General features: G+C 52.1%; 56 protein-coding genes and 1 riboswitch (1 of these 57 running past the window's edge). Of the genes, 52 read left to right on the forward strand and 4 right to left on the reverse strand.

Going from position 1 to position 57,550, the window contains the following annotated elements; all coding sequences use genetic code 11:
- Positions 1-94: 94 nt before the first annotated feature.
- Both sdaAB and sdaAA read left to right on the forward strand, forming a co-directional pair.
- Complete coding sequence (sdaAB, locus tag ACFVSO_RS24040) at positions 95-847, forward strand: L-serine ammonia-lyase, iron-sulfur-dependent subunit beta (RefSeq protein WP_387478589.1); 753 nt, start codon at positions 95-97, stop codon at positions 845-847.
- The gene (gene sdaAA / locus ACFVSO_RS24045) at positions 825-1,718 is read left to right on the forward strand and encodes an L-serine ammonia-lyase, iron-sulfur-dependent, subunit alpha (protein ID WP_387478591.1); all 894 of its coding nucleotides are present in this window, start codon (positions 825-827) and stop codon (positions 1,716-1,718) included. Before sdaAB ends, sdaAA begins: the two co-directional genes overlap by 23 nt.
- Positions 1,719-1,849: 131 nt before the next feature.
- On the opposite strand, the gene ACFVSO_RS24050 is transcribed toward sdaAA, so the two are convergent.
- Positions 1,850-2,287: a carboxymuconolactone decarboxylase family protein gene (locus ACFVSO_RS24050; RefSeq protein WP_387478594.1), complete on the reverse strand. Its 438-nt coding sequence runs from the start codon at positions 2,285-2,287 to the stop codon at positions 1,850-1,852.
- A gap of 54 nt (positions 2,288-2,341) precedes the next feature.
- Positions 2,342-3,244 (reverse strand): RNA polymerase sigma-70 factor, encoded by a 903-nt coding sequence (locus tag ACFVSO_RS24055; protein ID WP_387478597.1) that lies wholly within the window; start codon positions 3,242-3,244, stop codon positions 2,342-2,344.
- Positions 3,245-3,390: 146 nt separating this feature from the next.
- Between ACFVSO_RS24055 and spoIIR the strand changes: the two genes are divergently transcribed.
- The 12 genes from spoIIR to ACFVSO_RS24115 all read left to right on the forward strand — a co-directional run bounded on the left by spoIIR (position 3,391) and on the right by ACFVSO_RS24115 (position 15,893).
- Positions 3,391-4,119: a stage II sporulation protein R gene (gene spoIIR, locus ACFVSO_RS24060; RefSeq protein ID WP_387478600.1), complete on the forward strand. Its 729-nt coding sequence runs from the start codon at positions 3,391-3,393 to the stop codon at positions 4,117-4,119.
- Between the two features lie 163 nt (positions 4,120-4,282).
- The gene (locus tag ACFVSO_RS24065) at positions 4,283-5,371 is read left to right on the forward strand and encodes an L-threonylcarbamoyladenylate synthase (protein ID WP_387478603.1); all 1,089 of its coding nucleotides are present in this window, start codon (positions 4,283-4,285) and stop codon (positions 5,369-5,371) included.
- A 66-nt stretch (positions 5,372-5,437) separates the two neighbouring features.
- Positions 5,438-5,995, forward strand: coding sequence for a manganese efflux pump MntP (locus ACFVSO_RS24070; protein WP_387478606.1), 558 nt, complete (start codon positions 5,438-5,440; stop codon positions 5,993-5,995).
- A 40-nt stretch (positions 5,996-6,035) separates the two neighbouring features.
- On the forward strand, positions 6,036-6,617 hold the full coding sequence (locus tag ACFVSO_RS24075; RefSeq protein WP_387478608.1) for a low molecular weight protein arginine phosphatase: 582 nt from the start codon (positions 6,036-6,038) through the stop codon (positions 6,615-6,617).
- 60 nt (positions 6,618-6,677) lie between these two features.
- Positions 6,678-6,759, forward strand: a riboswitch (ZMP/ZTP riboswitch).
- A 125-nt stretch (positions 6,760-6,884) separates the two neighbouring features.
- Complete coding sequence (rpiB, locus tag ACFVSO_RS24080) at positions 6,885-7,343, forward strand: ribose 5-phosphate isomerase B (protein ID WP_387478611.1); 459 nt, start codon at positions 6,885-6,887, stop codon at positions 7,341-7,343.
- 31 nt (positions 7,344-7,374) lie between these two features.
- Complete coding sequence (locus tag ACFVSO_RS24085) at positions 7,375-7,980, forward strand: TIGR01440 family protein (RefSeq protein ID WP_387478614.1); 606 nt, start codon at positions 7,375-7,377, stop codon at positions 7,978-7,980.
- Between the two features lie 86 nt (positions 7,981-8,066).
- The gene (locus ACFVSO_RS24090; RefSeq protein WP_387478618.1) at positions 8,067-9,314 is read left to right on the forward strand and encodes a serine hydroxymethyltransferase; all 1,248 of its coding nucleotides are present in this window, start codon (positions 8,067-8,069) and stop codon (positions 9,312-9,314) included.
- Between the two features lie 902 nt (positions 9,315-10,216).
- Entirely contained in the window at positions 10,217-11,893 is a 1,677-nt protein-coding gene (locus ACFVSO_RS24095) for a peptide ABC transporter substrate-binding protein (RefSeq protein ID WP_387478621.1), read from the forward strand.
- A 125-nt stretch (positions 11,894-12,018) separates the two neighbouring features.
- Positions 12,019-12,951, forward strand: a complete 933-nt coding sequence (locus ACFVSO_RS24100; protein ID WP_387478892.1) for an ABC transporter permease — start codon at positions 12,019-12,021, stop codon at positions 12,949-12,951.
- Positions 12,952-12,954: 3 nt separating this feature from the next.
- Complete coding sequence (locus ACFVSO_RS24105) at positions 12,955-13,905, forward strand: ABC transporter permease (protein WP_387478624.1); 951 nt, start codon at positions 12,955-12,957, stop codon at positions 13,903-13,905.
- Between the two features lie 33 nt (positions 13,906-13,938).
- Positions 13,939-14,940, forward strand: a complete 1,002-nt coding sequence (locus ACFVSO_RS24110) for an ABC transporter ATP-binding protein (protein WP_387478627.1) — start codon at positions 13,939-13,941, stop codon at positions 14,938-14,940.
- Positions 14,937-15,893 carry an ABC transporter ATP-binding protein gene (locus ACFVSO_RS24115; protein ID WP_387478630.1) on the forward strand — a complete coding sequence of 319 codons (957 nt, stop codon included), beginning with the start codon at positions 14,937-14,939 and terminating at the stop codon, positions 15,891-15,893. The genes ACFVSO_RS24110 and ACFVSO_RS24115 overlap by 4 nt, the downstream gene beginning before the upstream one ends.
- A gap of 95 nt (positions 15,894-15,988) precedes the next feature.
- Here ACFVSO_RS24115 and ACFVSO_RS24120 read toward each other — a convergent pair whose 3' ends face one another.
- On the reverse strand, positions 15,989-18,196 hold the full coding sequence (locus ACFVSO_RS24120) for an Ig-like domain-containing protein (RefSeq protein WP_387478633.1): 2,208 nt from the start codon (positions 18,194-18,196) through the stop codon (positions 15,989-15,991).
- A gap of 253 nt (positions 18,197-18,449) precedes the next feature.
- Between ACFVSO_RS24120 and ACFVSO_RS24125 the strand changes: the two genes are divergently transcribed.
- The 38 genes from ACFVSO_RS24125 (at position 18,450) to ACFVSO_RS24310 (ending at position 55,884) form a co-directional block, all read left to right on the forward strand.
- Positions 18,450-19,553 (forward strand): mechanosensitive ion channel family protein, encoded by a 1,104-nt coding sequence (locus ACFVSO_RS24125; RefSeq protein WP_387478635.1) that lies wholly within the window; start codon positions 18,450-18,452, stop codon positions 19,551-19,553.
- A gap of 159 nt (positions 19,554-19,712) precedes the next feature.
- Complete coding sequence (locus ACFVSO_RS24130; RefSeq protein WP_387478638.1) at positions 19,713-20,792, forward strand: D-alanine--D-alanine ligase family protein; 1,080 nt, start codon at positions 19,713-19,715, stop codon at positions 20,790-20,792.
- 4 nt (positions 20,793-20,796) lie between these two features.
- The gene (alr, locus tag ACFVSO_RS24135; protein WP_387478641.1) at positions 20,797-21,903 is read left to right on the forward strand and encodes an alanine racemase; all 1,107 of its coding nucleotides are present in this window, start codon (positions 20,797-20,799) and stop codon (positions 21,901-21,903) included.
- 9 nt (positions 21,904-21,912) lie between these two features.
- Entirely contained in the window at positions 21,913-22,767 is an 855-nt protein-coding gene (locus tag ACFVSO_RS24140) for a D-alanyl-D-alanine carboxypeptidase family protein (protein ID WP_387478644.1), read from the forward strand.
- Entirely contained in the window at positions 22,748-23,800 is a 1,053-nt protein-coding gene (locus ACFVSO_RS24145) for an acyltransferase (protein WP_387478647.1), read from the forward strand. Before ACFVSO_RS24140 ends, ACFVSO_RS24145 begins: the two co-directional genes overlap by 20 nt.
- A gap of 443 nt (positions 23,801-24,243) precedes the next feature.
- Positions 24,244-24,873 carry a uracil phosphoribosyltransferase gene (gene upp, locus ACFVSO_RS24150; protein WP_119802125.1) on the forward strand — a complete coding sequence of 210 codons (630 nt, stop codon included), beginning with the start codon at positions 24,244-24,246 and terminating at the stop codon, positions 24,871-24,873.
- A 37-nt stretch (positions 24,874-24,910) separates the two neighbouring features.
- Complete coding sequence (gene wecB, locus ACFVSO_RS24155) at positions 24,911-26,059, forward strand: non-hydrolyzing UDP-N-acetylglucosamine 2-epimerase (RefSeq protein ID WP_387478650.1); 1,149 nt, start codon at positions 24,911-24,913, stop codon at positions 26,057-26,059.
- A 191-nt stretch (positions 26,060-26,250) separates the two neighbouring features.
- Positions 26,251-26,484: an AtpZ/AtpI family protein gene (locus tag ACFVSO_RS24160; protein ID WP_119802127.1), complete on the forward strand. Its 234-nt coding sequence runs from the start codon at positions 26,251-26,253 to the stop codon at positions 26,482-26,484.
- Positions 26,477-26,857, forward strand: a complete 381-nt coding sequence (locus tag ACFVSO_RS24165; protein WP_387478653.1) for an ATP synthase subunit I — start codon at positions 26,477-26,479, stop codon at positions 26,855-26,857. The genes ACFVSO_RS24160 and ACFVSO_RS24165 overlap by 8 nt, the downstream gene beginning before the upstream one ends.
- Positions 26,858-26,866: 9 nt before the next feature.
- Entirely contained in the window at positions 26,867-27,637 is a 771-nt protein-coding gene (atpB, locus tag ACFVSO_RS24170; protein WP_387478656.1) for a F0F1 ATP synthase subunit A, read from the forward strand.
- A 109-nt stretch (positions 27,638-27,746) separates the two neighbouring features.
- The gene (gene atpE / locus ACFVSO_RS24175) at positions 27,747-27,965 is read left to right on the forward strand and encodes a F0F1 ATP synthase subunit C (protein ID WP_119802130.1); all 219 of its coding nucleotides are present in this window, start codon (positions 27,747-27,749) and stop codon (positions 27,963-27,965) included.
- Positions 27,966-28,051: 86 nt separating this feature from the next.
- The gene (gene atpF, locus ACFVSO_RS24180) at positions 28,052-28,537 is read left to right on the forward strand and encodes a F0F1 ATP synthase subunit B (RefSeq protein ID WP_387478659.1); all 486 of its coding nucleotides are present in this window, start codon (positions 28,052-28,054) and stop codon (positions 28,535-28,537) included.
- Positions 28,534-29,082 (forward strand): F0F1 ATP synthase subunit delta, encoded by a 549-nt coding sequence (locus tag ACFVSO_RS24185; protein ID WP_387478662.1) that lies wholly within the window; start codon positions 28,534-28,536, stop codon positions 29,080-29,082. The genes atpF and ACFVSO_RS24185 overlap by 4 nt, the downstream gene beginning before the upstream one ends.
- Before the next feature lie 15 nt (positions 29,083-29,097).
- Positions 29,098-30,603 carry a F0F1 ATP synthase subunit alpha gene (gene atpA / locus ACFVSO_RS24190; RefSeq protein ID WP_387478665.1) on the forward strand — a complete coding sequence of 502 codons (1,506 nt, stop codon included), beginning with the start codon at positions 29,098-29,100 and terminating at the stop codon, positions 30,601-30,603.
- A 94-nt stretch (positions 30,604-30,697) separates the two neighbouring features.
- On the forward strand, positions 30,698-31,558 hold the full coding sequence (atpG, locus tag ACFVSO_RS24195) for an ATP synthase F1 subunit gamma (RefSeq protein ID WP_387478668.1): 861 nt from the start codon (positions 30,698-30,700) through the stop codon (positions 31,556-31,558).
- A 32-nt stretch (positions 31,559-31,590) separates the two neighbouring features.
- Entirely contained in the window at positions 31,591-32,994 is a 1,404-nt protein-coding gene (atpD, locus tag ACFVSO_RS24200; RefSeq protein ID WP_387478671.1) for a F0F1 ATP synthase subunit beta, read from the forward strand.
- Positions 32,995-33,018: 24 nt separating this feature from the next.
- Complete coding sequence (locus tag ACFVSO_RS24205; RefSeq protein WP_387478674.1) at positions 33,019-33,420, forward strand: F0F1 ATP synthase subunit epsilon; 402 nt, start codon at positions 33,019-33,021, stop codon at positions 33,418-33,420.
- Between the two features lie 283 nt (positions 33,421-33,703).
- Positions 33,704-34,069: an NADH-quinone oxidoreductase subunit A gene (locus ACFVSO_RS24210; RefSeq protein WP_387478677.1), complete on the forward strand. Its 366-nt coding sequence runs from the start codon at positions 33,704-33,706 to the stop codon at positions 34,067-34,069.
- The gene (locus ACFVSO_RS24215; protein ID WP_120114298.1) at positions 34,060-34,578 is read left to right on the forward strand and encodes a NuoB/complex I 20 kDa subunit family protein; all 519 of its coding nucleotides are present in this window, start codon (positions 34,060-34,062) and stop codon (positions 34,576-34,578) included. Before ACFVSO_RS24210 ends, ACFVSO_RS24215 begins: the two co-directional genes overlap by 10 nt.
- Positions 34,575-35,324 (forward strand): NADH-quinone oxidoreductase subunit C, encoded by a 750-nt coding sequence (locus tag ACFVSO_RS24220; RefSeq protein WP_387478681.1) that lies wholly within the window; start codon positions 34,575-34,577, stop codon positions 35,322-35,324. The genes ACFVSO_RS24215 and ACFVSO_RS24220 overlap by 4 nt, the downstream gene beginning before the upstream one ends.
- 7 nt (positions 35,325-35,331) lie before the next feature.
- Positions 35,332-36,432 carry an NADH-quinone oxidoreductase subunit D gene (locus ACFVSO_RS24225; RefSeq protein ID WP_387478684.1) on the forward strand — a complete coding sequence of 367 codons (1,101 nt, stop codon included), beginning with the start codon at positions 35,332-35,334 and terminating at the stop codon, positions 36,430-36,432.
- A complete protein-coding gene (nuoH, locus tag ACFVSO_RS24230; protein WP_387478687.1) occupies positions 36,432-37,445 on the forward strand; it encodes an NADH-quinone oxidoreductase subunit NuoH in 1,014 nt (337 codons plus the stop codon). The genes ACFVSO_RS24225 and nuoH overlap by 1 nt, the downstream gene beginning before the upstream one ends.
- 22 nt (positions 37,446-37,467) lie before the next feature.
- A complete protein-coding gene (gene nuoI, locus ACFVSO_RS24235; protein WP_387478690.1) occupies positions 37,468-37,917 on the forward strand; it encodes an NADH-quinone oxidoreductase subunit NuoI in 450 nt (149 codons plus the stop codon).
- On the forward strand, positions 37,918-38,433 hold the full coding sequence (locus ACFVSO_RS24240) for an NADH-quinone oxidoreductase subunit J (protein WP_387478693.1): 516 nt from the start codon (positions 37,918-37,920) through the stop codon (positions 38,431-38,433). It begins immediately after the preceding gene.
- Entirely contained in the window at positions 38,434-38,736 is a 303-nt protein-coding gene (nuoK, locus tag ACFVSO_RS24245; RefSeq protein ID WP_119802143.1) for an NADH-quinone oxidoreductase subunit NuoK, read from the forward strand. It begins immediately after the preceding gene.
- 5 nt (positions 38,737-38,741) lie between these two features.
- On the forward strand, positions 38,742-40,613 hold the full coding sequence (gene nuoL, locus ACFVSO_RS24250; protein ID WP_387478695.1) for an NADH-quinone oxidoreductase subunit L: 1,872 nt from the start codon (positions 38,742-38,744) through the stop codon (positions 40,611-40,613).
- Positions 40,610-42,229: a complex I subunit 4 family protein gene (locus tag ACFVSO_RS24255; protein WP_387478697.1), complete on the forward strand. Its 1,620-nt coding sequence runs from the start codon at positions 40,610-40,612 to the stop codon at positions 42,227-42,229. The genes nuoL and ACFVSO_RS24255 overlap by 4 nt, the downstream gene beginning before the upstream one ends.
- A 3-nt stretch (positions 42,230-42,232) precedes the next feature.
- Positions 42,233-43,975, forward strand: coding sequence for an NADH-quinone oxidoreductase subunit N (locus tag ACFVSO_RS24260; protein WP_387478699.1), 1,743 nt, complete (start codon positions 42,233-42,235; stop codon positions 43,973-43,975).
- A 360-nt stretch (positions 43,976-44,335) separates the two neighbouring features.
- The gene (locus tag ACFVSO_RS24265) at positions 44,336-47,554 is read left to right on the forward strand and encodes a S8 family serine peptidase (protein ID WP_387478700.1); all 3,219 of its coding nucleotides are present in this window, start codon (positions 44,336-44,338) and stop codon (positions 47,552-47,554) included.
- Positions 47,555-47,586: 32 nt separating this feature from the next.
- Positions 47,587-47,850, forward strand: coding sequence for a DUF1146 domain-containing protein (locus ACFVSO_RS24270; RefSeq protein WP_387478702.1), 264 nt, complete (start codon positions 47,587-47,589; stop codon positions 47,848-47,850).
- Between the two features lie 273 nt (positions 47,851-48,123).
- Positions 48,124-49,488, forward strand: coding sequence for a UDP-N-acetylglucosamine 1-carboxyvinyltransferase (murA, locus tag ACFVSO_RS24275; RefSeq protein ID WP_387478704.1), 1,365 nt, complete (start codon positions 48,124-48,126; stop codon positions 49,486-49,488).
- Between the two features lie 300 nt (positions 49,489-49,788).
- Positions 49,789-51,015: a stage II sporulation protein D gene (gene spoIID, locus ACFVSO_RS24280; protein ID WP_387478707.1), complete on the forward strand. Its 1,227-nt coding sequence runs from the start codon at positions 49,789-49,791 to the stop codon at positions 51,013-51,015.
- Between the two features lie 64 nt (positions 51,016-51,079).
- Positions 51,080-51,823 (forward strand): peptidoglycan DD-metalloendopeptidase family protein, encoded by a 744-nt coding sequence (locus ACFVSO_RS24285; protein ID WP_387478710.1) that lies wholly within the window; start codon positions 51,080-51,082, stop codon positions 51,821-51,823.
- 177 nt (positions 51,824-52,000) lie between these two features.
- Entirely contained in the window at positions 52,001-52,288 is a 288-nt protein-coding gene (spoIIID, locus tag ACFVSO_RS24290) for a sporulation transcriptional regulator SpoIIID (RefSeq protein WP_387478713.1), read from the forward strand.
- Positions 52,289-52,438: 150 nt separating this feature from the next.
- On the forward strand, positions 52,439-53,428 hold the full coding sequence (gene mreB / locus ACFVSO_RS24295; RefSeq protein ID WP_387478716.1) for a rod shape-determining protein: 990 nt from the start codon (positions 52,439-52,441) through the stop codon (positions 53,426-53,428).
- 270 nt (positions 53,429-53,698) lie between these two features.
- A complete protein-coding gene (locus ACFVSO_RS24300; protein ID WP_387478719.1) occupies positions 53,699-54,565 on the forward strand; it encodes a flagellar hook-basal body protein in 867 nt (288 codons plus the stop codon).
- Positions 54,566-54,600: 35 nt separating this feature from the next.
- A complete protein-coding gene (locus ACFVSO_RS24305) occupies positions 54,601-55,440 on the forward strand; it encodes a flagellar hook-basal body protein (RefSeq protein WP_387478722.1) in 840 nt (279 codons plus the stop codon).
- A 21-nt stretch (positions 55,441-55,461) separates the two neighbouring features.
- The gene (locus tag ACFVSO_RS24310) at positions 55,462-55,884 is read left to right on the forward strand and encodes a DNA-directed RNA polymerase subunit beta (RefSeq protein ID WP_387478725.1); all 423 of its coding nucleotides are present in this window, start codon (positions 55,462-55,464) and stop codon (positions 55,882-55,884) included.
- Between the two features lie 262 nt (positions 55,885-56,146).
- Here the strand turns inward: ACFVSO_RS24310 and ACFVSO_RS24315 are convergent, their stop codons facing one another.
- Positions 56,147-57,550: the 3' portion of an MDR family MFS transporter gene (locus tag ACFVSO_RS24315; protein WP_387478728.1), read on the reverse strand. It continues 54 nt past the right edge of the window; only the last 1,404 of its 1,458 coding nucleotides appear in the window; its start codon lies off the right edge, out of view; the stop codon is at positions 56,147-56,149.

Here is a 57,550-nt window from a genome sequence, read left to right on the forward strand (position 1 = left end):
GATGGATTTCGTCCGGTTGGAGCGCTGCCGCTTAAGCATTGGATCACATGCGGTATCCCGTTAGTTGAACGACTGATACGAGAGCAGGTGTCCGATGAGATTCAAGGATGTATTCTCGATTATCGGTCCGGCTATGGTCGGACCGTCAAGCTCGCATACAGCTGGAGCCGTCCGAATCGGCCGTTCAGCCAGGCATCTGCTTGGCGCTGCGCCTGTGAAGGTGGGCGTCGCGTTCTATGGCTCCTTCGCCGCTACGTATGCCGGCCATGGTACGGATGTTGCCATTATCGGCGGCATTCTTGACTTCTCGACGGATGACGCCCGTATCCCGGATGCAATCTCTCTGGCGGAGGAGATGGGGATAGAGGTCAATTTTCGCGAAGGAAAGGGGTTGTATCCACATCCCAATACGGCTCGTATAAAGCTGACAAGCGCAGCGGGAGAGAGCATAGAGACCGTGGGTATTTCCATTGGCGGAGGTAATATTGAAATCGTAGAGATTAACGGCTTCCGGGTGAAAATGACTGCGATCTATCCAACACTGGCGCTCTTTCATGCGGATCTTCCAGGAGTGATTGCAGATATTACGGGTGAGCTGAAGGAGGAGCATTCCAATATCGGCTATATGTCCGTCGATCGGAAAAGCCGCAGCGGAGATGCGTTGACCGTCATTGAGCTGGACACGGACATTACAGAAGTTATGCTAAGCCAGTTGAGGCAAATCCATGCGATTCAGACGATCCGAGTGGTCGATATTACAGATAAATTTTCGGCGGCGAAGAAGCTGCAAAGTCCCGAGGAAGGGCCGAAAGGAGCGGAGGAGAATGAGGTTTCGCCATCTGAATGAGCTAGCCAAGCTATGCGCCGATGAAGACGCGAGCATCGGGGAAATGATGGTTGCGGAGCAGGCCGCTGAATCCGGGCAATCACCAGATGCCGAATTCGCGAAGATGGCCGATTATTATGCCGTGATGAAGGATGCGGTTCTACGGGGGCTGACGGAGGACACAACTTCCCGTAGCGGGCTAACGGGTCTCGATGCTCAGCGGGTCGCTGCCTACAATAAGCGATCTCCCTCCAATCTGGGCATCGCGGGAGATGCAATGGCCTATGCGCTGGCTGTATCAGAGGTGAATGCTTCCATGGGTCGCATCATTGCGACGCCGACGGCTGGCTCTTGTGGCATTATTCCCGGGGTGTTCGTCAGCTGCCAGGAGCGTTACGGCTGGTCGGACGAGCATATGACCTATGGCTTGTTCGCGGCGGGCGCGATTGGGTATGTCATTGCGAATAACTCCTTTGTATCCGGCGCGGAAGGCGGCTGTCAGGCGGAGGTTGGCTCCGCGATCGGAATGGCGGCAGGCGCGCTGACAGAGCTGCAGGGCGGCAATCCCGCTCAAGCGGTACATGCGGTAGGGCTGGCATTGAAAAACACACTCGGGCTCATCTGTGATCCGGTTGGCGGGCTGGTGGAGGTGCCTTGCATCGTGCGCAACGGCTTTGGTGCGGTGACCGCCCTGGCGGCGGCCGATATGGCACTTGCGGGCGTGCGCAGCGCTATTCCGTCGGATGAAGTCATTCAGGTGATGCTGGAGGTGGGCTCCGCCATGCCGGACAAGCATCGCGAGACCGCCGGCGGAGGGCTTGCCCAGACGCCGACCGGCAAAGCGATATTGCGCAATCTGAGTTCTCTGCGTACGAAGCCAAAGCAGTCATGACCTGGTTGATTCAATCGCAGCCAATAGTCAGTGTCTATCCGCATAACTGCACCAATCGAAGAACCGCCCCTTTCGCATCGCATGCGGAGAGGGCGGTTCTGTTCGAGTGATCTGAAAGGATGGGCGAAGGTCTACTCCGGCATCAAGCCGGTTGTAATGGCAATGCGGTTCCAGCCGTTAATGGTAACGATAGCCATGATGAGCTCGGATAATGATTTGTCATCGAAGTGCTTGGATGCTTCTTGGTATACCGCATCAGACACATGCTGGGTTGAGATCAGGGTAACCGCTTCTGTCAACGCCAGCGCAGCTTGCTCCTTCTCCGAAAAAAACGATGTATCTCTCCAAGCATTCAGCGCATAGATGCGCTGTTCAGTTTCTCCCTCGCTCCGTGCTTCCTTCGTATGCATATTGATACAGAACGCACAGCCGTTTATTTGTGACGCGCGAATTTTCACCAATTCAATGATCGGCTTCTCCAGGCTGGAGGCTCTTACGAATTTCTCCATGCCGCTCATCGCTGCATACGCCTCCGGATTCACTTGATGGATATTTATTCGGTTGCTCATTTCATCCACACTCCTTGTCTGATGTGGCCGATTCCATATGAAACGGCTATATATCTAAGACAAATTAGCATCCGTTTTTGTGACATGTGATAGCTTATCGGGATTCATAACGAGATAGATTCGAGTGATTTTCTCGCCGGAAGCGTCCCACTGGAAGGTGAGCACTCTGGCTGCATGCCCGTCTTGTATGAGCAGCAGACCGGATTGCCCGCTGACCATAGCGGGAATGTATGCCCCGCTGCTTGGCTGGTTTCCTTTGCGGGCGAGTCCCTCGTAGAACGCCACAATGCGGTCGCGGCCCAAAATAGGGAAGATTGCGGCGCGTACTTTGCCTCCGCCGTCTGAGACCATAATGGCGTCTTCCGACAGCATGCCAACTAACACAGCTGTGTCGCCGGTCTCCGCTGCCCGGATGAATGCGCCGGCTAGCTCCAGGGCTCGTTTGTTGTGAAAGGAGGGGGTATCGGGCAGAACGCCAAGCTTCTCCTTGGCTCTGCTCAGCAGCTTGCGGCAGTTGGCCTCGGACTTGCCAACAACCTCAGCAATGTCCGAGTAGTCGAAGGCGAATGTCTCTCTAAGCACAAATACGGCTCGTTCGATAGCGCTTAAATTCTCCATCATAACCAGCATGGCATAGGTAATGGTCTCTGTCTGCTCAAGCTTGTCAGCCGGATCGCCTTGCCCGTGATCGCTGTAGATCACGGCAGGTTCGGGCAGCCAGTTGCCGACATACGTCTCCCGTCTCTTGCGGGCGGATTGCTGCTCATTCAAGCAGCGATTGGTGACCATTTTCGCCAGATAGGCTTTTTCATGCTCGATACCCTTCCGGTCCAACTGATAATAATCCAGGAATACCTCCTGAACGATATCCTCGGCGTCGCTGAGGGAACCTAGCATTCGATAAGCCAGGCTAAGCAGCAAGGGACGGTAGGCTTTATAAGGCTGCGGTTCTTGCATAGGGCTATTCTCTCCTTCTCTTATTCCACTTGAATTTATAATAGCCTGATAGGTTTATAGATTTGCCTTCACGGGCATAATGACGGATAGAGACGTTCCGGAACGCAAGCAGACGCACCGGCGGGTGCGCGAGAGGAGCTTGTGTCATGTCCCGTACTTATTCCTATTCTTCCTATCGTTCGGTTTCCCCTTTTCGTTTTCCTTATCGCAAATCCTATGGCTTTATTATAATGATTTTGATGGTATTGATCATGAGCTGGGAATCGCAACAAATGGATGCTGCCTTGGCAAAGGGCGGAATTCCCGAAGAAGCGATCCGGCTTCGTATATTGGCTCATTCGGACAGTCCGTCCGATCAGCTTGTTAAGCGTGTTGTGCGTGATGAAGTTGTAAAAGCAATGAATAGCTGGGCGACTGGGCAGCAGACGATCGAAGAAGCCCGTGCGACTATTCAGTCCAAGCTGCCGGAGCTGCAGCAGCTCGTAGCGAGTGTGCTGCAGAACAGGGGCTTCGTCTATGATTCCAGTGCTGAGCTTGGTCTGGTTGAATTTCCGACCAAAATGTACGGCAACAAAGTTTATCCTGCAGGCCAATATGAAGCGCTGCTGATTACAATCGGGGAAGGACAAGGGCAAAACTGGTGGTGCGTGCTGTTTCCTCCACTATGCTTTGTTGACGCTGTGTCAGGTGAAGCTTCAGCGGCATCCGGTCCCGTGCAAGAAAGCGCTGCGGTGACAGTGTCAGCAGACTCGGATACAGCAGACAATGATGTCACAGCAGCGGCTGAGAATCATGGAACGGACGCGCCGAAAGCAAAGTTTTTTCTATGGGAGCTGCTGCAGTCGCTGATTGACTGGATTAAATCCTTGTTCTAAGATTCCCCATTGCGCGCCGTTATTCCTAGCTCAATAGGAATGATGGCGTTTTTCCTTTATTCGTACAGCGTGGTTCCTGATGAGAGGCGCTCTATTCCATTGGGATTATGCTATAATAGCGGTGATATGGACACTATAGGCAAAGTAAGAGGATTGAATAGATATGGCAATTAATACGAATGTTTGGATCGTTCAAGATAAAGAACAAACCGCCAGTTGTGACAATAAGGCAGGAGAAGCGCTGCGGGAGGCCGCTGACATCTTGAGACAGGGCGGACTTGTTGCCTTTCCTACGGAGACGGTATACGGGCTTGGAGCCAATGCGCTCAACACGGAAGCTGTGTCAGGCATCTTTCAGGCCAAGGGAAGGCCGTCGGACAACCCGCTTATCGTACACGTGGCTCGCGAGACGGACTTGGACGCGCTGGTCCTCCCTTATCCGCCGCTTGCGGGGCGTCTGATGAAGCGGTTCTGGCCGGGACCGCTTACGATCGTGCTGCCGGTTCGTCCGGATGTATTGTCACCCCTTGTGACAGCCAATCTTCGGACGGTTGGCATCCGCATGCCCGATCATCCTGTTGCACTGGAGCTGATCAAGCTGGCAGGATGCCCGGTAGCCGCACCGAGTGCGAATCGCTCCGGCAGGCCCAGCCCGACAGTTGCCGGGCATGTGATGGAGGATTTGTCTGGACGCATAGATGGCATCTTGGATGGCGGTGCTACTGGCGTCGGACTGGAATCGACAGTGGTCGAGCTGGAAGGAGAACGGGGCATTCGCGTATTAAGACCGGGCGGCGTGACGGAAGAAGCGCTTCGCCTTGCTTTCCCCGATGCGGAGATCATCAGCGAGCCTGAGTCAAGCGCAGAGCCAGAGAAACCGAGATCGCCTGGCATGAAGTATACGCATTATGCGCCGAAAGGCGAGCTTTCCATCATACAGGGTCAGCCCGAGGCTGTCATCTCGTATGTGAATGAACAGGCCAGACAGTCGAAGGCAGACGGTGTGGTTACCGGCGTGCTGTCCTTCAGTGAGCGGTCAAGCCGTTATGAGGCCGATCTTGTGCTGGATCTCGGCAGCGAGAGCAAGCTGGAGGAAGCAGCCCATCGCCTCTACGGAGCGCTTCGTCAATTCGATGAAGCTGGGATTGGCCGCATATGGTCCGAGGCTTGTCTCTCGGAAGGGATTGGCGGCGCACTTATGAACCGCCTGGTGAAGGCAGCCGGCGGTACGATCATTGCAATAGACAAGTAGTATGTTTGTCCCTATGTCCGCATATGTTGGTTAGTAAGTGCGGCCATACATAGGGGAGATGTGCGAATGGACGTTAGTGCGTATATGGGGCAGTTTTTGACGCTGCTCATTATTGCTGTGGCGCTTGGATTCGATGCGTTCTCGCTCGGTCTTGGCATTGGACTGAAGGGCATTCGACTGCTTGATATAGTAAAGCTTGGCGCAGTTATTGGACTTTTTCATATTCTAATGCCTATCGGAGGTTTGCTGACAGGCCAATTCGTGAGCGGGCTGCTGGGCAGTGTCGCCACGACCGCCGCCGGTATCTTGCTCCTCCTGCTTGGAGGTCATATGATCTACAGCTCGATCCGCGGGGAAGGCGTGCCGACCTTCAACCATCGTTCGTCGCTGGGGCTGCTTGTCCTGGCTCTAAGTGTTAGCGTTGATGCTTTTTCGGTAGGTGTAACGCTAGGGATGTTTTCCGCCGACTTATGGCTAACCATATTGTTATTCGGCTTTTTTGGCGGGATGATGTCCATGCTGGGCCTATTGCTAGGTCGCAAGGTAAGCAGCAAGCTGGGTGAATATGGGGAGGCTTGCGGCGGCGCCATATTGCTTGTGTTCGGCCTATTATTTATTGTCTAATGTAGTGTAAGGTAACCGTTCATACAAAGGAGCTGGCGCAATGAAACGTATTTTGTTCGTCTGTACAGGAAATACTTGCCGTTCGCCCATGGCGGAGGCTTTGCTTCGTCGCCATGCCGCAGTGCGGGGCATTACGTTAGCTGTCCGCTCAGCGGGCGTATCCACGATCGACGGCTTGCCGATCTCATCGAATACCTTATCCACGCTCAGGCTCAGGGACATTGAGCATGCAGGCTCCTCGCGTGCGATAACCGCTGAGGCTGTGGATTGGGCGGATTTGATTTTAACCATGACCTCCAGCCATAAGCGTTCTTTGCTTCATTATCATCCGGGTGCGGTCGACAAGACATATACGCTCAAAGAGTTCGCCTATCAGGATGACAGCGTGCTGCAGGATATATTGGAGCTGGAGGGTCTTTATACCGAAATGCAGATGAAAAGCGCGCTTGGCCAGCAGCTCAGCACATCCGAGAGACAGCGTCTGTTGGAGCTGGAGCAGCGTATTCCAAGCTTCGATATCGCCGATCCGTTCGGAGGGACGCAATCCGTCTATGACAGCTGCTCCCGCGAGATTGAAGCTTCCATTCAGAAGCTCCTCGACAAGCTGTCGAAACGTCCGTAATTAGACGTTCGAAACGATTGATTTCTGAACAGATATGAGCTATGATGATGGAGACAAAAGAGTTTCCGATGTAACTGGCGACGGAAGTGGGCTAACCACGGTGGAGCATCGGAATATACGGCCGGTCGCCTGGGCAAAGAGCAGCATGCTGAATAAGCATGTCTTGCTCTTTTTTTCGTCTTTTTGGCCGGAACAAGGTATACTATCACCATAGGTTATTTGCAGGAAGCAATGACTCTTACAACTTAAGGCAGGATGGTGTTCACATTGAAGATTGCGATTGGCGCCGATCACGGCGGTTACCGTTTGAAGGATGAGCTTGTTCCGATTATTGAAGCACTGGGTCATGAGATTGAGGATGTTGGCTGCGATTGCGAGCAGTCGGTCGACTACCCCGATTATGCGCTGCCGGTATGCGAGATGGTGGCTAGCGGCAAGGCGGATCGCGGCATATTGATTTGCGGTACAGGCATTGGCATGTCCATCGCTGCGAATAAGTATCCAGGCATTCGCTGTGCGTTGGTGCATGATATTTTCTCGGCCAAAGCGACTCGGGAGCATAATGATACGAATGTCTTAGCTATGGGCGAGCGCGTCATCGGACCTGGTGTAGCCGGAGAGATTGTGAAAGTGTGGCTGGAGACGCCATTCTCGAATGCGGGTCGCCATGCAGGCCGCATCGACAAAGTTATGCAACTGGAGAAGCGCTTCTCCATTCATCCCTAACAGCTGGTTTCAGGGAAGGAGGCGTGACTGAATGAGCAAGGAACCTAATGAGCAACAAGCGGCAATTGCCGGGCAAGTAGAGACCGTTGTCAGAGAGCTCGCGCTAGCCGGCAAGCTGGGAGCGGGTCATCTCCTGATTATTGGGGTAAGTACGAGTGAGGTGCTTGGTCATCGAATCGGTACATCGGGAGCCGTGGAGACGGCGGCGGCTGTCTATGCAGGCGTCGAAGCGGTCAGAAAGCAGATTCCGTTTGTTCCTGTGTACCAGTGCTGCGAGCATCTGAATCGGGCATTGGTTATCGAAGAAGATGAGGCCGTGCAGCGCGGACTTGACGTTGTCTATGCTGTACCTGTGCCGAAGGCGGGAGGCTCCATGGCGGCCTATGCATACGGCCAATTCGCCAAGCCTTGTCTGGTTGAGCAATTGACAGCACATGCGGGCATCGACATTGGCGATACTTTCATCGGTATGCATTTGAAGCGGGTTGCCGTTCCAGTGAGACCGTCCATTAAGACGATTGGCGAAGCTCACGTTACGATGGCGATCACGAGGCCAAAGCTAATCGGCGGAGCGAGAGCGGTCTACGACGAGAGCAGCAGCTTGAGAGCAGAACAAAAAGCCGGGCTATGCGAGTGAGTAAGGTGATTGCGCGAAGGACGCTTTGGCGATATGAAAGTGTGTTTTCGCTATTATACAAGCATTGATACAAGGAGGAACTAAAGGTGGAACAATTACGCAAGCAAGATCCAGAAGTATTGAAGGCGATGGGCCTTGAGCTTCAACGCCAACGCGACAACATTGAACTAATCGCATCGGAGAATATCGTAAGCGAAGCGGTACTGGAGGCTATGGGCTCTGTACTGACGAACAAATACGCGGAAGGCTATCCGGGCAAACGCTACTATGGCGGTTGCGAGCATGTCGATATCGTCGAAGATATCGCGCGCGATCGTGCGAAGGAACTGTTCGGCGCTGAGCATGTTAACGTACAGCCGCATTCCGGCGCACAAGCGAATATGGCGGTATACCTGGCTGCGCTGAAGCCTGGCGATACGGTGCTTGGTATGAACCTGGCTCATGGCGGCCACTTGACGCATGGCAGCCCTGTCAACGCTTCCGGCTTGCTGTACAACTTCGTGGCATACGGCGTTCAAGAAGATTCCTTCACCATTGATTATGAAGAAGTGCGCAAGCTTGCTTTCAAGCATCGCCCTCGCATGATCGTTGCAGGCGCTAGTGCTTACCCGCGCATTATCGATTTCGAAAAACTCGGCCAGATTGCCAACGAAGTAGGCGCTTTGTTCATGGTCGACATGGCGCATATCGCAGGTCTGGTTGCAGCTGGTCTGCATCCAAGTCCGGTTCCGCATGCTCACTTTGTTACGACTACGACGCACAAGACGCTTCGCGGACCTCGCGGCGGCATGATTATGTGCAGAAAAGCTTGGGCGGCAGCTATCGATAAAGCGGTATTCCCAGGTTCCCAAGGCGGTCCTCTGATGCATATTATCGCTGCAAAAGCGGTAGCATTCGGCGAGGCTCTGCAGCCTTCTTTCAAAGAGTATCAACAGAATGTCGTGACCAATGCCAAAGTTCTGTCTGAAGAGCTGGTCTCCAAAGGCATCAACATCGTATCTGGTGGCACGGACAACCACTTGATGCTGATTGATACGCGCAACCTGAATATTACAGGAAAAGTTGCGGAGCATGTTCTTGATCAAATAGGCATTACGGTGAATAAAAATGCAATTCCTTTCGATCCAACTAGCCCGTTTGTGACAAGCGGAATTCGTGTAGGTACGCCTGCAGCGACTGCTCGCGGCATGAATGAAGATGCCATGAAGGTAATCGCAGAGGTAATCGCATTGGTTCTGAAGAACCCGGAAGATCAAGCAGTGCTGGATCAAGCCAAAGGCATGGTACGCGATCTGACGGCTAAGTTCCCGCTTTACCCGGGTATCACATACTAATAAAAGGTCCCATTAGAAAGCTCTCGGCTATGAAAGCCGGGAGCTTTTTTGTATTCGAAAAAAACAAATGATGGAAATAGTGTAAAAAAGAGATGGTAAATGATTATGGAGTGTAATAGTTGGTCAAAATCATTATAAGTTTATATAGTTGAAGAAAGTGTTCTCATAAGATCATTTGGTAACTTTTTACGTGTGCTGCAATTGTTCATAAAAAGGTTTAGTATAAGATGGCGTAAGGGCGATCAAGTACGCAGTATTAGCTTATTCAGAGCCAAGTGTTTCAAAAAAAGAATATCAGGGTATGAAATGAAGGGAAAAAACGAACGATAGACTTGGTTTATTGGAAATCGATGGTTTTTTATTTCATTCATATATGAAATATTATAAATTCCATAATATACCAATTAAGGAAAATGAAAATTGAAGGGAATGCCTAATCGAATAAGCGCATAACATGAGTTTCAACCCGTCGAATTGACGTGTGCAAAATGAGTTTCTTCTATAATATACGTTAAAGCCGTATTGTGTTAATGCACATATGTATTAACACAGGGTCGGGTTATTGCATACAAGCATTAATGCTAGCCTGCATTAATGCTTGTATGCATTAATTCTAGAATGTTTTAACGCTTATATGTACTGACGTAGTAAAGACAAGCCGGAATGAATAATTAATCCACTTCGCTCATAAATTCTCTCCAATAGGACATAGTAAAAACGTTTGTTGGAAGGATTTAAGCGCATCGAATAGTTGACAATTGTTCAATTGAAGTTGTATATTGTTTAACGTCGAATAATTATTAAAACCATGTTAATTATTGTTACATCCATGCAATATGTGAGCGTTATCTCATTACTTACGGTTTTAAAAAAATTATTATAGAAAGTGGGAGTTGATGTTGGTGAAAGAAAATTTCAAAAAGCCAGTGCAATTCATGCTTGTGCTCGTAATCGCCTTCAGCATGCTGCTCGCAGCTTGCTCTAGCGATAACAACAAGCCAACGCCTTCGAACAACGGCGGCGCGAACAACGGGGGAGAGACAAAAGCACCTCAAGAGTTCCGTTTCACACTTGCGAGCGAGCCACCTAGCTTGGATCCTGCACTGATGACGGACGCTCAGTCCAGCATCGTAGCTGCAGGTCTTTACGAAGGTCTTACTCGTCTGAACACTAAAGGCGAGCCTGAGAATGCACTTGCAAAAGAAATCAAGGCTTCTGAAGACGGCAAAACATACACGATCACCCTTCGCGAAGATGCAAAGTGGAGCAATGGTGACCCTGTAACTGCGCATGACTTTGAATTTGCTTGGAAACGTTCTTTGAACCCAGAGACAGCTTCCGAATACGCATACATGTTGTTCTACCTGGAGAACGGCGAGAAATACAACTCCGGTGAAGGTTCCGCTGACGAAGTAGGCGTTAAGGCTACTGGCGATTACACGCTGGAAGTTAAACTGTACACGCCAGCTCCTTACTTCCCAAGCCTTCTGGCTCACTACACCTACCTGCCAGTTCACCAGGCTACTGTAGAAGGTGCTGCTGATTGGGCTGCGGAAGCGAAAACGATCGTATCGAACGGTCCTTTCCTTTTGAAACAATGGGCTCATGCTGACAAGCTGGTCCTTGAGAAAAACCCTGACTATTACAACAAAGATGCGATCAACTTCGACAAAGTTACCATTTCCCTTGTTGAAGACGAGAACACGGTTTACCAATTGTATGAAACAAACAAAATCGACTGGATCGGTGCTCAAGCTGGTTCCGTACCAACGGATCTGACGAAAAAACTGGTCGACGAAGGCAAAGCTGAAGTGACAGCTGTTGCATCGACTTACTACTACCTGTTCAACAACAACAAAGTACCATTCAACAACGCAAAAGTTCGTAAAGCATTCTCGATGTCCATCGACCGTCAATCCCTGATTGACAACGTGGCTCAAGCGAACCAACAACCGGCATTCGGTCTGGTACCGCCATCCATTGCTGGTCCAGAAGGCAAAATGTTCCGCGAAGTATATCCGGATAGCTACTTCCAAGAAAACACAGAAGAAGCAAAAAAATTGCTTGAAGAAGGTCTGACTGAACTTGGTCTGACTGCATTCCCTGAAGTAACGCTTCTGTACAACACTTCCGAAGGCCACAAGAAACTGGCTGAGGCTGTTGTTGACATGTGGCGTAAGAGCCTGGGCGTAGAAGTGAAGCTGGCTAACCAAGAATGGGGTACATTCCTGGAATCCAGAAAAGCGGGTCAATTCGATATCGCACGTTCCGGCTGGGGCGCTGACATCAACCACCCGATCAACTTCACGTATGACCTGATTCACCCGAAATCCGGCAACAATGACGGCAAATACAACAACCCTAAAGTTGAGCAATTGCTTGACGGTTCCCTGGTAGCTGAGTCGGCTGAGGAAAGCATGAAAATGATGGCTGAAGCTGAGAAAATCGCTATCCAAGAAGACATGGGCGTATTGCCAGCATACTACTACACAACTGTAACAATGGTTAAAGAAGGCTTCGAAGGCGTAATCTCTGACTATGCTGGCCACCTTGACTGGGTACACGGTAGCAAGAAATAGGTCACTCAACCTGTCCTATCTATAGCGACTAACTTAGAGTAACTTAAGTTCCAGAAGGGTATATATAGTCACTATATATACCCTTTTGAAATGGAAATAAAGATTGTGAGAGAGTGGGTGATCGTGTGCTCCGTTACATTTCAGGTAAGTTTGTTTTCATGCTCATATCTTTGTTTTTACTCGTAACGGTGACATTCTTGCTTATGAATGCCATCCCCGGCAGCCCGCTGCAATCGGAGAAGGCAACAAGCGAGGCCGTTCAGAAAAACTTGGAAGCGTATTACGGCTTGGATAAGCCGCTTTATGTACAGTATGGCACCTATCTAAAAAACCTTGTTCAAGGTGATATGGGTATCTCCATGAAGAAAAAGTTCCAATCCGTTGATAAGATGATTTCCCAATCGTTTGGTCCTTCTCTTCGATTAGGTCTTTCCGCGCTTGTCACATCCGTAATTGTTGGATGCATCTTGGGTATTCTCGCGGCCATGTATCATCGTAAGCTGCTTGATAACTTGGCCATGTCATTAGCCGTTATTGGCTTAGCTATACCGAGTATCGTACTCGCACCTGTCATGCAATATTCCCTGGCGACCAAGCTAGGGTGGTTTAATGTAGCTGGATTGAACGGTCCTATGGATTATGTGTTGCCGACCATTGCTTTGGCATCAGGTCCGATCGCATTTATCGCAAGGCTTCTTAGATCGACGATGATTGAAGTATTGAACGCTGATTTTATTAAAACTGCCAAATCCAAAGGGCTTTCCGGATATGTCATCATCGTGAGGCATGCATTGCGGAATTCGATGCTTCCGGTCGTAACGTATTTGGGTTATCTGACCGCCGGTATTATTACCGGTTCCGTAGTCGTTGAGAAAATTTTCGCGATTCCGGGCATCGGAAAGCACTTTGTTACTAGTGTCATAGATCGTGATTACCCGTTAATTATGGGCATTACCATTTTTTACGCCGTGATTCTCATGGTAAGTCGTTTCTTGGCGGATATCGCTTATGTTCTAGTGGATCCGCGCATGCGCGCCGGCGGAAAGGTGGGTAAATAACCGATGTCAAACCTGAATTCCAATCATAAAGAACGTTCGGATTCCTTAACGCCAGATATGTTCGAGAAGCTGGAGCGTGCGGAAGTGCGCGTCGACGAAGCGGGTCGAGCCAGCTTAACGGCATGGCAAGACATCAAGATGCGTCTGATGGGCAATAAGCTTGCGATGGCAGGTTTCTGGATTATCATTACACTGGTCTTGGTGGCCATTTTTATGCCTTTTATTTGGCCATTTGACCACTTCACTAATGATCTGACAAACACCAACCAGCCGCCTAATGGTACGCATTGGTTCGGAACAGACGACCTTGGACGAGATGTGTTCGAGCGCGTATGGAAGGGTGCGCAGGTATCGTTGTTCGTCGGTGTAGTAGCCGCATTGATCGACTTGATCCTAGGGATTATTTATGGCGGTATTATGGGTTACTATGGCGGTAAAGTGGACGAGGTTATGAACCGTTTCGCTGAAATCCTGTACTCCATCCCTTACCTGCTTGTTGTTATTCTATTGCTGGTTGTTATGGAGCCAAGCTTGACCACAATCATTGTGGCGATGTCCATTACAGGCTGGATCAATATGGCGTGGATTGTACGCGGTCAAATTATGCAGCTCAAAAACCAGGAATATGCGCTTGCTTCCAAATCTCTGGGCGCAGGGGCAATGCGTATTATTTTCCGCCATTTGATTCCCAATGCGATGGGGCCGATTCTTGTCACGCTGACATTGACGATACCAAATGCGATCTTTACGGAGGCGTTCCTGAGCTTCTTGGGCCTTGGTGTACAGTCCCCTGTTGCTTCATGGGGTACGATGATTGACGACGGAGTTAAAGCGATGTCGATCTATCCATGGCGCCTGTTCTTCCCGGCATTCTTCCTAAGCTTAACGATTTTCGCCTTTAACGTCTTCGGTGATGGACTGCGCGACGCATTCGATCCGAAGCTGAAAAAATAATTATACAGCCTGTCTGAGAGGAGGTCACCACCAATGAAGACCTTGCTGGAAGTTAACAATTTAAGTGTCTCCTTTGACGTGTACAGCGGTGAGGTGCAAGCGATTCGCGACATCAGCTTCCATGTGAACAAAGGAGAAGCGGTCGCTATCGTAGGCGAATCCGGTTCGGGTAAAAGCGTCACAGCTCAATCCATCATGAGATTGAACCCATCGCCGCCAAGCCGCATCAAACAAGGCTCGATCAAATTCGAAGGACAAGAGCTTCTATCTTTGTCGGAAAAGGAAATGCAATCGGTGCGTGGCAATAAGATCGGTATGATCTTCCAGGATCCGATGACATCCTTGAACCCGACGCTTACTGTGGGCGCTCAGATCATGGAAGGCTTGATCAAGCACCAGAATGTAAGTAAAAGCGATGCTACAGCTCGCGCGATCGAGATGCTCAATCTGGTCGGTATTCCGAATCCTGAAGCGCGTATTAAGCAATATCCGCATCAATTCTCTGGCGGTATGCGCCAGCGCGTTATGATCGCAATCGCACTGGCCTGCAATCCTTCGCTTCTGATTGCCGATGAGCCTACGACGGCTCTCGACGTTACGATTCAAGCGCAAATCATGCGCGTCATGAAGGACCTGCAGCAAAAAATGGGCACTTCTATTATTCTTATTACGCATGACCTTGGTGTCGTCGCTGATGTGTGCGACCGTGTAATCGTTATGTATGCGGGCCGCATCGTGGAGCAAGGCACCAAGTGGGAGATCTTCTCCAACCCGCAGCATCCGTATACGAGAGGCTTGCTGCGTTCCTTGCCTCGTCTGGACCAAAGGAAAGACGAGCCGCTTATCCCAATTCCGGGCACGCCGCCGGATTTGATTAAGCCGCCAGCGGGCTGCAGCTTCTGCGCACGCTGTGACGAAGCGATGAAAGTTTGCGTGGACAACGATCCGAATCTGCATGCGATCAAGGGAAGCGACTCCCATTCGGCTGCTTGCTGGATGCTGCATCCATATGCCAATCGGGAGGTGCCGGTATGAGCTCCCCATTAGTTCAAGTCAATGACTTGCGCAAGTTTTTCAACTTGGGCAAAGGTAATATTCTGAAAGCCGTTAACGAAATCTCGTTCGATATCGGACGCGGCGAGACGGTTGGTGTCGTAGGCGAATCCGGCTGCGGCAAATCGACTGCCGGACGTACCATTCTCCGTCTGTACGAGCCGACTAGCGGCGGCGTTACATTCGACGGTAAGGACATTTACAAGCTTCGTGGCTCCGAGCTGAAGGCGCTTCGCCGCAATATGCAGATGATCTTCCAGGACCCGTATGCATCGCTGAACCCACGTATGACGGTAGGCGATATTATCGGTGAAGCGCTGGACATTCACAATCTGGCCGGCAGCAAAGTCGAGCGCAAGCGCAAGGTTGAGGATTTGCTTGACCTGGTTAACTTGAATTCTGACCATGCGACGAGATATCCGCATGAGTTCTCCGGCGGCCAGCGCCAGCGTATCGGGATTGCCCGCGCTCTCGCAGTAGATCCGAAATTCATCATTGCCGATGAGCCGATCTCCGCGCTTGACGTATCCATTCAGGCGCAGGTCGTTAACCTGATGCAGGAACTGCAGCGGAAGATGGGGCTGACCTATTTGTTTATCGCGCATGACCTGTCTATGGTTAAGCATATCAGCGACCGTGTAGCCGTTATGTACCTTGGCAAGATTGTTGAGCTTGCGGAAAGCAGCGAGCTGTACGACAATCCGCGCCATCCTTATACAAGAGCGCTGCTGTCTGCGATTCCGATTCCAGATCCAAAGGTAGAAGCGGAGCGCGAGCGTATCGTCCTGAAGGGCGATCTGCCGAGTCCGATCAACCCGCCGTCCGGCTGCCAGTTCCATACTCGCTGCCCGATCGCGACCGAGAAATGCAAGACCGACGAGCCGAAGCTGGTAGATGTAGGTCAAGGACACTTCGCAGCTTGTCATTACGCATAAGAAGCAAAGAGGCGAGGCCGGATGATCATCCGGCCTCGCCTCTTAAACGTTCAGGGCCCTCTGTCATCTGACAGAGGGCCCGAGTGTTAATGATCTTATTTAACTGTAACACGGATGGTGGCGCTCTTGCCTCCGAATGTGGCCTTGATCGAGGCTGTTCCTTTGGCGACCGCTGTTATTTTGCCATCCTTAACCGTGGCTACGGTTGGCTTGGAGGACGTCCATACAGCGCTGCCAGTGGCATTAGCCGGGTTGCCGGTATAGTAGACGGCCTGGACGGTTACGTTGTATGTGCCGCCTGCTCCCAGCTGCACAGACTTAGCGGACATCTGCAGCGACTTTAGCTTCGGCGTAATGATAACCGTCACTTCAATCGGTTTGCCTTGATAGGAGCCTGTTACCTTGGTCGTGCCTACGTCGATTGCTTTGACGGAGGAAGCTCCGCTTACCGTTGCTATCTTCGTATTGGCCACTGCCCAGTCAACTCTGGAGCCGACGGACACTTTTTTGCCGTTTTTGTAATAGCCGGTTACTTTGATGGACTTCGAGCGTCCAGGATTAAGCTCTATGACGCCCGGATCTACTTCCAGCTTTACGATTTCTTCTTCGATTTTCACGCGTACCGATACGGTCTTCGCAAGGTAAGTACCGGTTAGCGTTACGGTAGAAGCTTCAAGACCTTTCATGCTGTCCTCTAGAAGAAGAATATTGTCCGATGTTGTTTTCCATTCGATTGATTTGCTAATATCTGCTTCCTCGCCGTCTTCATAGATGACGCTCACTGTTGGCAGCGTTGTGGAGCGGCCCAGCACGATGCTCAAATCTTTGTTCTCAGCTATCAGCTTGACCGGCTTCAGATGAACGATAAGCTTGGTCTCTACTTTCATGCCCTGGAGCGTAGCTGTAAACGTGGTTTCGCCTAGCTCTTTGGCTGTCCATTCATTGCCTTTGATCTCGGCAATGTCGTCATCCTTCACCGACCACTTGACCAGCTTCGACACGTCGACGCTAGATCCGTCAAAGGTCGTAGCCGTTACTTTCGGAAGCGCGGCGCTAATGCCTTTGAATCCGTCGATGGTTTCCTTCTCTACCTTCAGCTTCGTAATGCTCGGATAGACGGTGACATCAATGCTCTTGCTGACGCCTTTATGCGATACGGTAATTTTGGTCGTGCCAACCGCTTTTGGAATCACTCTGCCTTGTACGACTGTTGCTACTGTCACATCAGAGGATGTCCATTCGCCTACATCCGTAATGTCATAAGATACATTGTCATTGTTCAGTACTTCCGCCCGCACTTGAAGCGGCGTGTCTTGCAACTGAAGATGGAACTCTTTCTCCGGAGTCAGCTTGATTGACTGATAAGGTGTGCGTACCACGACGGTAAGCGTATCCGTCACGCCGAGATGGCTGACAGTGATGGTTGTTTTACCAGTTCCGACTGCTGTTACTACGCCTTTTTCGACAGTCAGCACTTTCGTGTTGCCGCTTGTCCACTTTGCGTCTTCGGTTACATTTAGCGTGCCGCCGGTCTTAGGTTCAGCAATGGCTTGCAAGTTATGATCATCCATGCCGATCTCAAGCTCCAGTAGATCATGGGCAGGCTTCGGCAAGATCTCGATACCCTTGTAAGGAGACGTAACGGTGAGCTTCACCGTATCGCTTTTTCCTTTGTACTTGGCGGTAATCGTTGTTGTTCCTGTTCCGACGAGCGTAATTTTGCCATCGGCTACCGTTGCTACGGATGCGCTCGATGTCGTCCATGTCGCGTCGGTGGTAATGTTGGTCACGTTTCCTTGTTTCTTGCCATCAAGAGTGAAGGTCAACGATTCTCCCAGTTTGATGTCCGCGATCGATGCGGGAGCCGCTTGATCATCCTGCATAATGATGACTTCGTCATAGACATAATCGGAAGTGGCTTTGATCGAAGCAGTAAATCCTTTATACGTAGCGCTGATCGTTGCCGTGCCTTTGCCGACCCCGGTCAGGACGCCCTTCTCTACTTTAACGATAGAGCTATTGGATGTTTTCCACGTGGCATCTGTGGTCACGTCTTTTTTGGATGACGATCCCGATAGACTTGCCAGAACGGATACATTAACTTTGTCATCCTCTACAAACATGACAAGCGATGATGTGCCTGAGTTATAATCCGACGAATCGTAATCCAACTCTATTCCGGTTATGGTCTCCTCCGCGGCGCTTGCAACGCCTGCAAGGCTGGACATGACGAGGACGAACGCCATCATGGCTGCCAGCGATTTGCGCGCGTTCATAAGCGACTTGCCCCAACTTGAACTCAATTTCACTACATCCCTTTCCTTTCGTAGGTGGATTTTTGTTTCTCTCTCTATTTAACGGCATTTAAGGCCCGAAAATGAACACGACAGGCTAGGTCATTGGTACGATATTCCTCAAATATGTTGTACATTTGCAGAGGGGATGCTGCTTCGACGACCATTTTAAAACTATGTTAAAATAAGACTTTACGCAGACGCTCAGCATTAACCTGCCGAACCCTTGCCGTGAGCGTCCGGAAAGGAGCTGCAATACACTATGGTCACTATGGATTGGATCATGCATAAGGTTGAAGTGTGGCGGTTGCTTGATCTCGGCATTGCCATCGGTATATTTTTGTTGTTTTTGTTGTTCCGCAGATTATTTGTCCGGTTTTTGTTCACCTTCCTGATGCGACGGCTGGCGCGAATGGAGCTGGCTGCACGCGTGCTGGAGGCATTCGAGAAGCCGCTTCGCGGCTTGTTTGTGCTGCTGGGCGCTTATTTGGCCATCCTCTATTACTTCCCGGCTCATTGGACGTTCCTGCTTGTGGTGCATAAGCTGTTCCGCAGCGGCATGATTCTCTTGATCGGTGGTGGCTTGTATAATTTGTCCGCTGCTTCGTCCGTATTTATGGAAGGAGCGCTTAAGCGATTTGGCGGAGACGACTCCAGCATGCTGATTCCGTTTCTGTCGAAGGCTGCCCGTTTCGTTGTGATCGTTGTTGCCATAACGGCAGTGATTTCGGAGTGGGGCTTCAATATTAACGGGGTGGTTGCGGGCATGGGGCTAGGGAGTCTCGCACTGGCGCTGGCGGCCAAGGATACACTGGGTAATATTTTGGGCGGGGTCATTATTATTCTGGAGAAGCCCTTCTCCAAAGGAGATTGGATCTTGACGCCTTCAACAGAGGGAGTAGTAGAAGATATTACGTTCCGAAGCTCCAAGATTCGCACATTTGCCGATGCGCTGGTCACAGTGCCTAACTCTACACTTGCCGATCAGCCGATTACGAATTGGAGCCGGATGGGGAGACGGCGCATCACGTTTACGCTGAATGTGGCGCTGGATACGGATGCGGACCGGCTGACTGCGGCTATTGACCGCATTGAACACTATTTGATGACTAACGAGGAAATCGACGATCAGACGGTTATGGTCAAGTTCAATGAATTCAAGGAGAGCAGCCTCGGCATCATGCTCTATTACTTCACGAAGACGACGGCATGGAAGGATCATCTCACCGTTCGTCAGGCGACACAGCTGGCCATGCTCCAAATTCTTAAGGAAGAAGGCGTGCAGCTGGCACTTCCTATGCAGCGCATTGTGGTCGGCCGCGAGTCGGACGAGGCACGGCATGAGGGGAAGCCGGAGCTCGGCTAGTATGCTGAGCTGCGATGCATGATGTGCCGGATCTTAAGGAAGTTCATAATCAAACCTCATATTAACTTAAGTTTTTTTTAAGTTTCGCTTACAAGCCTCTTAACGTTTGACGGTTATCTTGGTAACAGGTAATCAGTCGAGCGTAGGAGGCTATTTTTTATGAAAACCCAATTATTTGTTATATATGGCGGCAAATCGGTAGAGCACGAAGTTTCGCTTAGAACGGCATTCACAGTCCTGGGATCGATCGATCGCGAGAAGTTCGATGTGTATCCAATCTACATTACACAGCAGGAGGGGGCATGGTGCTGCACCGGAATACAGGAGCACCCGCGTGCAACCATCGATGAGCTGGTCATGGAGCCAGAATCCGTATCGCCTTCACAATCGATGGGCTCGGTACTGTTGCGTTACATGTCGGGCGAGGGCAAGAAGGTTGTGCTGCCGCTGCTTCACGGATCGAATGGAGAGGATGGTACGGTACAAGGGCTTATGGAATTGCTGGATATTCCTTATGTCGGCAATGGCGTGCTGTCAGCTGCCCTGACGCTGGATAAAGCTGTATCCAAGCAATTGCTGGCACAAGCGGGTATCTGGCAGACGGACCATCTCAGCTTCCGTCTGGAGCAATGGAGTGAGGAGAGGGAGCAATGGCTGGATCAGCTGGAGCAGGCGCTGGGCTATCCATGCTACGTCAAGCCGGCGACGCTCGGCTCCAGCATAGGGATTAGCCGCTGCGAGGATAGAGACGCGCTTATCCGGGGAATCGAGCTTGCGTTCCGGTTTGACAAAAAGCTAGTGATTGAGCGGGAAGTGGCGGGACGGGAAATCCAAGTCGCAGTCATGGGCAACGAGCGTCCGCTTGCTTCCTTGCCGGGAGAGTTCATACATCGCCACCGCTTCTTCGATTTTGAATCGAAATATATGGACAAGGAACTGGTTATGTCGATTCCAGCGGAGCTGCCTGCAGGCGCTATGGAGCGCATTCGGGAGTATGCGGTTCAAGCTTACAGCGTGCTGTGCTGCTCCGGGCTTGCGCGGGTGGACTTCTTCCTGGATGCGGACGGCCATATTTATTTGAACGAAGTTAACGCCCTGCCAGGTTTTACGGGAACGAGCATGTATCCCGTCATGTGGGAGCGTACGAACGGAACGGCATACAGCGAACTGATCGAAAAGCTGATTGATTACGCGTTTATGCGTCATGCGGACAAGCTGACCGTTCAATACGCAAGGTGATGACATGTATAGAGATACAAGAGCGGAAGTGAGTCTTGGCGCGATCAGAGAAAATACAGCCGAGATTCGCAGACTTATGCCGGAGAGTGTCAAGCTGATGGCTGTAGTAAAGGCCGACGGATACGGGCATGGAAGCGTAGAGTCAGCGCGAGCGGCTGTTCAAGGAGGCGCTGATCATCTGGCCGTTGCTTATCTGGATGAGGCGCTGCTGCTCAGATCGAAGGGGATCGAGCTTCCGATCCTGATCCTGGCTCCGATCCATCCTTCGGAGGTCATGATTGCGATCCGGCATCAACTCATGGTGACTGTGACACATGCGGAGTGGTTCCGCCAAATGAAGCCGTACCGAGACCCGCTCTGCAAGGAGAAGCTGAAGGTGCATGTGAAGGCGGACACAGGCCTCGGGCGAATCGGATTTAGGACCAAAGAGGAATGGAACGAGCTTGTGCCGTGGCTGCAATGGGAATTTATCGAAGTTGACGGCTTCTATACCCACTTTGCCACCTCCGCGAGGGAAGATACTGGCTTTCTGAAGCTGCAATATGCCCAGTTTATGGAGATGAAGGAATGGAGCCAGGCCTCTGGCCTAGAAGTGGGTCATTATCATTGCGCCGGCAGCAATGCGGCGCTACGGTTCCCCGAGCTTGCGATGGATATGGTTCGGATAGGAGCGGCTTTGTTCGGCTTCTATCCGGAGAAGTTAGTTCCGGGCATTAATCTGCGTCCGGCACTAAGTCTGTACAGCAGGCTGATCCAAGTGAAACGGCTGCAGAAGGGGGAGTGCATCGGGTATGACAACTCCTATGTCGCGGAAGAAGACGAGTGGATTGGGACGGTGCCGATTGGCTATGGGGACGGCTGGTCCCAGAGCCTGCAAGGCACGGAAATGCTGATTGAAGGACGAAGGGCAAGAGTCGTAGGAAAGATCTGTATGGATCAGCTTATGATTTCTCTGGATCGTTCGTATGAAGCGGGCACAGAGGTTGTCTTGATTGGAAGCCAGCGAGAGGATCGCATGGCGGTCGCAGAGCTCGCTCTGCACATGGGGACCGTACCGCAGGAAATCTCGACATCGCTGTCTTCACGAGTCGAGCGAATATATAGAGAGTAGGGGATAGATATGGAGAGAGCATCCGCGCAGTTCACAGTGAATAAGACAAGACCAGTGCTGTCCTCTAAGCTCTTGTTGGACCGGGAAGAGGTGCATAGAGGTCATTTGCTGCTCGTGAATGCGGCGAACCCTGTGCAATCAGCAAAGGAGGCAGTCGCCTTGTCGCCTGTGACTGCTGTTGACAGAGTGCATACAATTGATCCTGCAATCGAACTGGAGACGACTTGTCTCCGGCAGCTGACTGCATTGCTGAGCGCTGTTCAGGCATCGGACGACATTATCGTTGTGAGCGGCTACCGCCCGCAGGAGGAGCAGCAAGCGATCTATGAGGGCTCTCTCCGGGACAATGGACCGGAATATACCGCCAGTTATGTTGCGCTGCCGGGCAGGAGCGAGCATCAGACGGGACTGGCTGTTGACGTAGGCGAGCGGAAGGCGGGCGAGCTGGACTTTATCGCGCCGTCGTTTCCGGACGATGGGAAATGTCTCGATTTTAAACAAACTGCGGCGCGTTATGGTTTCGTCCAGCGGTATCAAGAGGGGAAGCGGGCGCTTACGGGCATTGCATGCGAGCCTTGGCACTATCGTTATGTGGGAACGCCGCATGCGCAGGGGATGGAGCGTTTGGGCTATTGCTTGGAGGAGTATATAGAGTATGTGAAGAAATTCGACTTTTCCGGGGAATGGCTTCAGCTTGATAGCGATATAGAAGAAGCTTCTGCCTATTACGTGAGAGCCATGGAGACCGGGCAGACGGAGATCCCGTTGCCGGTAAGCGGACGTTGCCAAGTATCGGGCAATAATGTCGACGGTTATATTGTGACCGTATATAGAAATGATGATCATGCAACCGAGGGGAGCTAATCGACGATATGGAGGCATCGACTTCGTCAAGCTGGCGGCCTCCTACCTCGTCATCGCTATTCATACAGGGCCTCTGCTAACCTATGATGAATATGCCGATTTTTTGATTACGGGCATACTCGGCCGCTTGGCTGTACCGTTCTTCTTCATGGCTTCCGGCTACTTGCTCTTTCGGAAGTTGACGGGCAATGGCCGGGATGATCTCGTCATGATCAATCGTTATGCTCGGAGAGTAGCCCTTCTCTACTTGGCGGCCATCATCATCTATCTTCCTCTTAATGTATATAAAGGCGACTTCGCTCAAGGCATTCACTGGCTAGAGCTTGCAAGGGATATCGCGATTGACGGGACCTTCTATCATTTATGGTATCTGCCGGCGTTGTTCATCGGTGTCTATATCGTGTACGGCTTGTACAGGCTGCTGCCGCTATGGGCTTTGGCGTTAGGGGTATGTTTGCTGTACGCCGTTGGCCTGATGGGGGACAGCTACTATGGTCTTGCTGTGCGGGAGTCCCACCTCAAAGAGGTGTATGAATGGATGTTCGCACGATTCGATTATACGCGCAACGGCTTCTTCTTTGCTCCTGTCTTTCTGGCGATGGGCTTGTACATGGGGAAGCGTCCGGCAAAAGCAAAAGGGGGATATATATATCCCGTCATTTTCTTAATCAGCATGGGGCTGTTGTTCCTGGAGGGCATCTTGCTGCGAGAGGCCGGTTACCCAAGGCATGACAGCATGTACATCGCACTCCTGCCCGCGGTATACGCCCTATTCGGGATGGCTATGGGGATAAAGATCAGCTCTACTCCCCGCGCAGGCGCGATTGCCCAGTGGATCTATCTGCTCCACCCGGCAGTCCTGATAGCGGTCCGGGGGGTAGCTGGAGCTGCGGGAATGAAACCTCTGCTAGTAGACCATTCACTTGTGCATTATATTGCCGTATGCGTCTTGACGACCATCGTCTCCATCCTGGTAGCGCGGCTTCTGGACAGGCTAGGCAGACTGCCGCTGCGACCGGCGAAGCGACGATAAATATCAGCTGCTTGAGCTCTTGGAATGCAAAATGCTTCCAGGGGCCAAGCGGCTTTTTTGTTACGGCTTGTTCATGTGATGGAAGGCACAGGAAGAGGCGCAGATTTTTTTCGGGTCCCAGATGCAACGCTTACTTTACAGTGCTATAATATATGGGATTGTGACCATGCTATAAGAGGTAGTTCAAAAAGTCGTCTTTTGATCACGAAGCCAGCCTAGAAACGTATTCGACATCGAATCTTGCGTTCACCTTTGAAGTCCGGTGCTCATGTAGGTTTGCCTACACTCCGCTCCTCCTTCTTCAGGTTCTCGCAACCTTCCTGGATGCATGGGCGAGCAGTTCACCGTCAGGCGAACGACCAGCCTCGGTGCTGAAAACCCGACTTTTGAACACGTACTATAAGCATGTCCGTCGAAAAGGAATTTGGGAGGAATTACGCTCCATGAGCAAACTGGTTATATGCGACCATCCCCTAATCCAGCACAAGCTGACGTTTATTCGTAACAAGGAAACGAATACGAAGGATTTCCGCGAGCTGGTGGATGAAGTTGCAACATTGATGGCTTACGAAATTACGCGGGATATTCCGCTGGACACGATCAAGGTGGAGACGCCGGTCGCCATTACCGACGCGAAAGTCGTATCGGGACGCATGCTCGGCCTTATTCCGATTTTGAGAGCAGGCCTCGGCATGGTGGATGGCATTCTGAAGCTGATTCCGTCGGCCAAAGTCGGCCATATCGGACTGGCTAGAGACCATGAGACGCTTCAACCAAAAGAGTATTACATTAATCTACCGACGGATGCGCCGAACCGGCTGCTGATCGTAATCGATCCGATGCTGGCAACGGGCGGATCTGCTATTGCCGCGATCTCTTCGCTGAAGAAGCGCAATTGCGATCAAATCAAGCTCATGTGTCTCATTGCAGCTCCGGAAGGCGTCAAGGCTGTGCAGGACGCGCATCCCGACGTTGATATTTATATTGCCGCACTGGACGAATGTTTGAATGAAAAAGGCTATATCGTGCCTGGACTTGGCGATGCGGGCGACCGCATGTACGGCACGAACTAAACATTTTCAGCCAACTATGATGTAGGAGTGGAATCTTTTGTCTAAACTAAAGGTAATGACTATATTCGGCACGCGCCCGGAAGCGGTAAAGATGGCTCCGCTCGTCTTGGAGCTTCAGCGGCGCGAGGATGACATCCAATCCATCGTATGCGTGACGGCGCAGCATCGCCAGATTTTGGACCAGGTGCTTGATTTTTTTGAGATCAAACCGAATTATGACCTGAACGTAATGAAGGAACGCCAGACGCTGACGGAGACGACAGTCCGAGTGCTTGAGGGACTTGAGCCTGTGCTGGCGGAAGCTAAGCCGGATATCGTGCTGGTGCATGGCGATACGCAAACGACTTTCCTGGCCAGCTACGCTTCGTTCCTGAAGCAAGTCAAGGTAGGCCATGTCGAAGCGGGACTTCGCACCTGGAACAAGATGTCGCCTTATCCGGAAGAGATGAACCGGCAGCTTGCGGGCGTCTTGTCCGACATTCACTTCGCACCGACGGAATGGTCGGCGAACAACCTCCGCAAGGAGAACAAATCGGAGGACACGATCTACGTAACGGGTAACACAGCTGCGGATGTGTTCCAATATACGGTGGACGAGTCGTTCGAGCATCCGGTCATCGAGTGGGCGAAGGGCAAGCGAATGATTCTGATGACCGCGCACCGCAGAGAGTCGCTGGGCGAGCCGCATCGCAATATCTTCCGCGCGGTCAAGCGTATTGCAGATGAGCACGAGGATATCGTCGTCGTCTACGCCGTTCATCCGAACCCGGCGGTGAGAGAGCCGGCTAATGAAATCCTTGGCGACCATCCTCGCATTCGTCTGATTGAACCGCTGGATGTGTTTGAATTCCATAACTTCTATCCTCATACGTACATGATAATGACGGATTCCGGCGGCTTGCAAGAGGAAGCGCCTTCCTTCGGCGTTCCTACGCTCGTGCTGCGGGATACGACGGAGCGTCCGGAAGGTATCGAAGCGGGCACGCTTGAGTTGGTCGGCACCAATGAAGAGGATGTATATGGCAGAGCGAAGGCATTGCTCAATGATAAAGCATTATATTGTCGAATGAGCCAAGCGGCTAATCCGTATGGCGACGGCAAGGCCTCCGAGCGGATTGTTGACGCAATCCTTCATCATTTTGGAAGAAGCAAGCAACGTCCTGATTCGTTCACACAACGTTCATAGTTTATCTCGGGGATTCGGACTAAGCGCAGAATATACAGCATACAGTGGCACTGTACGGTTTCGGCGCTTCAGAAACCTTGTAGCATAAGGGTTTTCACCCTTTCGTTCACGGAAAATTTGCTGTTATTTCAATTGACAAACCTTGCGCCGCTTCGATAAAATAAATGAGGATTGACAGGGGTTGGAGCAATATGAATGGGAAAAGCAACAGTGACAATCCATGGAAGGCCGCCGCGCTTGTCGGGGCGCTGGGTGTGGATGTCGGGATTTGTGTTTTCTTGGGATATTGGCTCGGCCAGGCGGCTGGGGAGCGCTTCGGCGATCCGAAAGCCGGGACGGTCGGCGGACTGCTTGTTGGTCTGGCTGTCGGTATTCTTTCAGCCATTCTGATTGTCAGGAAGGTGTTGAAGGATTCCGATGGATAACATTTTCAAGATGGCGATGCGCGGGGCGCTTTTTTTTGCGGCTGCCTGCTTGCTGCTCTGGGGTATCTTTCCGGAGTGGAAGAGCGTATTCGCTGGTCTTCTGCTGGGCGTATTCGCGAGTTTCATGAATGCGCTTTTGCTTAGACGCAGAGTGGAGATTGTAGGACAAGCCATGGCGAATCGCGGCATGCGCAAGATGGGGCTGGGACTTGGTAGCCGCATGGCGATGGTGCTGCTGGTTGCAATGCTGGCCTACAAATATCCGGAAACGTTCAACCTGCCGGCAACGCTTGCGGCAAGTATGGTGATGCCGTTTATTTTATTGGTATCAGCTTTGATTCACCAGAAACGACTTAACAGCGGAAAGGGGTGAAAAATTAACATGCATGAATTTCCGGTATGGGATGTAGGCGGCTTTCGAATTGATTTTTCAACTTGGGGGACGATTATCGTCACCATGATCATTACGTTCGTGCTCGCTCGTCTCGCGGTTCGCAATCTGTCGGTCGAGAATCCGTCGAAGATGCAGAACTTCATGGAATGGATTATCGAATTCGTTCACAATACCGTTGCAAGTACGATGCCGCTGGAAAAAGTAAAGCGCTACCTATCGCTAGGACTTACGCTCATACTGTTCATCTTCATCTCTAACTTGCTAGGACTTCCGTTTGGTGTCGTGTTCGAGTATTCGGAGCCTAATGCCTTCCTCGGCATTACGAATGATCTTCTCGACAAATATCATGGCCACGTTCATATTGCCTTCTGGAAATCACCGACTGCGGACTTGTCTGTAACAGCCGGTCTTGCGATTGTGGTTATCTTCCTGGTTCATTACCTGGGCATGAAGGAAAACCGCAAGCATTACCTGAAGCACTATTTCGAGCCATTTCCAATCTTCTTCCCTCTTAACCTGATCAAGGAAATTTCGAAACCACTGACGCTGGCTCTTCGTCTATACGCGAACATTTTCGCGGGCGAGGTTCTGATTGCAACAATCCTGATGCTAGGCTTATGGGGTCTCCCATTCCTTGCAGCATGGCAAGCCTTCAGTATCTTTGTCGGAGGTATTCAGGCGTTCTTGTTCACGATTCTTACGATGGTGTATATCTCGCAAGCGACCATTCATCATCACGACGAAGAAGAAGCGCATTAATCATGGGTTTAAACCCCGTATAAGGATCGGTTCGATTACTTGCGCGGGATTAGTTATAAACAAGATCTAACATTAAATCTAAAAACCTATTTTTGAGGAGGATTTTTAAATGGATTACGGAGTTTTGGCAGCAGCAATTGCAGTTGGTTTGGGCGCACTTGGCGCTGGTATCGGTAACGGTATGATCGTAAGTAAAACAATCGAAGGTATCGCTCGTCAACCTGAGCTTCAAGGCAAGCTGCAAACAACAATGTTTATCGGCGTAGGTATCGTCGAAGTTGTACCTATCATCGGCGTAGTTATCGCCTTCCTGGCGTTCTTCGGCTAATCATTAGAGACCTGAAATTGGCGGGGAAGGCCTAGCCCTCTTCGCCTTCGTTTTGATTACAAGCATGTAAGGAAGGAGTTGCAGCTATGGATAAGTTTATTTGGGAGTCGACAGTCTTCGCGATTATTGCGTTTCTAGTTCTGTTATGGCTGTTGAATAAATACGCATTTGGCCCGTTGTTCACTGTTATGGAGAAGCGCAGACAGCTGATTCAGGAACAGATGAATACGGCAGAAACAAGCCGCAAAGCGGCAGAGGCATCTTTGGATGAGCAAAAGGTTGCACTCGAGCAAGCGCGCAAAGAAGCTTATGCGATTATTGATCAAGCAAGATCCACAAGCACGAAGCAAGCGGATGAGATCGTGCAATCCGCGAAGAACGAAGCAGTTCGTCTGAAAGACGATGCACTGAAGGACATCGAGAGCGAGAAGAACAAGGCGATTGCCGCTCTTCGCACAGAGGTTGGCGGAATCTCCGTGAAGATCGCTTCCAAGATTATCGAGAAGCAAGTGGACGAGAAGTCGCAAGAGCAACTTGTTGACCAATACCTGAAAGAGGTTGGAAGCAAATGAGCCGGGACACGGTCGTAGCGAAGCGCTACGCAAAAGCGTTGTTCGAGCTTGCTTCCGCCGCAGGAACTGTCTCCGAGGTTGAGGACCAGCTTAAGCTGATCGCCGAAGCTCTGAAGCAGGACGCGGAAATTGAGAAATTCCTTTCCTTGCCAAGTGTTGCTCCATCCGCCAAGATCGACGTATTGAAAGCGGCATTCGGCAACAACGCTTCCGGAATCGTACTGGATACGCTGAAAGTCATCATCACGCGCGGTCGCCAAGCGATCATCGTTGAGGTGTATGAAGCATTCACCAAGATTGCGGGCGAGGCGCTCGGTCAAGCACATGCGACAGTTTACTCTGCGCAGAAGCTGACGGACGAAGAGCTTTCGGGCGTTGCGGCGCAATTCGGAAGCATCACAGGCAAGAAAATCATTGCACAGCAAATTGTCGAGCCAGCGCTGCTTGGCGGCATTCAAGTCCGCATCGGTGACCGTCTGTATGACGGAAGCTTGTCCGGCAAGCTGGATCGTTTACAAAAAACGTTAAATTCTAAAGCACTGTAGATAGGGGTGAACGAATTGAGTATCAGACCTGATGAAATCAGCACGCTGATTAAACAACAGATCGAACAATATAAATCCGAAATTCAAGTCGTGGATGTCGGCACGGTCATCAATGTCGGTGACGGTATCGCACGCGTACACGGCCTTGAGAATGCGATGCAAGGCGAGTTGCTCGAGTTCGCGAACGGTGTTGTAGGTATGGCGCTCAACCTTGAGGAAAGCAACGTGGGTGTTGTTATCCTGGGTCCTTACACGGACATTCGCGAAGGCGACCAAGTTAAGCGTACAGGCCGCATCATGGAAGTTCCGGTAGGCGACGAGCTTCTGGGCCGCGTTGTTAACCCGCTTGGACAGCCGGTAGACGGCAAAGGTCCGGTTAACACAACGCAAACTCGCGCGATCGAATCCCCGGCTCCGGGCGTTATCGATCGTAAATCCGTTCATGAACCGATGCAAACAGGTATCAAAGCGATCGACGCCATGGTACCAATCGGCCGCGGACAACGTGAGCTTGTCATCGGCGACCGTCAAACGGGTAAAACAACGATCGCGATCGATGCGATCATCAACCAAAAGGGCAATGGCGTAAAATGTATCTACGTTGCCATTGGCCAAAAACAATCTACAGTTGCCAACGTTGTGGAAACGCTTCGTCGCCACGGCGCATTGGAATACACAATCGTTGTAACTGCAGGCGCATCGGATCCGGCTCCACTTCTGTACCTTGCACCGTACGCAGGCGTATCGATGGCTGAGTACTTCATGTACAAAGGCGAGCATGCCTTGATCGTATATGATGACTTGACCAAACAAGCTGCGGCATACCGCGAGCTTTCCTTGCTTCTTCGCCGTCCGCCGGGTCGTGAGGCTTATCCGGGCGACGTATTCTACCTGCACTCCCGTTTGCTGGAGCGCGCTGCGAAACTGAGCGACAAGCTCGGCGGCGGCTCGATCACAGCTTTGCCGTTCATTGAGACGCAAGCGTCCGACGTATCGGCTTATATCCCGACGAACGTTATCTCCATTACTGACGGTCAAATCTTCCTGGAGTCCGACTTGTTCTACTCCGGCCAACGCCCAGCGGTTAACGTTGGTATCTCCGTATCCCGCGTAGGCGGTTCCGCGCAGATCAAGGCGATGAAGAAGGTTGCCGGTACGCTCCGTCTTGACCTTGCGGCATACCGCGAGCTTCAAGCGTTCTCGCAGTTCGGTTCCGACCTCGACAAGTCAACGCTCGCTCGCCTTAACCGCGGCGCGCGTACGATGGAGATCCTGAAACAAGGCGTTAACCAACCAATGCCGGTAGAGAAGCAAGTTCTCTCTCTATATACAGCGGTTAAGGGACACCTTGATGAAGTTGCGCTCGAGAACATCTCCCGTTTTGAGAGGGAGTTCCTGGCATTCATGGACTCCAACCATCCGGAGATCGGCGCTTCTATCCGCGATACAAAAGACCTCGTTGCAGATAACGAGAAGGCTCTTGTAGACGCGATCAACCAATTTAAGAAAAGCTTCGCTTAGACATATTTCCCTACGCCCGTCCAATCATGTCCGGGCGTAGGCCCTTACCACGCCCCGAAGGCATTCGAGGGCATACGAAGGCGGGTGAAACCAAATGGCAAAAGGCATGCGTGATATAAAGCGCGAGATCAAGAGCAAACAAAGCATGAAGCAAATCACGAAAGCGATGGAGATGGTTGCCGCGTCCAAGCTCAGAAGAGCGCAGGGAGCTGCTACCGCTGCCCGTCCTTACGCGGATAAGCTGAAAGAAGTTGTCGCTAGCATCGCCGCAGGCACAAAGGATGTGAAGCATCCGATGCTGGAGACTCGTCCGATCAGAAAGACGGGATATCTGGTCATCACATCCGACCGGGGTCTGGCAGGCGGCTACAATGCGAACATCTTGCGCAAAGTAACGCAAACCATTCAAGAGAAGCATAAGTCTACCGACGAGTATGTATTGTTCGTGATCGGCCGTAAAGGCCGTGATTACTTCCGTCGTCGGAGTATGCCTATCGTAGAAGAAGTAGTCGGTTTGTCCGATGCTCCAACCTTTGCAGACATCAAGACGGTTGCTACAGCAGCTGTGCAGAAGTTCGCAGATGGCGCTTATGACGAACTGTATTTATACTACAACCAATTCGTAAATGCGATTACTCAAATCCCGACGGAATCCCGTTTGCTGCCTCTGGACGAGATCAGCGAGGGTACGACGGTTTCTGCATATGAATACGAGCCATCGCCGGAAGGCGTACTGGAAGTGCTGCTGCCGAAATATGCGGAGACGCTTATTTACAGCGCGGTACTGGACGGCAAAGCATCCGAATTTGGTGCTCGTATGACAGCAATGGGCAGCGCAACGAAGAACGCGACGAAGATGATCAACCAGCTGACGCTGACATACAACCGTGCCCGTCAGGCTGCGATCACTCAGGAAATTTCCGAGATCGTTGCGGGAGCTAACGCACAATCGTAAGTTCATATAAGAAGGAAGCAGGAGGGAAAGCAATGAAAAAAGGACGCGTTGTATCCGTCATGGGTCCGGTCGTCGACCTTGAGTTCGAACGCGGCAACCTGCCGGAAATTTTGAACGCTGTCAAAATCGAGCATAAGGCTAGCCAAGGCGGAGTTGATATTAACCTGACGCTGGAAGTAGCTGTTCACCTCGGTGACAACATGGTTCGTGCCGTTGCGATGAGCACGACAGACGGTCTTGTTCGCGGCATGGAGGTTGTAGACACAGGCGCACCTATCACCATTCCAGTTGGTACTTCAACACTGGGCCGCGTATTTAACGTACTTGGCGAGCCTATCGATGAAGCTGGCGACGTTACGTCGGAAGTTAATCTTCCGATTCACCGTCAAGCGCCTGCATTCGACGAATTGTCCACGCAAGCGGAAATTCTCGAAACAGGCATTAAAGTTATCGACTTGCTTGCACCTTACGCTAAAGGCGGCAAGATCGGCCTGTTCGGCGGCGCCGGCGTAGGTAAGACGGTAACGATCCAGGAGCTTATCAACAACATCGCGCAAGAGCATGGCGGTATCTCCGTATTCGCTGGTGTAGGCGAGCGTACCCGTGAAGGTAACGACTTGTACCACGAGATGAAAGATTCCGGGGTACTTAGCAAAACAGCGATGGTATTCGGTCAAATGAACGAACCGCCAGGCGCGCGTCAGCGCGTAGCTTTGACGGGTCTGACTATGGCTGAGTATTTCCGTGATGAGGAAGGCAAAGACGTACTTCTGTTCGTCGACAACATCTTCCGCTTCACGCAAGCGGGCTCCGAGGTTTCGGCCCTTCTGGGACGTATGCCATCGGCGGTAGGTTACCAGCCAACGCTGGCAACAGAGATGGGTCAGCTTCAAGAGCGTATCACATCCACGAAAAAAGGCTCTGTAACGTCCATTCAGGCGATCTACGTTCCTGCGGATGACTATACGGATCCAGCTCCTGCTACAACGTTCGCTCACTTGGACGCAACGACTAACCTGGAGCGTAAAATTTCCGAGATGGGTATCTTCCCAGCGGTTGATCCGCTAGCTTCATCTTCCCGTATCCTTAACCCTGAAGTTCTGGGTGAAGAGCATTACAATGTTGCTCAAGGCGTGAAGAAGATTCTTGCGCGTTACAAAGAGCTTCAAGATATTATCGCAATCCTGGGTATGGACGAGCTGAGCGAGGAAGATAAAGTAACAGTTGGCCGTGCACGCAGAATCCAATTGTTCTTGTCTCAGCCGTTCCACGTTGCCGAGCCGTTCACTGGAACGCCAGGCAAATACGTACAGGTTAAAGAATCCGTTCGCAGCTTCAAAGAAATTCTCGAGGGCAAATATGACCACCTGCCGGAAGAAGCCTTCCGTTATGTAGGTGTCATTGAAGAAGCCGTGGAGAAAGCCAAAACGCTTTAATAGCGAAAGGCGGGAGGAATCCACATGAGTACCTTTCTGGTAGAAATCGTAACGCCTGAGCGTAAGGTGTATCAGGAAACAGCGAACATGGTAAGCGTAACGGGCGTAGAAGGCGAGTTGGGCATTCTGCCTAACCACATTCCGCTTGTGACACCGCTGCGTATCGCTCCTGTTACGATCAAGCGTGATGGCAAAGTCGATATTGTCGCTGTAAACGGCGGCTTTATCGAAGTCCGCAAGGACAAAATCGTTATTCTTGCAGAGAGCGCTGAGCTCGCGCAGGACATCAATATTGAACGTGCGGAAGCTGCGAAGCAGCGTGCGCAACAGCGTCTGGCTGCCAAGCAGGACGAGGTTGACTTCCGCCGTGCTGAGATGGCTATGCAGCGCGCGATGAACCGCTTGAATGTGAGACATAAGATCTAATCGACCCTAAGAAGCTTTCCGTGCGTATGACGTGCGGGAGGCTTCTTTTTTAATTTGAACGAATCCAATACAAGAATCATTGCAAGGAAAAGTAGGGGGAACAGTCCATTTTTATAATAGGGACGCATATAATGGAATAAGGTTCCTGAAGTAAGCAGGTGCGTTGATCGCAACTCCGTCATAGACGGTAGTCCCAGCATTTGTTATAATTGTGAGGAAAAATTGACCATGAAAAGACAGCGTAGAGACATCCTGCATACCATCCTTTTACGGAGGCGATTGTGTGGATAACTATGTCAACCACTACGTCGTTGTCGCGATTTTTCTCGTACTGGGCATTCTGCTCCCGGTCGTGGCTTTGACAGTCGGCAGACTGCTGAGGCCGCATAAGCCGACCGATCCGAAACGAAGTACATACGAGAGCGGCAACGAGCCAGTAGGCGAAGGTCAGGTCAGATTCAACATCCGGTACTATATGTTTGCCCTTATGTTTGTCATTTTTGATGTGGAAACCGTTTTCTTATACCCGTGGGCCGTTGCGTATAATAAGCTCGGTCTTTTTGTGCTGATCGAAATGGTCATTTTTGCAGGAATGCTGCTCGTGGGACTTCTATACGCATGGAAGAAGAGGGTGTTGAAATGGAATTGAACCTGGAGTCGATTACACTCGAAGAGCGCAAGGAGCTGGAACGCAATGTATTCATGGGAACGCTGGAGCAGCTAAAGGGCTGGGCGAGAAGCAATTCCTTGTGGCCCCTCACATTCGGCCTTGCGTGCTGCGCCATAGAGATGATGGGTACGGGCGCTTCCCACTATGACCTGGACCGATTCGGCGTTATGTTTCGCACATCTCCGAGGCAGTCGGATGTCATGATTGTATCCGGTACAGTGACAAAGAAGATGGGACCTCTGCTGCGCCGCTTATACGATCAAATGCCGGAGCCGAAGTGGGTTATCGCAATGGGGTCATGCGCTACCGCCGGCGGTCCTTACGTGAAGTCCTACGCGGTCATTAAGGGTGTGGATCAAATCGTACCGGTAGACGTGTACATTCCTGGCTGCCCGCCTAATCCGGCGGCGCTCATCTATGGCATCAATAAGCTCCAGGAGAAGATCCGCTATGAGGCGAAGACCGGGAAGCAGGTGACGAGCCGTTGAGCGAGGAGGAGAAAAAGAACCCCGAAGCACCACAAGAGCCGATAGAGCAGCAAGAAGCTGCGAATGCTTCTGAACCGACTGGCGAAGATGTGGCAACAAGTAAGCCGGCAGAGACTGAGCCCAAGCCAGCCCCTGTTGATGCGGAGCGCGAAGCGAAACTGAAGGCCGCAGCCGAAGCGCGAGCGGCGAGAGCGGCAGCCAAGGCGAAAGCAGAGGCAGAAGCTGCCGAAGCAGCCCAAATGGAGCAGGACACCCCCAAGGAGCCTTCCCCGAGGCAAAGCGATCTGGATCGGTATGTTCGATTGATCGAAGAGAAGATGGGGGTTGGCACAGTAGTAGAATCAGGGTTGAACGAATTGAACGCTGATATGCCGATGCTCGTCATTGCTACCGAACGATGGCGGGAGGCCAGTCTGCTGCTGCGGGATCACGAGGAGCTCCGATTCAACTATCTCCGCAATGTGTCCGGTATCGATTATGAGTCGCATCTTGAGGTTGTTTATTTCCTGTTATCGCTCGACACGAGGCAGGATGTCGCAATTAAGCTGAGGACTGACCGGGAGGCGCCATCCGTACCTTCCGCGACGCCGACTTGGTCGACGGCCGATTGGAACGAACGTGAGATCTATGATCTGCTAGGCATTGAATTTGCCGGCCATCCCGATCTGAGGCGGATTATGATGCCTGATGATTGGGTCGGCCATCCTTTGCGCAAAGATTATGAACCGCTTGATTCGGAGGTGTAGGCAACCGGTGATTCGAACGGAAGAACTGCTGCTCAACGTCGGACCCCAGCATCCGAGCACGCATGGCGTGTTCCGGATCGTAGTCAAGCTTGATGGAGAAGTCATCACCGAGGCGACGCCTGTGATGGGCTACTTGCACAGAGGCACAGAGAAGCTCGCGGAAAGTCTTAATTTCACACAAATTATTCCTTACACCGATCGGATGGACTACGTGTCCGCCATGACGACTAATTATGTTCTGGTCCATGCTGTCGAGACGATGATGGGACTGGAAGTGCCGCTACGCGCAGAGTTTTTACGATTAATCGTTATGGAGCTGCAGCGGGTAGCTAGTCATCTCGTCTGGTGGGGAACGTATCTGCTGGATATTGGAGCGATGAGCCCGTTTCTGTACGCTTTCCGTGACCGGGAGACGATTATCAATCTATTCAACGAGCTATGCGGCGCAAGGCTGACCTACAACTACATGCGGGTCGGCGGCGTCAAATGGGATGCGCCTCCAGGCTGGATGGATAAAGTCAGAGACTTCATTCCGTACATGGAAAAGAAGCTGGCGGAATATGACAAGCTCGTATCCGGCAATGAAATCTTCCTGGCGCGCATAAAAGGAATCGGCCAATATGATGCGACTACCGCAATCGACCATGGCTTGTCCGGCGCCAATCTGAGATGTACAGGCGTGAGATGGGATTTGCGCAGGGATGAGCCTTACAGCCTATATCCTCGATTCGAATTCGACGTGCCGATCGGCCATAATGGCGATTGCTACGACCGGTATCGCGTACGTCTGGAGGAGATCAGGCAGAGCCTTCGCATCCTGAAGCAGGCGGTAGAGCAATTCCCGAGCGACGGTGAGACGATGGGCAAGGTGCCGCGCGTCATTCGGCCGCCAGCGGGAGAGACATACGTGCGAATTGAATCGCCACGCGGCGAGATCGGCTGCCATATCGTCTCCAAAGGAAAGGCGGAGCCGTACCGTCTCAAGTTCAGAAGGCCTTCGTTTGTTAATCTTCAAATTTTGCCCAAGCTGCTCGTTGGAGAGACGATGACCAATTTAATCACGATATTAGGCGGAATTGATATCGTCGTTGGGGAGGTTGATTGCTGATGGGCGCATGGCTGAATGAGCCGCTGACATGGGGCAGCGCCTTAATCCTGTTCCTGTGGGCAGCGTTGTTTCTGCTTATTGTATTAGGTTTTGTGACGTACGCCATCTATTACGAAAGAAAGGTCATCGGCTGGATGCAGCTTCGCATCGGGCCTAACCGGGTCGGACCGTTTGGCTTGCTGCAGACGGTAGCCGACATCTTCAAGCTTCTGATCAAAGAAGACACCATACCTCGAAAAGCGGATCGGCTGCTCTTCATTATCGCGCCCGCTCTTGCTTTCATTCCTTCATTCACCGTGCTTGCCGTTATTCCTTACACCGAGAAGCTTTATTTTGCCGATCTGAATGTCGGCTTGCTCTACTATGTGGCCTTATCCGGTATTACTACTCTAGCGATTGTGCTTGGAGGCTGGGCCTCCAATAACAAATATGCCTTGCTGGGCGGCATGCGCTCCGCGGCGCAGATGATCAGCTACGAGGTGCCGCTTGTCATATCCATTGTGGGCGTCATCCTATTAAGCGGCAGTCTGAACCTGCGTGATATCGTAGCCGCCCAAGACGGCGGCTGGTTCTGGAACTGGAATCTGTTCCCGCAGATCATCGGATTTATCGTCTTCTACATCGCGGCAGTATCGGAGCTGAACCGGACGCCTTTCGACTTGCCGGAGGCGGAGTCGGAGCTTGTGGCGGGTTATCATGTCGAATACAGCGGCTTCCGCTTCGCGTTCTTCATGCTCTCAGAGTACGTCTATGTGTACGCGATTGCGGCACTAACGACGGTCTTGTTCCTTGGCGGGTGGCACGCGCCTGCGCCCTTTCTGGATTTTGTGCCAGGTATAATATGGTTCCTGCTCAAGTTTGCTTTTGTTGTCTTCTCACTATTCTGGTTACGGGCGACCTTCCCGCGCGTTCGTATCGATCAGCTCATGAGTCTTGGCTGGAAGGTGCTCCTTCCCGTGGCGCTGCTCAACGTATTCCTCACCGCGCTCTATCTGGAGCTGTTCGTGAAATAAGGGTCTGAAAGGGGAGAGAAGCATGAAAGGATTGCTACAAGGTCTAGGCGTTACGATGAAGGCGCTAACGGCTCCGAAGGTGACGACATCCTATCCGGATGAACCGTTCCTGATGCCGGACCGCTTCCGGGGCATTCAGCACTTTATACCGGATCTGTGCATTGTGTGCAATCAATGCGCCCGCATATGCCCGACCGATTGCATTACGCTGACGGGCAAGCCAAATCCCGATCCCGAGAAGAAAGGCAAAGTGATCGATACCTTCGACATTAACTTCGAAATCTGTATCCTGTGCGATCTGTGCACCGAGGTATGTCCGACGGAAGCGATCGTGATGACCAATCACTTCGAGCTGGCCGCATACAGCCGAGATGATCTGTATAAGGATGCTGGGTGGCTGACGGACAACAATACATTGGTTCGTCAGGACAACAACAATATCGGTGCTCCGGCAAAAGGGGGCGCCAAATAATTGTTTAACGTCGACATTACGGGGGAATACGTTGCCTTCTTCCTATTCGCAGTCATCATTATCGGCGGAGCGGTGCTGATGATCAGCCTGGAGAAGGTGGTCCACATGGTCATCTCCATGGCAGCCGCTTTTCTGGGGCTTGCCGGCATGTATGTGCTGCTGGATGCGGAATTCGTCGCCTTTGTTCAAGTGCTGATCTACGCAGGGGCGGTATCCATTCTGATGATCTTCGGCATTATGATGACGAAGCATAACGGAGAAGCGGCGGAGCCTGCGAAGCCGCTTCACGAGACGCTTGCCGCCGTCGGTGCGCTTTGTCTTTTTGGTCTTCTCTTCTATTCCATCCGTGCGTCGGATTTTCAAAGCGCCGGGGCCTTCGATTTTGGCGAAGACAACACGCTGGCGATTGGCGAGCAGCTGTTTACCAGCTATATCGTGCCGTTCGAGCTGCTGTCGATCTTGCTGACTGTCGCGTTCATAGGTGCAATTGCCTTGGCGAAAAAGGAGGCGGACTAGATGCTGCCATCCTATCTTACAATGGCCGCTATATTGTTTTGCATAGGCTTGTACGGTGCGCTTGCCAAGCGCAATGCCATTATCGTCCTGCTGTCGCTTGAGCTGATGCTGAACGGCGTCAATCTGAATTTGATCGCCTTCTCCAAATATGGCGTTATTCCCTCGCTGACGGGACAGCTCTTTTCTATCTTCACGATAACGGTAGCGGCGGCGGAGGCTGCGATTGCCGTTGCGATACTGATCGCGTTGTTCCGGGCGCGCGGCACAGTTATGATCGATGCATTCAATCGGATGAGGAGGTAGGGCGCATGGACTTTTTTGCGAAAATCGCATGGGTGATCCCGCTCCTTCCCCTCGCTGCCTTCCTTGTGCTGATGACGCTCGGGAGGGGGTTTCGGAGAGTGGGCGCATGGATCGGCTCGATCGGTGCGTTAGGCGCTTTCGTTCTATCCTTGCTTGTACTGGGGGAGAGGCTTAAGCCTCACGCTATCGATTATAGCTATAACTTTAGCTGGATCTCGATTGGCGAATATTCGCTTCGAATCGGGTTTGAGATTACTAATTTGACGGCGCTAATGCTGGTGGTGGTTACACTCGTCGGCTTGCTCGTTAATATCTACTCGGCGGGTTACATGGCCGTGGATGAACGGATCACGGTTTTCTACGGCTATGTGTCGCTCTTTACATTCTCCATGCTGGGCCTCGTATTGTCGGATAACCTGTTGTCCTTCTACCTGTTCTGGGAGCTTGTGGGCGTCTGCTCCTTCCTGCTCGTAGGATTCTGGTATGCGCGTCCAGCTGCTCGTGCAGCGGCTAAGAAGGCCTTTATCGTGACGAGAATCGGAGACGCCGGTCTATTAATTGCCATCCTGCTGTTATTCTGGCACATGCCGGGCCATCCGCTCGACTTTACAAGTATTCAAAGCATATTCGGGGGACATGGCGGCATCATGACGGAGGGCATTACGACTCTAATCGCTTTGCTGATATTCCTTGGGGCAGTGGGCAAATCCGGGCAATTCCCGCTTCATGTCTGGCTGCCTGATGCAATGGAGGGGCCTACGCCGATCAGTGCCCTAATTCACGCAGCGACGATGGTAGCGGCTGGAGTATTCCTCATTGCCCGTACGTTCAGCATATTCGAGGCGTCGCCAGCGGCGATGGAGACGGTCGCGTACGTCGGCGCGTTCACCGCGATCTTCGCGGCTGCGATCGCACTTGCCCAGAACGATCTGAAGCGAATATTGGCCTATTCCACGATCAGTCAACTGGGCTACATGATGCTGGCGCTTGGTCTGGGCGCGATGACGGGCGCGATCTTCCACCTGTTCACGCATGCCTTCTTCAAGGCGCTGCTGTTCCTCGCGGCAGGCAGCGTCATTCATGCTGTACATACGCAGGATATACGGGAGATGGGCGGCATCGGCTCGCGTATGCGGATTACCGCTTGGACGTTCGCGATTGGAGCGCTGGCTCTTGCCGGAATCCCGCCGCTCTCCGGATTTTGGTCAAAGGACGCTATTCTGACTGCGGCGCTGGAGCATAACCCGCTGCTATTCACTGTAGGATTGCTGACGGCATTCTTCACGGCACTATACATGACCAGATTGTTCGTCCTCGTATTCATGGGAAAGTCAGGCTCGAAAACCACGGGTGCCAAGGAGTCGCCGCTGGTGATGACGATTCCGCTTATCGTGCTGGCTATACTAGCGGTCATTGCCGGGTTCGTCGAGCTGCCGTGGAACGGATGGTTAAGCGGATGGCTTAGCGACGAGGTGATCGAACCCCATGGCAGTATTGTAGTCATCCTATTATCCGTCGCTGCCGGTCTAATCGGGATATTGGCGGGATGGCTGCTGTATGGGAGAGGCATCGCGGGCAGTCATCCGCTTGGAAGCCGAATGCCTGGACTGGTCAAGCTGGCGGAGCGGAAATTTTATATTGATGAGCTATATGAGACGGTGTTTGTGAAGTCGCTGCGTGGACTGAGTGCTTGTCTGGCTGCGATCGACACCTATGTCATCGGGGGTGCCGTGAAGCTAGCTGGATCGGCGGCGAGCGCGGCCGGCAAGCTCGGACTGCGGCTGCAGAACGGCCAGGTACAAACCTATGGCGTCGCTGCCGTGTTGGGCGTCGTGGCGATTGCGCTTGTCGTCATCGGAAGGAGGATGCTGTCATGAGCGGCTTGGAGCAAATTCCGATTCTCTCGATCATTTTGCTGTCTCCGCTGCTGGGCCTTGCCTTCATCCAGCTCTTGCCGAGGCATCGTGCAAGCTGGCTGAAGATTGCGGCGGTTGCGACTACCTTGCTTCCGCTTGTCTTGTCACTATGGCTCTACGCTGATTACGACAGACAACAAGGCGCCGCATCCTATAGCGAGACGTACAGCTGGGTGCAGGCACCGCTGAAGATGAATGTGGGCGGCGACTGGTTCTTCTCGTTCCAGTATGCGGTTGGTCTGGACGGCTTGTCGCTTCCGCTGCTGCTGCTGACGTCGGTCGTGACAGCGATGGCTGCGCTGGCGGCTGTTCATGTGAAGAAGCGGTGGAAGTCCTTCTTCAGCTGGTTTCTCTTGCTGGAATTCGGTATGATCGGCGCGTTTATTGCGCGTGACGTCTTTCTGTTCTTTATCTTCTTCGAAATTACGCTGGTCGCGATGTACTTCCTCATTGGCATCTGGGGCTACTACAACCGGGAGCGTGCAGCGAACCGCTTCCTGATCTACAACGGCATCGGCTCGGCTATCCTGTTCATTGCCCTTATCATGCTGGTCAATACGGCAGGCTTTCATATTATCGAGACGGCTTCATCGTTGCAGTATGTCTACAGCGGAAGTTATGGGGATATTTTGCGGAACTTATCCGATCCGAACGCTTATGTGAATCTGCCTGCCGAATCTGCGGGCAGCAATCCATTTGCGCTCAGTGAGACCAAGCAGTGGGCGATCTTCCTTCTGCTGCTGATCGCATTCGGCATCAAGCTCCCCGTGTTCCCTTTCCATTCGTGGATGCTCAAGGTACATCAGGAGGCTCCGCCTGCTGTCGTCATGATTCACTCTGGCATCCTGCTGAAGATAGGCGCTTACGGCCTGATTCGATTCGGGTTGTTCCTCTTTCCGGATCAGGCTAGGGAGTGGGCAAGTGTACTCGCCATTCTTGGCGTCATCAACTTGCTATACGGCGCGATACTGGCCTTCCGGCAGCAGGAATTCAAGCTGGTGCTCGCATATTCCTCCATCAGCCATATGGGAATTGTATTGATCGGTTTGGCCGCTTTCAATGAGATCGGCTTGCAAGGCGCCTTGTTCCAGCTCATCTCCCATGGACTGATCTCTGCGCTGCTCTTCCTCATCGTTGGCAGCCTGTATGAACGGACGGGGACGACAGAGCTGTCTCAGCTAGGCGGACTTGCCCGTACTATGCCGTTCATTAGCGGCGTTCTTCTTGCAGCAGGTCTGGCTTCTCTTGGATTGCCGGGACTTTCCGGATTTGTCGGTGAGTTTCTGTCCCTGCTGGGACTGTTCGAATCTATGCGCTGGGTGACAGTCATTGCGGTGATCGGAATCATATTGACGGCCGTCTACGTGCTTCGAAGCGTTCTGAAGATAACGTTTGGTCCGCAGCGGGACAGCTTTGCCGCCATACGGGATGCCCGGTTCATCGAAGCGCTGCCGATGGTCGTTCTGCTCGCCTGTATCGTATTGCTAGGCTGCTATCCATCCGTCCTGATCGATACCGTGCAGGCAAGCGTAGGCGGCTATATGGATCTATTACTTGCAACAAGGGCAGGAGGGTAGTCGATGCCGGAGCAAACATTATTTCAACCGTTGACATGGTCGGATCTGCTGGTGATGGCTCCTGAGCTTGCGCTCGGCGCTTGGTTTGTTCTACTAGTTGTGCTGGAGCTGCTGCTTCCAAGGAAGGTTAGCAGGAGCTGGATCGGGGGGCTGACACTGACAGGCCTGCTCGGCGCCTTTATTCTGGTTCTGCTGCGTATGATCGAATCGAACGGCGAGGTGGTCTCGCTGCTGGGAGACAGCTACCGAATCGATGATTTTGCGAGCCTGCTCAAGCTGTTGTTCCTGGCGGCTACGGCGCTTATCGTGCTGCTTGGGCTAGGCACGGTGCAGCAGGACAGGGCCATTGTAGATAAGGGCGAATACTTTTATTTGCTGCTGCCTGCTGTGATCGGGGCCATGACGATGGCCTCCTCCGAAAATCTCGTTACGCTTTATATCGGATTGGAGCTGCTGAGCATCACCAGCTATGTTCTGGTTGGGCTTAGAAGAAAGTCGTCCTTGTCGGCCGAAGCGTCCTTCAAATACGTTGTCACAGGGGGGATATCCTCCGCCTTCATCTTGTTCGGCATGTCCTATCTTTACGGTGTGACCGGATCGGTGCAGCTAGCCGGGATTAACGCGGCGTTGCCCGGAGCGCTGGAGCAGGCTGAGGCTCTCGTCTATGCTGGCTTTCTCATGATGATCATTGGATTCGCGATCAAGATTGCGGCAGCTCCGTTCCATGCATGGTCGCTGGATGTGTATCAAGGGGCGCCGACACCGGTAGCCGCTTTTCTGGCTGTCGTATCGAAAGGCGCCGCATTGGCGGTCGTCTTCCGGCTTATGTTCGCAACGGCTTTGTTCGCCAATCCCGAACGTACGGCCGTCAGCAGCGTTAGTGACGAATTGTTTTTCATCGTGCTGCTTGTTGCGGCTGCATCTATGCTGTACGGTACGCTGGCGGCTTTGCGGCAGTTCAATGTGAAGCGTCTGCTCGCTTTGTCCGGCGTGGCTAACGCAGGCTATTTCTTGGTGCCAGTCGGCATTTCCTTTACAGTAGGACGCCTGAACAATATGTCCGAGTTCCTGTTCTATCTCATCGCTTATCTGCTCATGACGATAGGGGCATTTGCGATTCATACAATAGTCAGCCGGGCTGCCGGTCATGATGAGCTGAAGGGCTATGCCGGTATGTATTACCGCTCGCCATGGACGGCAATTGCGATGATTCTTTTTGTCCTATCGTTAGCCGGGCTGCCTGTATCGGCCGGTTTCTTCGGGAAGCTGTTTATACTGCTTGGCGCCGAACGAGCGCAGGCCTACTGGATCGTCGCCATTATGGTGCTGAGCAGCGTCATATCCTACTACTTCTACTTCGGATTGATCCGCCAAATGTTCATGCGCAGCAGCAACGGCCTATCCCCCGCTTCCGTTCCGCTCGACTTCGATGAGGATGAGGGGGCTCCCTCCCATTCATCAGGGTCCGCACTGCCAATTGCCATGCAGGAGGCCCAAGCGGGCCAAATCGAGACGGCGGGAACAAGGGAACAGGCAAGCGCAGAGGAGGCTGAACGAGGCTCCGGTCCGGAAGCGGGTGTCCCTGGTCAGCTTTCCGAGCAGGCGGACGGCGTTATTCGGATGCCATGGCCGACCGCTATCGTCATCGCTCTCTGCGCAGTATTGACGCTTGGGCTAGGCATCGTGCCTGGACCGATGATGGATATGATCCATCATCTATTCAGCTTCCCTCTACCGTCGCATTAGCAGGGGGCTCACACCCTCTGGACTTTTAAAAGCTCTGACGCTGAGCTGCACCGGTTATCGACTGGTTGGCAGCAAAGCGACAGAGCTTTTTTGTTTCATCCAGCCGCTAGCCGGGTAAGGGATGTTAGTCATCGATTTGGCAAGGAATATGGGGCGACGGACTTATACGGCAGACTGCTTGCGAATGGTATATCTATCCATAGCGCCGGGGCCTCCCGCTTGCCTGCTAGTTGCAATGGGAATGGGAGAGGCTTCAGCCGGTATCATCCGTCTTCTATGCCCTTTTTTATGATCAATAAGAAGGGAAAACGTATTCGTTCAACGAAATATTAATGAAATACGTTTCAAAGGCAGAATATAATGAACATAGACTATCATAACGATGCAAAAAAGAAGCAGGATCGGCCCATTTCCTATCCTGTATCTCATACCGAGGGCGCGGCTGCATCGCGCGCCCGATACAGTGCGAAGCGCCTCGTCCGCGGAAGAGGCGCTGACCGTGTTGCGCTCCTGGCGCGCAGAGGGCTGCGCCGCGCGTTCCTGGCGCTGCTGCTCGGGAGCATCGCGCTCTGGGGCTTATCCGCCCCAGGCGCCTCCGCTCCCGGAGGGGCCTCGCCAGCCGGATACGCGCAGGCGTCCGGCTCGGCAGCGCTGACGGAGCAGCCGCAGAGCTGGCTGCTCAAGTGGTCGGACCCCAAGCTTGCGCATGAGCTGAGCGGGGTTGAGGTGATCCGCCGCCAGAGCGAAGCGGCGGTGGATGTCGTGCGCCCCGCCAAGGATGCGGGCGGGGATCTGGAAGATTGGCTGCGCCGCCTGAGCAGCGCGCCGGGGGTCGAGTACGTGCATCTGAATCAAAAGGTGCAGGTGCTCTCCATCACGGACGAAGAGCTAGCAGATTCGCTAGCGGCAACGGAAGCGTCAGATCCCGAGAATGACGTAGACGATGAAGCGCCAGTGGAGGAAGACCAGACGTCTGATCCAGCGACTGAAGAAGAGCGTGCTGCCGGCTCCAAGGATGCCGGCGCTAAGACCTCCTCTTCGCTAACGACAGAATCTCCGGCAGCAGATGAGCCACTGGCTGCAGCTAAAGCAGCGCCAATAAAGGCAAATGATCCCGAGCTGTCCAAGCAGAAGCATTTGACGCAGATTGGAGCCCTGAAAGCTTGGGAAACCATCAGGGAGCATACCGGAATTACGATTGCGCTTGTGGATACAGGCGTCGATCTGGATCATCCTGACCTGAAGGACAATTTGGTGCCTGGCGTAAACCTTGTCGATCCCAAGAAGCTGCCGGATGACGACAATGGTCATGGCACAAGCGTGGCTGGCGTTATCGCGGCCAAAGGAAATAACGGAATTGGCGTAGCCGGCATTCTGTGGAATGCCAAGCTTATGCCGGTCAAAGCGCTCGATCAATGGGGCGATGGAACGGAGCAGGATTTGGGAGAAGGCATTCTGTACGCTGTTCGCAATGGAGCCAAGGTCGTCGTGCTGTCTGTTGGCCTTCACCGGTATTCGCCTTATATGCAGGATATCGTGAACTATGCTGAAAACCATGGCGTGCTTCTGGTAGCGGCCGCAGGCAATGACGGTGTAACGCTAGGGAGCAAGGCGGCGGTCAAATATCCCGCAGCCTATCCCACTGTTCTCGCTGTGGGCGGCGTGAAAGCCGATGGTCAGCCGGACCCACGGTCCAATCCCGGTCCTGAATTGGATCTTCTTGCACCGTGGAACGTATACACAACGGGAGTGAACGGTACCTATAAGAAGGAAGAGGGCTCGTCTATGGCAGCACCGCAAGCTGCTGCCGCTGCAGCGCTCCTGATGGCTCAATATCCTGATTATCAACCCTATCAGATACGAGAGCTGCTTCGCCAAACGGCGAAGGATATCGGACCCAAGGGGGCGGATACAACATCCGGTTACGGCATCCTGCAGCTGGATCAAGCCGTCACGGCTTCCTTGTCCAAGGATGCGCATGAACCAAACAATAGTATCGGCGCGGCAACGACATTCCCGCTGATGAGTCAAATGATCGCTGAGCTTGAATCGGCCAAGGATCAAGACTGGTATATGATTGATGTTCCCTTTGACGGCAAGCTTACGATTTATTACAAAGGGATGCCTGAATCGGGGCAGGCTGTGCCTGTTGTCCGGTTCACTCACTATGCGGGCGGCAAGCAGCTGTCCGCCACAGATACCAAGTTGTCCACTAAAACGATGGATTTCGACGTCAAAAAAGGCAAGCAGTACATACAGGTACAGTACGGGAGTCCGGAGGAACGCAGAGCGCTTGCTTATGCCTTAATGTCATCCTTCACGATGAGTCCGGATCCGTATGAGCCGAATGACCGTATGGCGAATGCGTTCAAGCTGGAAGCCAAGTCGCAGACGATTACGGGCTCCTTCCATCAGACGGCTGACCGTGACTGGTTCGCCGTGACGTTCAAGGAAGACGGGAAGTTGCAGCTTACGCTGGAAGGCAGTACCGCGCGCATGGATTTGGGGCTGTCTATTCAGCGGGAAGGCGGCTCGCTTACCCTATATGATGAGAACGGGGAAGGCATGAATGAATGGACACCAGTCATGTCGGTAACACCAGGGACGTATTATATCAGGGTGCACAATGCGATATCGCTGGAGGCTAGTCCAACAGTTGGCACTTATAAGCTTCGGCTGGATTACAAACCGGAGCTTACCGATCCCAATGAGCCTAATGACAAGAGCTATGAAGCTCTTCTCATGAATCCCGGCACGGAGTACAAGGGCGTCATACACAGCGCCTCCGATATTGACTGGTTCCAGTTCCGTATGGCCAGCTCCGGTATTGTCCGGATGAATGTCGGGGGAGTGCCGACAGACGCCTCGCTTAAGCTAGAGGTATATGACAAGAGAATGAGCCGTCTTGCACTCGGCACCACCGGGTCAAGCGGCAAGCTGCAGACACAGGAGCAAGTGCTGCAGCCGGGTGTTTATTATGTGAAGCTGACGTCGAGCAAAGCGTTCACGAACCAGTATTATCGCCTCTCCTTCCAAGCGGAGGAGCTGATCTCCGGGTTCCGGGATATTAAAGGGCATTGGGCCAGAGATGAAATCGTATCGATGGCCGCAAGCGGCATTGTGAACGGCACAGGCAGTTATCGCTTTCAGCCGGAGCGAAATATTACAAGGGCGGAAGCGGTAGCGATGATCGTCAAGGCGTATAAGCCGCTGACCGGCAATGTCGTAACCAAATCGTTTTCGGATGTAAGCAGCAGCCACTGGGCGAATGATGCGATACGCAAAGCGGTTCAACAGGGTTGGGTGAACGGGTTTCCGGATGGAACCTTCAAGCCTGACAGGCCGGTCACGCGAGCTGAGATGGCCGTTATGATCGGGCATGCAGAGGGTATAGCCGCACGAATACCGACCTCCCGTCCCTTCCAGGACGTGTCACAATACGAATGGTACTCTGCCATGCTTCATGCTATGAAGCTGGAGGGCAAGCTGAAGGGCGTCGAGCCGAACCGGTTCAAGCCGGAAGGCCAAGCGAGCAGGGCCGAATTTACCGTATTGTTGTACCGTTATTATAAGGACTAAGAGCCGTATCAGCGGCTCCCTGAGGAGGAGCTATGGGAAACAATGATGTAATGGGCGATTTGCTCCGGATGAACGGATTAACGGGGATGTTCTCGATCGTTGTGGAACTGCTCAGCATTCTGCTCGTCTGGATGCTGATTCGCGAAGTAAAGTGGGAGACGTTTTTTCATTTCCCTAACAGCCGAAAGGCGCAGGTGCTGAAAATTGTGCTTACTGTCGCACTTGGGCATATGTTCGCACAGTTTATCTTGCAATATTGGAATTACACTGTCATGCTTAAAACCTTTGTCGAATAACAACAGCGAAACATGTTAACAATGGGTAATACCATGCTGCACAATTTGTTGAAATTAGTCGACAAAAAAGGGCGATATCAGCCCGCAGTACAGGGTTAGATAGCGGCTACCGCTGTATTTCACCCCGCAATTATTGCCAAGTGGCACAGATGCAAAAAGTGGAAAGAATTTAACCCTTGTCGATTATTGCAGCATAATGTTAAGATGAAGGTTAGTAATGCGATCGAAATCTGTCTAATTATTGAAATTGCTATTCGCGGAGGGAACACAAAGATGACTAAAATTATCGTCCGCGGAGGCCAGCGTCTAACGGGCACGGTCCGCGTAAGCGGCGCCAAAAATGCAGTGCTCCCCATTCTTGCTGCCTCATTACTAGCGACGGAAGGAGACAGCGTCATCTGTGACGTTCCCCTCCTCGACGACGTTATGACGATTCAGAACGTGCTCGCTTCTCTGGGGGCCCAAATTTCTTATAATAATGAAACCATGCGGGTATCCGCACCTTTAATTTCATCATTCGAAGCGCCTTACGAGCTCATTCGCAAGATGAGAGCGTCCTTCCTGGTTATGGGTCCTTTGCTGGCCCGTATCGGTAAGGTACGGATTTCTCTTCCGGGCGGCTGTGCAATCGGTACCAGACCGATTGACCAGCATTTGAAGGGCTTCGAGGCGATGGGCGCCGAGATTACACTCGGGCAAGGCTTTATCGAGGCGACAGCGCCGACCAGGCTGAGAGGCGCCAAAATTTATTTGGACGTTGCAAGCGTAGGCGCAACGGAGAATATTATGATGGCGGCTGCTCTGGCAAACGGTACCACGACGATTGAAAATGCGGCGAAAGAGCCGGAGATTGTGGATCTCGCCAACTATATCAATGCGATGGGCGGCAAGGTCCGCGGCGCAGGCACAGGAATGATCCGTATTGAAGGCGTGGAGCGTATGAAGGGCGCCAAGCACAATGTTATTCCTGACCGCGTAGAAGCGGGTACGTATATGATCGCTTCTGCCATTACAGGCGGAGATGTCTTCATTGAAGGAGCCATCGCCGATCATCTGACGCCAGTCATCTCCAAGCTTCAAGAGATGGGTGTCGAGATTACCGAGAGTGACAGCGGCATCCGCGTCCGCTCCGGCCATCCGCTGAAGGCGGTTGACGTCAAGACGCTGCCGCATCCTGGCTTCCCAACGGATATGCAGTCTCAAATGATGGCGCTGCTTCTCGTATCGGAAGGTACGAGCGTCGTGACAGAGACGGTATTCGAGAATCGCTTCATGCATGTGGAGCAATTCCAGAAGATGAATGCCAGCATTAAGGTAGATGGACGCTCTGCTATTGTGACTGGCGGTGTACCGCTCACGGGAGCAAAGGTATGCGCTACAGATCTTCGCGCAGGTGCTGCTCTGATCTGTGCCGCCTTACGCGCTGATGGCGAGACGGAGGTAACAGGCTTGCATCATATTGATCGCGGCTACGTGGATATTACAGGTAAGCTGGCATCGCTTGGCGCCACCATTTATCGTGAGGAAGCGTCAGAGACCGTGGCAACTGCTCAGGCAGCTAGCAAAGCGGCCGATTCATCAACGTACAAGCGGGAGAAGGAAGTTGCAGTACTGAAGGTGCAGCCCACTTGGGCTTAACGTAATCGTAAACAAGAACAAACGGGAGATTCTCTAGCAGCCTGTCCGGCCAGACCGGACGGCGCAAGGAGTCTCCCGTTTTTTTGATGCTCTGTGAAGGCTGATTGCCGGGATAAGACATGATGCGATTGATAGAACCCGCCGCAAAAGAGATTAGAGAAGCTTCATTTTGCTTCTATCCTACTAGAAGACTTCATAGACTGTACTATTAGGACGTGAGGCAAGAGACGTCCATATAGAAGCGCGGCATGGAGACAAACGGCTCCAGCGCTGGAATGGAGGGAGGTCGGCAGGCTTAGCATGGCGGGAAAGCTTGCTAGAGTTGGATTAAGCTTGCGTAGAAGCAAGCAATGGTGGATCATCTTTTGCATCGGCGTTTTGCTCGGTTTCACAGTATTCGGAATGAGAGGCATGATCATAGCCTCCGATGCGGCTGCCGCGGAGAGAAGAGCAGCGGCTGCGTCCCATATCAATGAAACGGCAGGGCTGGCTCCAGAATCGGTCGAGCCTGCCCCAGAGGTAGACCACACCGCAAAGCCGAAGCCGGTTGTACGGCAAGATGATGGCGCGAAGGAACCAACAAACTCAGTTGTTGTTGAGCCGTTGCCTGTAAGCGAGCCAAGAACGGGAGCCGCAGAACTGGCGGTCCCGGCTAAAGGCGCACTGGACAATCAGCGCGTTCGTGTCTATCTGACAGATCGGAAGAAGGTAGAGAGCGTACCGCTGGAGACGTATGTAATGGGTGTACTTGCCGCCGAAATGCCGATTGACTTTGAACTGGAGGCGATGAAGGCACAAGCGATTGCGGCCCGCACCTACATTGTTCGCCGGTTGTCCTCGGCGGAGATGGCAAGCGAAAGAGCGGATGTGCTGGATACGGTACAGCATCAGGCGTATCTATCGAAGGACGAGCTGGGCAAACGGTGGAAGGGCCAGGACAAAACAGTGAATTTGGCCAAGCTCAAACGAGCGGTAGACGAGACGCGAGGATATATTTTAACCTATAAGGGCGAACCTATTGAGGCGGCGTTTTTTTCTACTAGCAATGGCTTTACAGAAAATGCGGAAGACTACTGGACGCAATCGCTCCCTTACTTGCGCAGTGTAGAGAGTCCTTGGGATGAAGACATCTCTCCCCGTTACGAAGCGGAGACTTCATTCTCTAGAAAGGAATTGTACCGGGCGCTTGGTTTAAAGGGAAAGGCAGCAAGCTCCAAGCTATCCATTCATGTAACGAAACGTACGGAAGGAAACCGGATCAAAGAGGTTGTCATAAACGGCATATCTTTTAGCGGCAGGGAAGTAAGAGAGAAGCTAGGTCTTGCATCCTCTCATTTCAGCTGGAAGTTCGAAGGCGACGAGATAGTTATCTTGACCTACGGGCTAGGACACGGTGTCGGTATGAGCCAGTGGGGAGCCAACGGAATGGCGCAAGAAGGGAAGTTCGCGAGCGAGATTCTGTTGCATTACTATACGGGAACGAAAGTGGAACAAGCTTCGAAGCTTCCAAACCGGACAACCTCTTAAAATTTGATATGCCTCACGTATAAACCTAGCAGATGTGGCAACAATGGCTAGTGAGGTGATATCAATGAATGATCAAAACCAGAACAAACAAAAGCAAAGACCAGAGGAATCTCCCAAAAACTCACTGGGAGGAGCGTCTGCCGCGAAATCTAGCAGCGGACTGAAGAAACTATTCGCAAAGCGTTGGGTTTCTCCAGCAATCTTCATGGCTGCGGCGGCAATTATCGTAACCTTAATGTGGATCTATCAGGGATCTGATCCGGCGAAGCCGACAACGGTCCCGGACAACTCTACTGAGGTCGCGAAAGGTGAAGAAGGCGAAGGCCAGATTGCGCCGGAGGATGAAGTCGACGTTGTGGCTATCGCCGAGGACATGAAGTGGCCGGTAGCGAGCAAGCAGGAGCTGCAAGTGGAAACCAAGTTTTATGATGAGAAAGCAAGCGAGACCGAGAAAGAAGCCGCGCTTGTCCAGGTCGGAACGACGTATTCGCCGCATACGGGCATCGACTTCGTCGATCCGAGCGGCCAGCCGTTCGACGTGCTTGCTGCTCTGAACGGCAAGGTAACGCGTGTGGAGCCGCATCCGCTTAATGGCAATGTCATTGAGATTAGCCATGGCAACGGTCTCGTGACCGTATACCAAAGCTTGACGGACGTTCAAGTGGAAGAAGGCGATGAAGTGAGTCAAGGAACAGTGATCGCACAAGCAGGCCGCAGCGATCTGGAACGCGAACTTGGCATCCACCTTCACTTCGAAACTCGGTTGAACGGTAAGACCGTTAATCCAAGCCAGTACATTTCCGAATAATTCTGGGCAGCTGGCGAATAGGCCGAAAGTTGCGACAGGCGGGGGACAATTCCCCCGCCTGTTTTGTTTTTTTCAAAAATTATTGCCTTTCAGGGCTTGTCACGCTTGGACATAAAGAATATCTACACGCTGCACTCATATAATGTACCAAACTATCTCGAGTAGGGAGGCGGGAACGTGCACGATTACATCAAAGAGCGAACCATTAAAATAGGCCGTTGCATCGTGGAGACGAAGCAAACGGTACGAACGATCGCCAAAGAGTTCGGCGTGTCCAAGAGCACGGTGCATAAGGATTTGACCGAACGGTTGCCGGAGATTAACCCCGACCTGGCGGACCAGGTTAAGCACATTCTCGAGTACCACAAGTCGATCAGGCACCTCAGAGGAGGAGAAGCGACTAAAATCAAGTACAAAAAAACGAGTGCCAAAAAACGCGAGGTATTGGCTGCTGGAAAGGCGTAACGTCTTCTGAAGGGATTCCTGATTTTTTTACAAAGCATAGAGGATTTTTGTCCTTTTTGGCGAATAATGTTCGTTAGGGGTTTTTCCTGTTCTGGGAAAACAGAAGTGGAACGTTACGATTATCATTATTCGTTGGGGGACTTAAGCCTTATGCTGAGCAAGGATATCGGAATTGATCTTGGGACAGCCAATGTGTCTATTCATGTGAAAGGGAAAGGCGTCGTGCTTGACGAGCCGTCTGTCGTCGCCATTGAGAGCGACAGCAAGAAGGTGCTCGCTGTTGGCGAGGACGCGCATCGCATGGTCGGGCGTACGCCTGGGAATATTGTGGCCATCCGGCCGCTGAGGGACGGCGTTATTGCCGATTTCGAGATTACGGAAATTATGTTGAAAGCGTTTATTGACCGCGTGGACGGCCGCAAGTGGTTCAGCCGTCCACGTATTCTCATCTGCGCCCCAACGAATATTACTTCCGTGGAGCAGAAGGCGATTCGCGAGGCTGCCGAGCGCAGCGGCGCGAAAGAAGTTTATTTGGAAGAAGAGCCTAAGGCTGCTGCGATTGGAGCAGGCATGGATATCTTCCAGCCTAGCGGCAATATGGTAGTGGATATCGGCGGCGGCACGACGGACGTAGCCGTCTTGTCCATGGGCGACATTGTTACGGCTTCCTCGATTAAAGTCGCGGGGGATAAGTTCGACGACGCCATCATGAAGTACATCAAAAATAAGTACAAGCTATTAATCGGTGAGCGGACAAGCGAGGATATCAAAATTAAGATTGGTACGGTATACGACAACGGTCGTGTGGAAGAGATGGATATTCGGGGCCGCGACATGGTCTCCGGACTGCCTCTTACGGTGACGATTCGTTCGGGCGAAATTAGGGAAGCGCTATGGGATCCTGTGATGTCCATTGTAGCGGCTGCGAAATTCGTGCTCGAACAGACGCCGCCGGAACTATCGGCGGATATCATTGACAGAGGTGTAATCCTGACCGGTGGCGGCGCACTGCTGGACGGGCTTGATACACTGCTTGCGGACGAGCTGAAGGTGCCGGTTTTGATCGCTGAAAACCCGATGCATTGCGTCGTCAAGGGGACGGGCATTCTGCTCGATAACTTGGACAAGCTCAAAAAATAAATGGTTTTTGTCACAGGACAAGCTTTCGCGGGTAGGGCGCCATTGGGGGGCGTGCCGAAGCGGAAATGAGTCTAAGGTCATGGTCATGAGCTATTCAGAGGGCCTCGCCGCCAACCGATAATAGAGGATAGAGATCACGAATCGGGACGGAAGCTATGTTTACTTTGTAAACATTAGACTAATGCTTTCGATGCTATGTTTACTTTGTAAACATTAAGCGTATGCTTTCGAAGCTATGTTTGCTTCGCAAACATTTGAGGAGGAATTGTCATGCTAAGAGGACTATACACGGCAGCATCGGGCATGATTGCCCAGCAGCGTCGCCACGACACGGTGACGAACAATATCGCCAATATCCATACGCCAGGCTACAAGCAGACCAACGCGGTTACACGTTCTTTTCCGGAGATGCTCTTGTCGTTGACAGGCGTGGATCAGGCGGAGCGCACGACTGTCGGACGCTGGACAAGCGGGGTATTTGCTGAGGAGAGTCTGTCCATTCACCTGCAGGGCGATCTGACACAGACGAACCAGTCCTCCGATTTTGCATTGATATCCAATATAGAAGTCGACGGACTTGCCTTTGACGCATCGGGGAAGGCTACCGGACCGGATGGCGTGCCAGTATTCCAGCCGCAAGCCTTCTTCACCGTACAGGATGGCAATGGCGATATTCGTTATACAAGGGGCGGCAAGTTTACGGTTACGGGTGACGGATTTCTGATGACCAGCGACGGTTCCAATGTTCTTGGCACCAACGGGGCGCCTATTCAGCTTCCTGCAGGTGTAGGGCTGGACAGCCTGATTCTGACGGACGACCAGCGCTTTGTAGACAGCAACGGCGTCGATATAGGGGCTCAGCTGCTCATTACCCGAATTGAGAATCCGAATGATCTGGTCAGAGAAGGCAACGGCAACTTCCGTTTCGTTGATGACCGCGGACAAGCCCGTGCAATCGAGGTGGGCGAGCGAATTGAAGTTAGACAAGGTTATGTGGAGCGTTCCAACGTGGATTCCGCCCAAGCGGCTGTAGACTTGATGTCTGCTCTGCGCGCCTATGAGGCCAATCAGAAGGTCATTCAATTTTATGATCAAAGCTTGCAGAAAGCGGCTAATGAAGTAGGACGGGTAGGCTAGACGAGATACGGACGAGCTAAGGGAGGAATTGCGACATGAATGCATCCATGATCAATGCGATGGTATCGATGAACGCGCTTCAGCAGAAGCTGGACCTCATCGCTGACAATATGGCCAACGTCAATACGGTAGGCTACAAGAAGAAGGAAGCGACCTTCGAGGATTTGCTTAATAATGTCAAGAGACAACCTGATACATTCAGTCAGCCGGGCAGGCTGACGCCGCTTGATTTCAGCCAGGGCTGGGGCTCCAAACTGACCATGATTCAGCCGAATCTATCCCAAGGACCGATGAAAGAAACAAGCGTGCCGACGGATCTGGCGATCGAAGGAAATGCGCTTTTTGAAGTGCAAGTAGACGGTGCGGGCAACCGTGCCTATACGCGAAGCGGCGCCTTCCAGTTGACGATGGCGGCAAACGGTGATACGATTTTGGCAACGGAAAAAGGCTATCCGGTTATCGCGAATATCCCTGACGGCAACGGCAATATCGTCGAGGGGAATATTGTGTTGCCAGCAGGCTATAATCTCCGTGTCGATGCTGACGGAACCGTACTTGGCGTATCTTCTGCAGGTACGATTAATCTGGGCAGCATCAAATTGCTTCAAGCAACCCGTCCGGCCGCACTGACGGCAGTAGCGGATAATTTGTTCGCGATCGCGACGGGCATCAATGTAGACGATGTTGTTCAGGAGATTACTCCAACTCTGGATAATCGGATCGCTTTGCGTCAAGGCTATCTGGAACAGTCCAACGTCGAGTATGTAGATGAAGCGACGGAGCTTATCAATGTTCAGCGTGCTTATCAATTGGCAGCAAGAGCTTTATCGTCCAGCGATACGATGATGGGCCTTGCGAACTCGATACGCGCGTAAGAACGAATGAAGGTGATAGGTATGGCCGATGATCGAATCCCCGCGAGCCGCAGAGAATTCGAGAACGGGTCCATGAAGAAAGATGGCGATGAGGGAAGAACGTTGCGTTATGGCTCCATGAGCACGACGCTTTCCCGTACGCAGCGGCATGGCGGCACTCAGCCTGGTTATTCGGGCGAGGCAGCAGATCCGATAAAGGAGAAAAGCCGCAAATCCGTGGATGAAGAGCCAGGTGAGGAAGACGAAGAGGATTACAAATTTCCGAAGTGGGCAAGAATTGCCTTTTGGATGTTGCGCAAAAGCATTGTACCTATCGTGATGATTGTGATGCTGATCGTCGGGCTTTACGTAGGTTTCGTGTTTTTAGGTGATGGTTCCAAAAACGATGTATTCGAATGGGCAACCTGGCGCCATCTGTATGACCTGGTCTTCGCTGAATCCTAATCATACATGTCGAGTCGATATAATCAAGAGAGCTGATTTATGCAGTGTACACACTGTATGAATAGCTCTTTTTTATTTGTTTTGAAGATAGCATTAATCTGCGACCGCGGTCGCAACGTGCACAAAAAAAGCCCCGTTAAACGGGGCTCCATGCAAACTAATCGTTAACGCTGTTCCGTTAAGTGTTTCGTCTGCAGCTATTCGGGCAAGTCCATTCAGGCAAGCTTTGCCTGAATGGTGCGTTGCTCGGCGATCGTATACCTTAGGCCTTTGGCGCGACGGAACGTTTGATGAAGAGTGACATAATCAGTGCAATAATGGCGAACACCAATCCAAGCTTGAACGAGCTGTTCACACCAACGCTGAGGGAGTTCGCAAGCTCAACTTTGGACATGGGATCAGCAACGTCTGCCAGATAGTTCTTCTGGCTAGTGGTCATTACGCTGATGAAGAAGGCAATGCCAATTGCGCCGGATACTTGCTGCAGCGTATTCATAATAGCGGAGCCATGCGGATAGAACTTAGGCGTCAATTGATTCAATCCGTTCGTTTGAGCCGGCATCATAATCATGGACATCGCAATGCTCATCGTGACATGCAGCAGAATGAGGAAGCCTTTGCTGGTGTCGAGCGATATTTGGGTGAAGAAGAACATGACGACGACAAGAATAGCTGCCCCTGGAATAACGAGCGCACGCGGTCCGAATTTATCAAACAGCTTGCCGGTAATCGGAGACAGGAAACCATTGGCTATGCCGCCCGGCAGAAGGACGAGGCCTGCTGCGAATGCAGTCATCATCATTCCTTGCTGCATCAGAATTGGCAGAAGCAGCAGCGTAGAGAACAGGGACATCATAACAATGATAATAAGCACGGTTGCAAAAGAAAACATCGGCGCTTTGAATGCCCGGAGATCGAGCATCGGCTCTTTGGAGACAAGCTGTCTCCAGATGAAGAGGATCAGCGCAATGCCGCCAGCAATAACAGGCAGGTAGACACGCTCGCTGGACCAGCCGCCGTGGCCTTCGCCCAGGCTGCTGAAGCCGAATACGAGACCGCCGAAAGCAATAGTTGATAACAGGATGGATAATATGTCTACCCGTGGTTTAGTGATCGTGGACACGTTCTTCAGGAAGACGGCCGCGAACAGGATGGAGAAAATCGCGAACGGCAATACCAGATAGAACAACCAGCGCCAGTCCAGCGATTCCAGAATCAGTCCCGACAGCGTAGGGCCGATCGCCGGAGCGAACATAATAACCAGACCCATACTGCCCATTGCTGCGCCGCGTTTCTCCGGCGGGTAGAGGACAAGAATGGTATTCATCATAACCGGCAGCATAAGGCCGGTACCTAGTGCTTGAATCACACGGCCGATCAGCAAAACATAAAACTCAGGTGCGAGGGCACATACAAGCGTACCGATAGAGAAGAGTGTCATCGCGCCCAAAAACATTTGTCTGGTCGTAAACCATTGTACTAATAAAGCGGATACCGGGATCAGTATGCCGACAACGAGCAGATAGCTTGTTGACAGCCACTGAACGGTTGTATAGGCAACGTTGAAATCGATACTGAGATCGACAAAAGCGATGTTCAGCAGCGTTTCATTCAAGATCGAGAAGAACGCGCCGATTATTAGGGAAATCAGTATAGGCAATCGTTT

It is taken from the genome of Paenibacillus sp. NPDC057967 (assembly GCF_042887015.1).
Taxonomy (GTDB): Bacteria; Bacillota; Bacilli; order Paenibacillales; family Paenibacillaceae; genus Pristimantibacillus.

What these genes read in the sequence shown, in the direction of transcription:
- ACFVSO_RS24140 (WP_387478644.1), top strand. Translation starts at nt 21,913, where the DNA reads ATGGAGAGAGCATCCGCGCAGTTCACAGTGAATAAGACAAGACCAGTG.
- ACFVSO_RS24065 (WP_387478603.1), top strand. Translation starts at nt 4,283, where the DNA reads ATGGCAATTAATACGAATGTTTGGATCGTTCAAGATAAAGAACAAACC.
- sdaAB (WP_387478589.1), top strand. Translation starts at nt 95, where the DNA reads ATGAGATTCAAGGATGTATTCTCGATTATCGGTCCGGCTATGGTCGGA.
- ACFVSO_RS24125 (WP_387478635.1), top strand. Translation starts at nt 18,450, where the DNA reads ATGGTCACTATGGATTGGATCATGCATAAGGTTGAAGTGTGGCGGTTG.
- ACFVSO_RS24165 (WP_387478653.1), top strand. Translation starts at nt 26,477, where the DNA reads ATGGATAACATTTTCAAGATGGCGATGCGCGGGGCGCTTTTTTTTGCG.
- nuoK (WP_119802143.1), top strand. Translation starts at nt 38,434, where the DNA reads ATGCTGCCATCCTATCTTACAATGGCCGCTATATTGTTTTGCATAGGC.
- ACFVSO_RS24185 (WP_387478662.1), top strand. Translation starts at nt 28,534, where the DNA reads ATGAGCCGGGACACGGTCGTAGCGAAGCGCTACGCAAAAGCGTTGTTC.
- nuoL (WP_387478695.1), top strand. Translation starts at nt 38,742, where the DNA reads ATGGACTTTTTTGCGAAAATCGCATGGGTGATCCCGCTCCTTCCCCTC.
- alr (WP_387478641.1), top strand. Translation starts at nt 20,797, where the DNA reads ATGTATAGAGATACAAGAGCGGAAGTGAGTCTTGGCGCGATCAGAGAA.
- ACFVSO_RS24255 (WP_387478697.1), top strand. Translation starts at nt 40,610, where the DNA reads ATGAGCGGCTTGGAGCAAATTCCGATTCTCTCGATCATTTTGCTGTCT.
- ACFVSO_RS24085 (WP_387478614.1), top strand. Translation starts at nt 7,375, where the DNA reads ATGAGCAAGGAACCTAATGAGCAACAAGCGGCAATTGCCGGGCAAGTA.
- ACFVSO_RS24300 (WP_387478719.1), top strand. Translation starts at nt 53,699, where the DNA reads ATGCTAAGAGGACTATACACGGCAGCATCGGGCATGATTGCCCAGCAG.
- ACFVSO_RS24205 (WP_387478674.1), top strand. Translation starts at nt 33,019, where the DNA reads ATGAGTACCTTTCTGGTAGAAATCGTAACGCCTGAGCGTAAGGTGTAT.
- atpD (WP_387478671.1), top strand. Translation starts at nt 31,591, where the DNA reads ATGAAAAAAGGACGCGTTGTATCCGTCATGGGTCCGGTCGTCGACCTT.
- ACFVSO_RS24260 (WP_387478699.1), top strand. Translation starts at nt 42,233, where the DNA reads ATGCCGGAGCAAACATTATTTCAACCGTTGACATGGTCGGATCTGCTG.
- ACFVSO_RS24215 (WP_120114298.1), top strand. Translation starts at nt 34,060, where the DNA reads ATGGAATTGAACCTGGAGTCGATTACACTCGAAGAGCGCAAGGAGCTG.
- ACFVSO_RS24055 (WP_387478597.1), bottom strand. Translation starts at nt 3,244, where the DNA reads ATGCAAGAACCGCAGCCTTATAAAGCCTACCGTCCCTTGCTGCTTAGC.
- nuoH (WP_387478687.1), top strand. Translation starts at nt 36,432, where the DNA reads ATGGGCGCATGGCTGAATGAGCCGCTGACATGGGGCAGCGCCTTAATC.
- ACFVSO_RS24310 (WP_387478725.1), top strand. Translation starts at nt 55,462, where the DNA reads ATGGCCGATGATCGAATCCCCGCGAGCCGCAGAGAATTCGAGAACGGG.
- ACFVSO_RS24105 (WP_387478624.1), top strand. Translation starts at nt 12,955, where the DNA reads ATGTCAAACCTGAATTCCAATCATAAAGAACGTTCGGATTCCTTAACG.
- ACFVSO_RS24115 (WP_387478630.1), top strand. Translation starts at nt 14,937, where the DNA reads ATGAGCTCCCCATTAGTTCAAGTCAATGACTTGCGCAAGTTTTTCAAC.
- murA (WP_387478704.1), top strand. Translation starts at nt 48,124, where the DNA reads ATGACTAAAATTATCGTCCGCGGAGGCCAGCGTCTAACGGGCACGGTC.
- atpB (WP_387478656.1), top strand. Translation starts at nt 26,867, where the DNA reads ATGCATGAATTTCCGGTATGGGATGTAGGCGGCTTTCGAATTGATTTT.
- upp (WP_119802125.1), top strand. Translation starts at nt 24,244, where the DNA reads ATGAGCAAACTGGTTATATGCGACCATCCCCTAATCCAGCACAAGCTG.
- spoIID (WP_387478707.1), top strand. Translation starts at nt 49,789, where the DNA reads ATGGCGGGAAAGCTTGCTAGAGTTGGATTAAGCTTGCGTAGAAGCAAG.
- ACFVSO_RS24270 (WP_387478702.1), top strand. Translation starts at nt 47,587, where the DNA reads ATGGGAAACAATGATGTAATGGGCGATTTGCTCCGGATGAACGGATTA.
- spoIIR (WP_387478600.1), top strand. Translation starts at nt 3,391, where the DNA reads ATGTCCCGTACTTATTCCTATTCTTCCTATCGTTCGGTTTCCCCTTTT.
- ACFVSO_RS24285 (WP_387478710.1), top strand. Translation starts at nt 51,080, where the DNA reads ATGAATGATCAAAACCAGAACAAACAAAAGCAAAGACCAGAGGAATCT.
- mreB (WP_387478716.1), top strand. Translation starts at nt 52,439, where the DNA reads ATGCTGAGCAAGGATATCGGAATTGATCTTGGGACAGCCAATGTGTCT.
- nuoI (WP_387478690.1), top strand. Translation starts at nt 37,468, where the DNA reads ATGAAAGGATTGCTACAAGGTCTAGGCGTTACGATGAAGGCGCTAACG.
- atpE (WP_119802130.1), top strand. Translation starts at nt 27,747, where the DNA reads ATGGATTACGGAGTTTTGGCAGCAGCAATTGCAGTTGGTTTGGGCGCA.
- ACFVSO_RS24075 (WP_387478608.1), top strand. Translation starts at nt 6,036, where the DNA reads ATGAAACGTATTTTGTTCGTCTGTACAGGAAATACTTGCCGTTCGCCC.
- ACFVSO_RS24050 (WP_387478594.1), bottom strand. Translation starts at nt 2,287, where the DNA reads ATGAGCAACCGAATAAATATCCATCAAGTGAATCCGGAGGCGTATGCA.
- ACFVSO_RS24305 (WP_387478722.1), top strand. Translation starts at nt 54,601, where the DNA reads ATGAATGCATCCATGATCAATGCGATGGTATCGATGAACGCGCTTCAG.
- sdaAA (WP_387478591.1), top strand. Translation starts at nt 825, where the DNA reads ATGAGGTTTCGCCATCTGAATGAGCTAGCCAAGCTATGCGCCGATGAA.
- atpG (WP_387478668.1), top strand. Translation starts at nt 30,698, where the DNA reads ATGGCAAAAGGCATGCGTGATATAAAGCGCGAGATCAAGAGCAAACAA.
- ACFVSO_RS24160 (WP_119802127.1), top strand. Translation starts at nt 26,251, where the DNA reads ATGAATGGGAAAAGCAACAGTGACAATCCATGGAAGGCCGCCGCGCTT.
- ACFVSO_RS24130 (WP_387478638.1), top strand. Translation starts at nt 19,713, where the DNA reads ATGAAAACCCAATTATTTGTTATATATGGCGGCAAATCGGTAGAGCAC.
- atpF (WP_387478659.1), top strand. Translation starts at nt 28,052, where the DNA reads ATGGATAAGTTTATTTGGGAGTCGACAGTCTTCGCGATTATTGCGTTT.
- ACFVSO_RS24145 (WP_387478647.1), top strand. Translation starts at nt 22,748, where the DNA reads ATGCAACCGAGGGGAGCTAATCGACGATATGGAGGCATCGACTTCGTC.
- ACFVSO_RS24265 (WP_387478700.1), top strand. Translation starts at nt 44,336, where the DNA reads ATGAACATAGACTATCATAACGATGCAAAAAAGAAGCAGGATCGGCCC.
- ACFVSO_RS24110 (WP_387478627.1), top strand. Translation starts at nt 13,939, where the DNA reads ATGAAGACCTTGCTGGAAGTTAACAATTTAAGTGTCTCCTTTGACGTG.
- ACFVSO_RS24070 (WP_387478606.1), top strand. Translation starts at nt 5,438, where the DNA reads ATGGACGTTAGTGCGTATATGGGGCAGTTTTTGACGCTGCTCATTATT.